At 41.1% G+C, this 57,671-nt stretch carries 62 protein-coding genes and 1 riboswitch (2 of these 63 cut by a window edge); of the genes, 28 read left to right on the top strand and 34 right to left on the bottom strand.

From position 1 onward, the window contains the following. The 11 genes from ACEQ1T_RS08945 to ACEQ1T_RS08895 form a co-directional block, all read left to right on the top strand. Positions 1-339 carry the 3' portion of a glycosyltransferase gene (locus tag ACEQ1T_RS08945; RefSeq protein ID WP_206839863.1) on the top strand. The gene continues 678 nt to the left of window position 1, outside the view, so 339 of the gene's 1,017 nt are visible here — the last part of the coding sequence; its start codon lies beyond the left edge, outside the window; its stop codon occupies positions 337-339. A 16-nt stretch (positions 340-355) separates the two neighbouring features. Continuing rightward, entirely contained in the window at positions 356-1,405 is a 1,050-nt protein-coding gene (gene selD / locus ACEQ1T_RS08940; protein ID WP_370222542.1) for a selenide, water dikinase SelD, read from the top strand. 64 nt (positions 1,406-1,469) lie between these two features. Further along, the gene (gene phnD, locus ACEQ1T_RS08935) at positions 1,470-2,372 is read left to right on the top strand and encodes a phosphate/phosphite/phosphonate ABC transporter substrate-binding protein (protein WP_370222541.1); all 903 of its coding nucleotides are present in this window, start codon (positions 1,470-1,472) and stop codon (positions 2,370-2,372) included. Positions 2,373-2,383: 11 nt separating this feature from the next. Next, positions 2,384-3,139 carry a phosphonate ABC transporter, permease protein PhnE gene (gene phnE, locus ACEQ1T_RS08930; protein WP_206839866.1) on the top strand — a complete coding sequence of 252 codons (756 nt, stop codon included), beginning with the start codon at positions 2,384-2,386 and terminating at the stop codon, positions 3,137-3,139. Between the two features lie 12 nt (positions 3,140-3,151). Next, positions 3,152-3,925: a phosphonate ABC transporter ATP-binding protein gene (gene phnC / locus ACEQ1T_RS08925; RefSeq protein ID WP_370222539.1), complete on the top strand. Its 774-nt coding sequence runs from the start codon at positions 3,152-3,154 to the stop codon at positions 3,923-3,925. 56 nt (positions 3,926-3,981) lie between these two features. After that, complete coding sequence (locus ACEQ1T_RS08920; RefSeq protein WP_370222538.1) at positions 3,982-4,575, top strand: polysaccharide deacetylase family protein; 594 nt, start codon at positions 3,982-3,984, stop codon at positions 4,573-4,575. 113 nt (positions 4,576-4,688) lie between these two features. Beyond that, the gene (locus ACEQ1T_RS08915) at positions 4,689-5,624 is read left to right on the top strand and encodes a phosphotransferase (protein ID WP_370222536.1); all 936 of its coding nucleotides are present in this window, start codon (positions 4,689-4,691) and stop codon (positions 5,622-5,624) included. 117 nt (positions 5,625-5,741) lie between these two features. Further along, positions 5,742-7,619 carry a molecular chaperone HtpG gene (gene htpG / locus ACEQ1T_RS08910; protein WP_370222534.1) on the top strand — a complete coding sequence of 626 codons (1,878 nt, stop codon included), beginning with the start codon at positions 5,742-5,744 and terminating at the stop codon, positions 7,617-7,619. A gap of 103 nt (positions 7,620-7,722) precedes the next feature. Then, complete coding sequence (locus tag ACEQ1T_RS08905) at positions 7,723-8,175, top strand: YndM family protein (RefSeq protein ID WP_370222532.1); 453 nt, start codon at positions 7,723-7,725, stop codon at positions 8,173-8,175. A gap of 32 nt (positions 8,176-8,207) precedes the next feature. After that, a complete protein-coding gene (locus tag ACEQ1T_RS08900) occupies positions 8,208-8,549 on the top strand; it encodes a hypothetical protein (RefSeq protein WP_206839877.1) in 342 nt (113 codons plus the stop codon). A 112-nt stretch (positions 8,550-8,661) separates the two neighbouring features. Continuing rightward, complete coding sequence (locus tag ACEQ1T_RS08895) at positions 8,662-10,026, top strand: amino acid permease (RefSeq protein ID WP_370222530.1); 1,365 nt, start codon at positions 8,662-8,664, stop codon at positions 10,024-10,026. Between the two features lie 40 nt (positions 10,027-10,066). On the opposite strand, the gene ACEQ1T_RS08890 is transcribed toward ACEQ1T_RS08895, so the two are convergent. From ACEQ1T_RS08890 to ACEQ1T_RS08880, 3 genes are all read right to left on the bottom strand, one after another. Continuing rightward, positions 10,067-10,924, bottom strand: a complete 858-nt coding sequence (locus tag ACEQ1T_RS08890) for a DUF421 domain-containing protein (protein WP_370222528.1) — start codon at positions 10,922-10,924, stop codon at positions 10,067-10,069. Between the two features lie 20 nt (positions 10,925-10,944). Then, entirely contained in the window at positions 10,945-11,151 is a 207-nt protein-coding gene (locus ACEQ1T_RS08885) for a DUF1657 domain-containing protein (RefSeq protein ID WP_370222526.1), read from the bottom strand. A gap of 65 nt (positions 11,152-11,216) precedes the next feature. Continuing rightward, a complete protein-coding gene (locus tag ACEQ1T_RS08880) occupies positions 11,217-11,420 on the bottom strand; it encodes a DUF1657 domain-containing protein (protein WP_206839881.1) in 204 nt (67 codons plus the stop codon). A gap of 259 nt (positions 11,421-11,679) precedes the next feature. Between ACEQ1T_RS08880 and ACEQ1T_RS08875 the strand changes: the two genes are divergently transcribed. The 3 genes from ACEQ1T_RS08875 to ACEQ1T_RS08865 all read left to right on the top strand — a co-directional run bounded on the left by ACEQ1T_RS08875 (position 11,680) and on the right by ACEQ1T_RS08865 (position 13,773). After that, positions 11,680-12,237 carry a hypothetical protein gene (locus tag ACEQ1T_RS08875; RefSeq protein WP_372530241.1) on the top strand — a complete coding sequence of 186 codons (558 nt, stop codon included), beginning with the start codon at positions 11,680-11,682 and terminating at the stop codon, positions 12,235-12,237. A gap of 84 nt (positions 12,238-12,321) precedes the next feature. Then, complete coding sequence (locus tag ACEQ1T_RS08870) at positions 12,322-13,137, top strand: metallophosphoesterase (RefSeq protein ID WP_370222575.1); 816 nt, start codon at positions 12,322-12,324, stop codon at positions 13,135-13,137. A gap of 327 nt (positions 13,138-13,464) precedes the next feature. Further along, positions 13,465-13,773, top strand: a complete 309-nt coding sequence (locus ACEQ1T_RS08865; protein ID WP_244671167.1) for a hypothetical protein — start codon at positions 13,465-13,467, stop codon at positions 13,771-13,773. 49 nt (positions 13,774-13,822) lie between these two features. On the opposite strand, the gene ACEQ1T_RS08860 is transcribed toward ACEQ1T_RS08865, so the two are convergent. Beyond that, complete coding sequence (locus ACEQ1T_RS08860; protein WP_370222522.1) at positions 13,823-14,455, bottom strand: TVP38/TMEM64 family protein; 633 nt, start codon at positions 14,453-14,455, stop codon at positions 13,823-13,825. A 163-nt stretch (positions 14,456-14,618) separates the two neighbouring features. Here ACEQ1T_RS08860 and ACEQ1T_RS08855 point away from each other — a divergent pair, with 163 nt between their 5' ends. After that, positions 14,619-14,858, top strand: a complete 240-nt coding sequence (locus ACEQ1T_RS08855) for a hypothetical protein (protein ID WP_206839888.1) — start codon at positions 14,619-14,621, stop codon at positions 14,856-14,858. A 574-nt stretch (positions 14,859-15,432) separates the two neighbouring features. Here the strand turns inward: ACEQ1T_RS08855 and ACEQ1T_RS08850 are convergent. The 25 genes from ACEQ1T_RS08850 to ACEQ1T_RS08730 form a co-directional block, all read right to left on the bottom strand. Further along, on the bottom strand, positions 15,433-15,576 hold the full coding sequence (locus tag ACEQ1T_RS08850; protein WP_370222520.1) for a hypothetical protein: 144 nt from the start codon (positions 15,574-15,576) through the stop codon (positions 15,433-15,435). Between the two features lie 107 nt (positions 15,577-15,683). Next, positions 15,684-16,157, bottom strand: coding sequence for a staygreen family protein (locus ACEQ1T_RS08845; protein ID WP_370222518.1), 474 nt, complete (start codon positions 16,155-16,157; stop codon positions 15,684-15,686). Between the two features lie 78 nt (positions 16,158-16,235). After that, the gene (locus ACEQ1T_RS08840) at positions 16,236-16,997 is read right to left on the bottom strand and encodes a hypothetical protein (RefSeq protein WP_370222517.1); all 762 of its coding nucleotides are present in this window, start codon (positions 16,995-16,997) and stop codon (positions 16,236-16,238) included. A gap of 113 nt (positions 16,998-17,110) precedes the next feature. Beyond that, complete coding sequence (locus ACEQ1T_RS08835; protein ID WP_206837541.1) at positions 17,111-18,544, bottom strand: sodium:alanine symporter family protein; 1,434 nt, start codon at positions 18,542-18,544, stop codon at positions 17,111-17,113. 366 nt (positions 18,545-18,910) lie between these two features. Beyond that, a complete protein-coding gene (gene parC, locus ACEQ1T_RS08830; protein WP_370222515.1) occupies positions 18,911-21,361 on the bottom strand; it encodes a DNA topoisomerase IV subunit A in 2,451 nt (816 codons plus the stop codon). Then, the gene (parE, locus tag ACEQ1T_RS08825; protein ID WP_206837536.1) at positions 21,358-23,340 is read right to left on the bottom strand and encodes a DNA topoisomerase IV subunit B; all 1,983 of its coding nucleotides are present in this window, start codon (positions 23,338-23,340) and stop codon (positions 21,358-21,360) included. Before parE ends, parC begins: the two co-directional genes overlap by 4 nt. Before the next feature lie 315 nt (positions 23,341-23,655). After that, positions 23,656-24,069: a CoA-binding protein gene (locus ACEQ1T_RS08820; RefSeq protein WP_370222514.1), complete on the bottom strand. Its 414-nt coding sequence runs from the start codon at positions 24,067-24,069 to the stop codon at positions 23,656-23,658. Between the two features lie 63 nt (positions 24,070-24,132). Beyond that, positions 24,133-25,002, bottom strand: a complete 870-nt coding sequence (locus tag ACEQ1T_RS08815) for a GNAT family N-acetyltransferase (RefSeq protein ID WP_370222513.1) — start codon at positions 25,000-25,002, stop codon at positions 24,133-24,135. A 67-nt stretch (positions 25,003-25,069) separates the two neighbouring features. Continuing rightward, on the bottom strand, positions 25,070-26,407 hold the full coding sequence (locus ACEQ1T_RS08810) for a 5'-deoxyadenosine deaminase (RefSeq protein WP_370222511.1): 1,338 nt from the start codon (positions 26,405-26,407) through the stop codon (positions 25,070-25,072). Then, complete coding sequence (locus ACEQ1T_RS08805; protein WP_370222509.1) at positions 26,404-27,576, bottom strand: M20 family metallopeptidase; 1,173 nt, start codon at positions 27,574-27,576, stop codon at positions 26,404-26,406. Before ACEQ1T_RS08805 ends, ACEQ1T_RS08810 begins: the two co-directional genes overlap by 4 nt. Further along, positions 27,576-28,199, bottom strand: coding sequence for a DUF1989 domain-containing protein (locus tag ACEQ1T_RS08800; protein WP_370222507.1), 624 nt, complete (start codon positions 28,197-28,199; stop codon positions 27,576-27,578). The genes ACEQ1T_RS08805 and ACEQ1T_RS08800 overlap by 1 nt, the downstream gene beginning before the upstream one ends. A 20-nt stretch (positions 28,200-28,219) precedes the next feature. Then, positions 28,220-28,903, bottom strand: a complete 684-nt coding sequence (locus tag ACEQ1T_RS08795; RefSeq protein ID WP_370222506.1) for a cyclase family protein — start codon at positions 28,901-28,903, stop codon at positions 28,220-28,222. Positions 28,904-28,968: 65 nt separating this feature from the next. Next, entirely contained in the window at positions 28,969-30,780 is a 1,812-nt protein-coding gene (gene ade, locus ACEQ1T_RS08790) for an adenine deaminase (protein ID WP_370222504.1), read from the bottom strand. A gap of 3 nt (positions 30,781-30,783) precedes the next feature. Continuing rightward, positions 30,784-31,059 carry a EutN/CcmL family microcompartment protein gene (locus ACEQ1T_RS08785; RefSeq protein WP_370222502.1) on the bottom strand — a complete coding sequence of 92 codons (276 nt, stop codon included), beginning with the start codon at positions 31,057-31,059 and terminating at the stop codon, positions 30,784-30,786. 13 nt (positions 31,060-31,072) lie between these two features. Beyond that, positions 31,073-31,780, bottom strand: coding sequence for a hypothetical protein (locus ACEQ1T_RS08780; RefSeq protein WP_370222500.1), 708 nt, complete (start codon positions 31,778-31,780; stop codon positions 31,073-31,075). A gap of 26 nt (positions 31,781-31,806) precedes the next feature. Further along, positions 31,807-32,091 carry a BMC domain-containing protein gene (locus ACEQ1T_RS08775; protein ID WP_009334686.1) on the bottom strand — a complete coding sequence of 95 codons (285 nt, stop codon included), beginning with the start codon at positions 32,089-32,091 and terminating at the stop codon, positions 31,807-31,809. 23 nt (positions 32,092-32,114) lie between these two features. Next, entirely contained in the window at positions 32,115-32,528 is a 414-nt protein-coding gene (locus tag ACEQ1T_RS08770) for a BMC domain-containing protein (protein ID WP_370222499.1), read from the bottom strand. Positions 32,529-32,635: 107 nt separating this feature from the next. Beyond that, the gene (locus ACEQ1T_RS08765) at positions 32,636-33,595 is read right to left on the bottom strand and encodes a hypothetical protein (RefSeq protein WP_370222498.1); all 960 of its coding nucleotides are present in this window, start codon (positions 33,593-33,595) and stop codon (positions 32,636-32,638) included. 16 nt (positions 33,596-33,611) lie between these two features. Further along, positions 33,612-33,875, bottom strand: coding sequence for a BMC domain-containing protein (locus ACEQ1T_RS08760; RefSeq protein ID WP_206837504.1), 264 nt, complete (start codon positions 33,873-33,875; stop codon positions 33,612-33,614). Positions 33,876-33,900: 25 nt separating this feature from the next. Beyond that, positions 33,901-35,238, bottom strand: a complete 1,338-nt coding sequence (locus ACEQ1T_RS08755; RefSeq protein WP_370222496.1) for a UbiD family decarboxylase — start codon at positions 35,236-35,238, stop codon at positions 33,901-33,903. Further along, on the bottom strand, positions 35,235-35,822 hold the full coding sequence (locus tag ACEQ1T_RS08750; RefSeq protein ID WP_211202430.1) for a UbiX family flavin prenyltransferase: 588 nt from the start codon (positions 35,820-35,822) through the stop codon (positions 35,235-35,237). Before ACEQ1T_RS08750 ends, ACEQ1T_RS08755 begins: the two co-directional genes overlap by 4 nt. Beyond that, entirely contained in the window at positions 35,815-36,405 is a 591-nt protein-coding gene (locus ACEQ1T_RS08745) for a cysteine hydrolase family protein (RefSeq protein WP_206837499.1), read from the bottom strand. The genes ACEQ1T_RS08750 and ACEQ1T_RS08745 overlap by 8 nt, the downstream gene beginning before the upstream one ends. A 28-nt stretch (positions 36,406-36,433) precedes the next feature. Further along, the gene (gene allB, locus ACEQ1T_RS08740) at positions 36,434-37,894 is read right to left on the bottom strand and encodes an allantoinase AllB (protein ID WP_370222495.1); all 1,461 of its coding nucleotides are present in this window, start codon (positions 37,892-37,894) and stop codon (positions 36,434-36,436) included. 71 nt (positions 37,895-37,965) lie between these two features. Continuing rightward, positions 37,966-39,294, bottom strand: coding sequence for a nucleobase:cation symporter-2 family protein (locus ACEQ1T_RS08735; protein ID WP_370222494.1), 1,329 nt, complete (start codon positions 39,292-39,294; stop codon positions 37,966-37,968). 254 nt (positions 39,295-39,548) lie between these two features. Further along, complete coding sequence (locus ACEQ1T_RS08730; protein ID WP_206837492.1) at positions 39,549-39,899, bottom strand: Na-translocating system protein MpsC family protein; 351 nt, start codon at positions 39,897-39,899, stop codon at positions 39,549-39,551. A gap of 164 nt (positions 39,900-40,063) precedes the next feature. Next, positions 40,064-40,161, top strand: a riboswitch (purine riboswitch). Positions 40,162-40,344: 183 nt separating this feature from the next. Here ACEQ1T_RS08730 and ACEQ1T_RS08725 point away from each other — a divergent pair. The 8 genes from ACEQ1T_RS08725 (at position 40,345) to ade (ACEQ1T_RS08690) (ending at position 48,975) form a co-directional block, all read left to right on the top strand. Next, on the top strand, positions 40,345-40,833 hold the full coding sequence (locus ACEQ1T_RS08725; RefSeq protein WP_370222492.1) for a (2Fe-2S)-binding protein: 489 nt from the start codon (positions 40,345-40,347) through the stop codon (positions 40,831-40,833). Positions 40,834-40,836: 3 nt separating this feature from the next. Further along, the gene (locus tag ACEQ1T_RS08720) at positions 40,837-41,421 is read left to right on the top strand and encodes an NTP transferase domain-containing protein (RefSeq protein ID WP_370222490.1); all 585 of its coding nucleotides are present in this window, start codon (positions 40,837-40,839) and stop codon (positions 41,419-41,421) included. 15 nt (positions 41,422-41,436) lie between these two features. Continuing rightward, positions 41,437-42,312: a xanthine dehydrogenase family protein subunit M gene (locus ACEQ1T_RS08715; RefSeq protein WP_370222489.1), complete on the top strand. Its 876-nt coding sequence runs from the start codon at positions 41,437-41,439 to the stop codon at positions 42,310-42,312. Further along, positions 42,309-44,597 (top strand): molybdopterin cofactor-binding domain-containing protein, encoded by a 2,289-nt coding sequence (locus ACEQ1T_RS08710; protein ID WP_206837481.1) that lies wholly within the window; start codon positions 42,309-42,311, stop codon positions 44,595-44,597. The genes ACEQ1T_RS08715 and ACEQ1T_RS08710 overlap by 4 nt, the downstream gene beginning before the upstream one ends. A gap of 8 nt (positions 44,598-44,605) precedes the next feature. Further along, positions 44,606-45,442, top strand: coding sequence for an XdhC family protein (locus ACEQ1T_RS08705; RefSeq protein WP_370222488.1), 837 nt, complete (start codon positions 44,606-44,608; stop codon positions 45,440-45,442). Then, positions 45,421-45,735 carry an XdhC family protein gene (locus tag ACEQ1T_RS08700; protein ID WP_206837474.1) on the top strand — a complete coding sequence of 105 codons (315 nt, stop codon included), beginning with the start codon at positions 45,421-45,423 and terminating at the stop codon, positions 45,733-45,735. The genes ACEQ1T_RS08705 and ACEQ1T_RS08700 overlap by 22 nt, the downstream gene beginning before the upstream one ends. A 91-nt stretch (positions 45,736-45,826) precedes the next feature. Beyond that, on the top strand, positions 45,827-47,194 hold the full coding sequence (locus ACEQ1T_RS08695) for an NCS2 family permease (RefSeq protein ID WP_370222487.1): 1,368 nt from the start codon (positions 45,827-45,829) through the stop codon (positions 47,192-47,194). Between the two features lie 38 nt (positions 47,195-47,232). Beyond that, positions 47,233-48,975 (top strand): adenine deaminase, encoded by a 1,743-nt coding sequence (gene ade / locus ACEQ1T_RS08690; RefSeq protein WP_370222486.1) that lies wholly within the window; start codon positions 47,233-47,235, stop codon positions 48,973-48,975. 25 nt (positions 48,976-49,000) lie between these two features. On the opposite strand, the gene ACEQ1T_RS08685 is transcribed toward ade (ACEQ1T_RS08690), so the two are convergent. The 3 genes from ACEQ1T_RS08685 to ACEQ1T_RS08675 all read right to left on the bottom strand — a co-directional run bounded on the left by ACEQ1T_RS08685 (position 49,001) and on the right by ACEQ1T_RS08675 (position 52,750). Continuing rightward, entirely contained in the window at positions 49,001-50,722 is a 1,722-nt protein-coding gene (locus tag ACEQ1T_RS08685; RefSeq protein ID WP_370222485.1) for a glycosyl hydrolase family 18 protein, read from the bottom strand. Between the two features lie 128 nt (positions 50,723-50,850). Continuing rightward, positions 50,851-52,293, bottom strand: a complete 1,443-nt coding sequence (locus ACEQ1T_RS08680) for a phospholipase D family protein (RefSeq protein WP_370222483.1) — start codon at positions 52,291-52,293, stop codon at positions 50,851-50,853. A gap of 133 nt (positions 52,294-52,426) precedes the next feature. Beyond that, complete coding sequence (locus ACEQ1T_RS08675) at positions 52,427-52,750, bottom strand: DUF3243 domain-containing protein (protein ID WP_206837459.1); 324 nt, start codon at positions 52,748-52,750, stop codon at positions 52,427-52,429. Positions 52,751-52,946: 196 nt separating this feature from the next. Between ACEQ1T_RS08675 and plsY the strand changes: the two genes are divergently transcribed. From plsY to ACEQ1T_RS08650, 5 genes are all read left to right on the top strand, one after another. Continuing rightward, the gene (gene plsY, locus ACEQ1T_RS08670; protein WP_206837456.1) at positions 52,947-53,531 is read left to right on the top strand and encodes a glycerol-3-phosphate 1-O-acyltransferase PlsY; all 585 of its coding nucleotides are present in this window, start codon (positions 52,947-52,949) and stop codon (positions 53,529-53,531) included. Between the two features lie 269 nt (positions 53,532-53,800). Beyond that, positions 53,801-54,541, top strand: coding sequence for a PAS domain-containing sensor histidine kinase (locus ACEQ1T_RS08665; RefSeq protein ID WP_370222482.1), 741 nt, complete (start codon positions 53,801-53,803; stop codon positions 54,539-54,541). Between the two features lie 128 nt (positions 54,542-54,669). Continuing rightward, positions 54,670-55,830, top strand: coding sequence for a CapA family protein (locus tag ACEQ1T_RS08660; RefSeq protein WP_206837449.1), 1,161 nt, complete (start codon positions 54,670-54,672; stop codon positions 55,828-55,830). Between the two features lie 66 nt (positions 55,831-55,896). Beyond that, positions 55,897-56,715 carry a lysostaphin resistance A-like protein gene (locus ACEQ1T_RS08655; protein ID WP_370222480.1) on the top strand — a complete coding sequence of 273 codons (819 nt, stop codon included), beginning with the start codon at positions 55,897-55,899 and terminating at the stop codon, positions 56,713-56,715. A 109-nt stretch (positions 56,716-56,824) separates the two neighbouring features. Next, positions 56,825-57,118, top strand: coding sequence for a HesB/YadR/YfhF family protein (locus ACEQ1T_RS08650; protein WP_370222479.1), 294 nt, complete (start codon positions 56,825-56,827; stop codon positions 57,116-57,118). A gap of 96 nt (positions 57,119-57,214) precedes the next feature. On the opposite strand, the gene ACEQ1T_RS08645 is transcribed toward ACEQ1T_RS08650, so the two are convergent. Together ACEQ1T_RS08645 and ACEQ1T_RS08640 are read right to left on the bottom strand one after the other, a co-directional pair. After that, positions 57,215-57,514 (bottom strand): hypothetical protein, encoded by a 300-nt coding sequence (locus ACEQ1T_RS08645; RefSeq protein WP_370222478.1) that lies wholly within the window; start codon positions 57,512-57,514, stop codon positions 57,215-57,217. 33 nt (positions 57,515-57,547) lie between these two features. Next, a protein-coding gene (locus ACEQ1T_RS08640; RefSeq protein ID WP_370222477.1) for an acyl-CoA thioesterase crosses the window boundary here: on the bottom strand, positions 57,548-57,671 show its end. 314 nt of this gene lie beyond the right edge of the window; 124 of the gene's 438 nt are visible here — the last part of the coding sequence; its start codon lies beyond the right edge, outside the window; its stop codon occupies positions 57,548-57,550.

The raw sequence follows: 57,671 nt of genomic DNA, 5'->3' as shown, positions 1-57,671 counted from the left end.
CTATACAGGCAAGCTGATGCCGTATTGAATACATCCCATTCTGAAGGCCAGCCTGCTGCTATTTTAGAAGCAATGGAATATTGCCTTCCAGTACTTGCAGCCAATAACCTGGGCAACCGAAATATCATTGACCATCTGGAAACAGGTTTAATCTATACTAATCCGGTCGAATTTCTTGATTATGCAGACAAACTAGTGAATAATTACGAGTTGAGGATAAAATTGGGGCGGGCTGCCAAGTTCTATGTTGAGTGCTGCCATTCTTCAGAATATGAAGCGAAAACACTTCAAAAAATTTACAAAACAATTTTAGAAAAGTCCCCAGTAAATAATGAATAGGCAAGGAGAGAGAAATATGTCGAGAGAAGAAATCGTTAAACTAACTTCTTTATCTACAAAAGGCGGCTGAGGATGCAAAATTGGTCCTGAAGACCTGGCGCAGGTTCTGCGTCATTTGCCAAAGTCTGTACCTGACCCCAACCTATTAGTAGGACTGGATACATCAGATGATGCAGGCGTATATAAAATAAATGATGAAACTGCCCTGGTGCAGACACTTGATTTCTTTACTCCTATCGTGGATGACCCGTATATGTTCGGGCAGATTGCCGCAGCCAATTCACTTAGCGATATCTACGCTATGGGCGGAAAGCCGATAACTGTTATGAATATTGTAGGCTTTCCTATCAGCAAATTGGATAAAAACATCCTTGCAGACATTCTGGCTGGCGCATCCGATAAAGTTAGAGAATCCGGTGCTGTTTTAGTTGGAGGGCACTCCATTGACGACCAGGAGCCAAAATTCGGCTTATCTGTGACTGGTACAGTACATCCTGAACGAGTAAGAACAAATGCAGGAGCCAAACCTGGTGACAAACTGATTTTAACCAAGCCGATCGGCGTCGGCATCCTTACTCAAGCGATTAAAAGGGATATGCTGGATCAGGAAGGCATCGAGCGTGTAATGCAAATTATGGCTGCCTTAAATAAAGACGCTGCTGAAGCTATGGATAACTACCAGGTCAATGCCTGCACAGACATTACTGGTTTTGGCCTTCTGGGCCACGCCATGGAGATTGCGGAAGGAAGCGGTACAGGCATTACCATTGAAAGCAATGGGGTACCTGTCCTTCCAAAAACAAGAGAGCTTGCTGAACAGAATATTATTCCTGGCGGCTCCAAAAAGAATCATAAATGGCTGTCCGGCCGGATTCAATACGAAAATATTGATGATGTTGATCAAGTGATCCTTTGTGATGCCATTACTTCAGGGGGACTTTTAATAACCGTTCCTGAAACAGAAGCTGAATTGCTCCTGAAAGACCTTAAGGAAAAAGGAGTAGAATGGGCTTCCATCATTGGGACTGTCACAGATCAGAATCCTGGAAAGATTACGGTTATCTGAAAAAAGGACTCGAAAAGAGTCCTTTTTTACCTTTACTACAAAACAAAATCAAGGAAGTGCAAACATGAAAAAATTCTTAATGCTCTTGACTATCTTTTCACTGCTGCTTTTGTCAGCATGCAGCGGTAATGAAGCAGATAACACAGGCGGAAACGAAAAAGAACAATCGAAAGAAACCTTTACCATTGGGGTTATCCCAGTTCAAACAGAGGGGTCCATGGAAGCTGCAATGGATAAACTGCAGTCCACTTTATCTAAAAAACTCGATAGGGATGTAGCTGTCGAAGTTTACCCGGATTATAACGGGGTTGTAGAAGCCATGAACTACGATAAAATTGATATGGCTTATTTCGGCCCGTTAACATATGTTGTTGCACATGAGAAGAGTGGCGCAAAAGCCATCATTACGCAGCTGATTGATGGAGAGCCATTCTATTATTCATATATCATCACCCATAAAGACAATCCATGGAATTCACTTGAAGATTTACTGAAAAACAGCAGTGAAGCTGACTTTGCCTTCGGCGATATCAATTCAACTTCAGGATCACTTATCCCATCCATTGAACTGAAGGACCGCGAAGTTTACAAATCAGAGGATGACCACAGCTTTAAGTCCGTCAGATTTACCGGCTCGCATGATGCTACTGCACTGGCAGTCCAAAATAAGCAGGTTGATGCAGGTGCGATCGACAGCGCTATTTACAATCAATTAGTGGATTCAGGAAAAGTGGAAGCTGATCAGATTAAAACGATCTGGAAATCAGAAAAGCTTTTTCAGTACCCTTGGGCTGTACATGAAAATACCGATGAAGAAACGATTAAAGCATTGAAAGAAGCATTTCTCGCGATTGAAGATCCGGAAATTCTGGATGCTTTCGGGGCAAGCGGATTTACAGAGGCAAGCAATGAAGATTATGAAAGCATCCGCCAGGCTGCCCTAAAAGAGGGACTCATTAAAGAATAGGGCTGATAAGATTGTGGTTTAAAAAACGCAGCATTTTAACATATTTGGTGTTGGCTTTATTTGTTTATCTAAGCATGAAGCTAACGGAATTCGATTTATCGAAATTCAAAGACTTCCGCAATATGATTGACTTTCTGTCCCATTGGTTTCCGATGGATTTCTCTCTTCTTCCAAAGATACTTGAAGATAGTCTGGAAACATTGGCCATGGCTTTTCTGGGAAGCTTCTTCGGGCTTATTATTGGACTTCCCTTAAGCTTTATGGCGGCTAAAAACACGTCCGGCTCTAAACTTATTTACCATCTAACCAGAGTCGGCCTCAGCTTTGTCCGCTCTATTCCTGAAATTGTATTCGGTCTGATTCTACTGACGGCTCTTGGACTTGGTCCTTTTCCTGCTGTCCTGGCCATTATGTTTCATAACATTGGAGTTCTGGGAAAACTGATCTCAGAACTCATTGAAGCATCCGATCCCGGCCCGCAGGAGGCCATGAAAGCAGTTGGTGCCAAAAGCTGGTTTGCTTCCCTGTTCAGCATTTTGCCACAAATATGGCCAAATGTATTGTCGAATTATTTCTACCGGTTTGAGGTTGCCATTCGAACTTCTCTCATATTGGGGTTTATTGGCGGTGGAGGAATTGGCCAGAGACTTTTTAATGATTTTAAAACCTTCCAATACAGTTCAGTTTCACTCGATGTACTGGTTATAATGATCATCGTAATTCTAGTGGATCTTTTCGGAAGCTATGTTAGGAACCGAGTGATATAAAGGAGGCCTGAAATGCTTGAGATTCGAAATATAACAGTCCGCTATCCCGGCATGAAGCATAATGCCCTGAATTCCATAAACCTGACGATCCATCCTGGGGATTTTGTTTGTGTGTTAGGTAAAAGCGGTGCTGGTAAATCCACTTTGATCCGCTGTTTAAATGGCTTGCAGACACCATCATCGGGAGAAGTCATCTGGGATGGCCTATCCTTTTCTGCACTGAGTGAAGAACAGCTTCGAAAAATCCGCAGGGAAATGGGAATGATCTTTCAGCATTTTAATTTAATTCCCCGATTGACTGTCCAGCAAAATGTTCTGACAGGGATGTTCGGCTATAGGAGCAGCTTCAAAAATCTCATCGGATGGTTCACAGATGAAGAAAAGGCTCAGGCTAAAAAAGTCATTGCAGAGGTGGGCTTATCCGATTTCACCGACCGCAGGGTCGAGCATCTTAGCGGAGGGCAGAAACAGAGAGTCGGCATTGCAAGGGCTCTCCTTCAAAAGCCAAGGTTCCTTCTAGGCGACGAGCCTGTTGCGAGCCTGGATCCGGGAACTTCAGACCGGATATTCAGCCTGCTTCAGGAGATGCATGAGCGGCATAAGCTTCAAACCATTATAAATGTTCATGATGTTCAGTTAGCTAAACGATATGCAACCCGCATTATCGCTTTAAAAGATGGGGAAGTCGTTTTTGATGATAAACCAGAGCAGTTTACAGACGATATGTATGTATTTACATATGATGCTGAAAGTTATAGCGAAAAGTCATTTATCCGTTCAACTTAAAAAAGGAGGCAAAGTAAATGGCCAATTGTCCGTGAGTAGTGGATAGCTCGAACGTCGTGTACGTTTCGAATGACCCTGAAATCAAATTATTTAATGAGGGCCTTACATCGAAGAAAACAGTGGTGTTGACCTTTGATGATGGACCAGCAAGAGTTCTTCCTGAAATATTGGATATCTTGAAGAAAGAGAATGTTCCAGCTGTATTCTTCTGGCAATCCAGGCTTTTATACCCTCAGCGCCCGTGGAGAAGAGTCATTGACGAAGGTCATCAGATTGGTACTCACTCTTCAAAGCATTCCAACTTTGTTAAATTGACTCCACATGAACAAGTCCAGGATCTCCGCAGCAGCAAAGCTAAGATTGAGTCCATCATCGGCCAGGATGTAAAACTTTTCCGGCCCCCATTTGGGCAGTACAATGAACACACGATAGCTGCAGCCAAACAGCTTGGGCTCTCAACCATCATGTGGAGAATCTCGTCAATGGACTGGGAGCTCAAAGAACAGCCTGAACAAATTATCGCAAATGTCATAGAGAACCTGGAAGACGGAGCGATCATTCTTTTGCATGAATTAGCCCAGACTGTTGAAGCTCTTCCTGATTTAATTGCTGAGATTCGAAATAAAGGTTATGAATTCAGTTTGCTCTAAAAAGTATCCTTGTGCAGGATACTTTTTTTGTGCTGTGAAAAAAGCAGTATTATTTTTTAAAACAGATTGATATATTGTGGAGATAGGATGCCTATTAAGGGGGAGCGCCTAGCTTGTTTACTAATATTGTGACTGCCAACGGGACTCTAAATGACCGTTGCATTTTAAGAAGAGAGAATATATATCAGGGAGCGAACGGCCGGTTTGTCGAGCGCTTTTTTATTGATGCTTCAAAAAGCTATATTTTCAAACCTCTGACAAACAATACCCAGCTGGGAAAAGAAGTGTGGATTTTCGAAAATGTTCTGGCAGAACTCCCGTTAAAGTATCCAAAAATCCTGTCGTACTCCGTTCAAAACAAATTAAACAATAATTGGATTATTTTAGAGGACCTTGGCACCATCACACATACATTTGATTCAAATATTGCACTGGAACTGGCTGCATTAATGGCCAAATGGCACTCTTTGCCCGCTGAGCGGTTCTCCATTAAACAGCTTAAAGGCCCTAAACCGCCTATTGAGGAAATGGCAAACCATATTCTGCAGAACAAAGAGAAAGTTTTTACTATTTTTAGGTTACATAATGTTTCAGAGCGTTTAGGAAATATCATTTTCAGCGCATTTACCAGTAAACCCTTTTCTGCTGTGAAGGTTCTTTGCCATGGGGATTTGCACCAGGGGAATTTTGGGTATGCGGGCGATAAGACAGTGGTTCTGGACTGGGAACATTGCCATTTGAACACACCTTTTTGGGATTTGTATCATTTAATCGATATTTCACATCCGGATTTCACTAAGCCTAATAACCATACTTTGCGAAATATGATTCTGGATTGTTATTGTGAAGAATCCCAAATATCTGCGCCTGACAGGGAAAAATTCAAACAGGAATATTATTTGTTTTCAGCTGTCTTTTCGGTTTGGATGATGATGTTAATACAATCAGATCTGGACCATCAGGGAGCGAAGTGGACTCCAGAACAGCTGTTGAGGCAATTAAAAGAGACAGTACGCAATCTTGTTGAATGTGCTGAAGAAATCATTTAGAACGAAAGTCAGGTCATGTTGATTGACACAATATAGCTAATATGATATTTAAATATTGGTTAGCACTCTTAAGGTTTAAGTGCTAATGTATTAAAAATTTTAAGGGGAGAGACGAATATGGAAACGAAACAGTTTCAGGCAGAATCCAAGAGATTATTGGAAATGATGATCAACTCCATTTACTCTCAAAGAGAGGTGTTCCTGAGGGAGCTTATTTCCAATAGCAGCGATGCGATCGATAAGATCTACTATAAAGCACTTACAGACGATTCCTTAACGTTTGACAAAGAGAGTTACTACATAAAGGTCATTCCTGATAAAGGAAACAGAACATTAACAATCATAGATACAGGCATTGGAATGACAAAGGAAGAGCTTGAAAACAACCTTGGCATCATTGCTAAAAGCGGTTCTCTGGCTTTTAAGAAAGAAAATGTGATTAAAGATGGCCATGATATTATCGGCCAATTCGGAGTAGGGTTTTATGCGGCATTCATGGTCGCTGATGTTGTAACAGTGATCAGCAAAGCCCTGGGCAGTGAGCAGGCGTACAAATGGGAATCCCATGGGGCGGAGGGATATACGATAACGCCATGTGAAAAAGAGACAGTCGGCACAGAAATTATCCTTAAAATTAAAGAAAATACGGAAGATGAAAGCTTTGATGAATACCTCGAAGATTACCGCTTAAAATCGATCATAAAGAAATACTCAGACTTCATCCGCTATCCAATTAAGATGGATACCGCAATCAAAGAACCAAAAGAAGACGCTGAGAATGAGTATGAAGAAATCACTGAAGAGCAGACCATCAATAGTATGGTTCCGATTTGGCGGAAAAATAAGAGTGAACTGACAGACGAAGATTATGAAAAATTTTATCAGGAGAAGCATTATGGCTTTGACAAGCCGGTAAAGCATATTCATATAAATGTGGATGGCACCATCCGCTATAATGCGATTTTATATATTCCTGAGAATATTCCATTTGATTATTATTCAAAGGAATATGAAAAAGGACTCGAGCTTTATTCAAATGGCGTATTAATTATGAATAAATGCGGAGACCTGCTTCCTGATTATTTCAGTTTTGTAAAAGGGATGGTGGACTCTGAAGATTTATCGCTTAACATCTCAAGGGAAATGCTTCAGCATGATCGGCAGCTGAAACTCATTGCGAAAAACATCAGTAAAAAGATTAGAAACGAACTTCAAAATCTGATGAAAAATGAGCGGGAAAAATATGAACAATTTTATAAGTCGTTTGGAAGACAATTAAAGTATGGTGTATACAGCGATTTCGGAACCCATAAAGAAATGCTCCAGGATTTATTGATGTTCTATTCTTCAAAAGAAAAGAAATTGGCATCACTTGATGAATATATATCAAGGATGAAGGATGACCAGAAATATATTTATTACGCAGCTGGAGAGTCACATGAAAGAATAGAAAAGCTTCCACAAACTGAACTTGTGGCTGAAAAGGGCTATGAAATCCTGTACTTTACAGAAGATATTGACGAGTTTGCCATTAAGATGCTTATGTCCTATAAAGAAAAAGAATTTAAGTCTGTCTCAAGCGGCGATCTTGGCATAGAAAATGAGGATGAAAAGGTATCCGAATCAGAAGCAAAGGAACATAAGGAATTGTTCAGCAGCATGAAGGAAATTCTTTCAGGAAAAGTGACGGATGTCCGAATTTCCAAAAGGCTTAAAAGCCACCCGGTTTGCCTGACAGCTGATGGAGAAGTTACCATTGAAATGGAAAAAGTCCTTAGCAGCATGCCGGATAATCAAAACGTAAAAGCAAATAAGGTTTTGGAAATCAATTCAAACCATGAAGTTTTCCAAGCTTTAAAAAATGCATTGGAAAATGATAAAGAAAAATTAGATCTGTATACCAACCTCCTGTATAACCAGGCGCTGCTGATTGAAGGCCTGCCTATCAGTGATCCTGTGGAGTTTACGAATGATATTTGCAAAGTAATGGTTTAACAGCCCGTTTTAACAGCCCGAATCAATCGGGCTGTTTTTTGTTTTTTGTCAAAGGAATATTTTATGTGCTAATAAACACACTAAGCAGTAAAGGAGGAGTGTTATGCTGCATAGCAAGGCACTATCGCTGAAATTTATGGCCTGTCTTGTCCTTTTCTATATTATTCTTGGTAAAAGGTACGGCATGAGCTTTGAAAACATTTTTATCATTACAGCCTTGCTTGTGATCACCTCATACATATTGGGTGATATGCTGATACTTCGCCGGACAAATAACGCATTGGCATCCATTGCTGATTTCGGATGGGCTTTTGTGCTCATATGGTTTTTGAGCTCTATTTTAACACTTCAAAATGAGCTCATTAGCATGTCACTGGCTGCAGCTTTTGGAACAGCCATATTGGAGTATGCATTCCATTTATATCTCTTAAGTAATTTAACTGAAACAAAGGTAGAAAAAGGCACTATAAACCAAGGGAACCTTCGTTATATTACTGAAAATTCCGAGGACCTAACTCCCCTAAAACCAAATGGCAAAAGCGGTGAAGGTAAATAATCCATTCTAAAATTTTTGAGAAGGAGAATAATATGTCTGTTTTCGTTTACCAAACATTTGAAGTGAAGCAGGATAATTTTGTTGAGGCATTAAAAAATATGAGGATGATCCAAAGCTATCGGAATGAAAATTACCAGCACAAGGTTGAACTATTATCACCAATATCAGGAGATGATCATACATATGCTTTTCTTTCCACATATGAGGGTCTGGCCGAGATGGAACTGCAAAACAAAAAGATGTTTGAAGATGAGGAATACAAAAAGCTGATCGAGCAATTCTTCCTTGAGGATATTGTCCAGGGAAGCATGCATACACAGATGTTCAGGTCTGTAACAGGATTAAAGAGCGACAGTTCTGAAAAAAAGAAATAAAAATTATGGCAAGTTTCCTTTCGACATGAAAACAGAGGCCGATCATCATCTGAATCGGCTTATTTTTTTGCCAATAAGCAACTGAGCAACCGAGCTGAAAGGGAGGTACATCATGGATTTTTTTCTTCCAAGCGGCAATTCCTCGAAGGAAAGTGAAGCAGGTGATTTAAAATGGTGGCAATTATCACTGATTGGAGTCGGCTGCACGATCGGGACCGGATTCTTCCTTGGATCTGCCATTGGGATTAAGATTACCGGACCTGCGATCGTATTTTCATTTATATTAGCTGCTGTCGGAACCTATATAGTCTATAATCTTTTAGCTAAAATGACCGCAGAGGACCCTCAGGAAGGATCTTTTTGCTATTATGCCAATAAAGCGTATGGAAAGTGGGCAGGATTCAGCTGCGGGTGGAATTACTGGTGCTCGAATATATTAATCATGGGCAGCCAGTTAACCGCACTCTCCATCTTAACAAGATTCTGGCTTCCCCATGTACCGCTTTGGATTTTTGCAGCGGGCTATGCCATTCTTTCAATTATTGTAGTGTTAACTGGGAACAAAGGCTTTGACAAGGTGGAGAACCTGTTTGCGGTAATTAAAACAGCAGCCATTATTATGTTTATCATTCTCGCAGCCGCTGCTTTGTCCGGAGTGATTGATGGAGATGCAAGACACCCCGGATTCCCCGGTTCGTCAGGGGAATGGTTTCCTGAAGGCTTTAAGGGCTTTTGGTCATCGCTGATTTATGCTTTTTATGCGTATGGAGGTATTGAAGTAATTGGGTTAATGGCAACAAGATTAAAAAAGAAGGAGGATGCACCTAAGGCTGGCATCATCATGCTTATTGTCCTTGTCATCATCTATGTCATTTCCCTCGGGTTAGCCGTGTATATGGCTTCACATGGTGCTTTTAACGAAAAAGAAAGTCCTTTCGTAACTGCAATGGATAAGTATAATCTGGACTTCTTCCCGCACGTTTTTAATGCAGCAATCATTATTGCCGGCTTCTCTACCATGACCGCTTCCCTGTTTGGAGTAACGGCATTGCTGGTTACTTTGGCTAATGATGGTGATGCTCCAGCGGTATTTTCAAAAAAGATAAAGAAATGGAAGGACCTTCCTTTACCTTCGCTCGGGCTGGCTACAGCCGGTTTAATTGCATCCATCGTAACCGCCCTATTGCTGCCAGGCAAAATATATGAGTATATCACAACTGCTGCTGGTATATTAATTTTATTCAATTGGTCTTTCATCATCATTTCAGCTCTTCGGATTTTGGAAAATAAAGTGTTCGGTAAGATAAGTGCTGCGGCGGGATTACTTCTGATCCTAGCTGCGGTAAGCGGCACATTACTTGAAAAGTCAATAAGGCTTGGATTTTTTGTCAGTTTAATATTTGTTGCATTAATAGCGATCGTGGCCTTTATTATGCAAAAAAAAGTATGGAAAAAAGAAGGCGGAAGCAGCTGTTAACAAAAAGAAACAAACACCAGTTTTCATTCTGGTGTTTGTCTTACTTTAAATATGGAGATAATTTCTGAATGATTTGATTCAGCTTTTGAGTATTTTTTTCATACATTTCCTGTGCCTTTTTGGAATCAGTCTGCAGGGAAAATACTTCAAGGTCAGCTGCACACTTTTTTATCATTGCCATAAGCAGAGGACGCTGTTGTGGTGCAGGAACCTTAAGTGAATCATCAAAAATATCTACAGTCAGTTCTCCATAAGAATTAATTTGACCAAAAAAGATATTATCAATGGTCAAGCCCAGTTTTTCTATCTCCATGTTAAGCCATTTTCTAGTTTTCCCTGACTCAGCAAGGGGATCGTTTAGAATTTTCCCATCCATAATAACCGTTTGCGGCTCTTTTTCCTGAGGTAAATTCAATTGAAGATCCTTTGGGGTAAGCGGCTGGTTCTCCTTCTTCAGCATGATGCTAAGATCTCCGCGCGGCTCTAAAACAGCAAACTCCACATCTGCTGTTTTAAAGACATTTTTTTGGCGAAGCAGGGAGGATAAGTCATCTATCGAGTATCTTTCTTTTTTTAGATTATCTTCCAATATTTTTCCATCCTTAATAAAGATAGTACCTTTTCCTTCAAAGAAATCACGGAAGCTTTTACTTTTAAGGGAAAGAATATCGGCAAATAATGTTACAAGACCAAAGATGAAAATAGAAAGGATACCGCTGGCCCAGTGGTTATCCAGCCCCATAATAATTTCACCGGCTATACTTCCGATTGTAATACCTGATACATATTCAAAAAATGAAAGCTCTGATATTTGTTTTTTTCCTATCAGTTTGGTTATAGCAAATAAAACACCTGCGAATAAAATAGAACGAGCACCGATAAGCAGCCATTCAGGCATATTTTCATCTCCAAGTTCATTTAATTTGGTTTATATTGGGGTTCCTCAAACTCTATAACCTTTTTCCGGTTTTCAAGATCAGTTTTTATCTCGCTTACCTCGAGCATGGATTCATGGAAAAGGCGCTTTGCTTCTTCATCCACTGAGGTTAAGGCCAAATTTGATAACTGTGCTTCTATAGAGCGAATTGCTGCAAGACATTGATTTACATTCGAAGCAATTGTCATTGGGATCACACCATTCAGGATAAAATTTAAATTGTAATAGGGCTGGCATCTGCCAGCCTTAATGTCTACTGATTATATTGAGGTTCCTCTTGCTGAATCTCCTGCAGTCTTGGTTCAAGGCTGTCTATAATCGATTGTGTTTGCTGTGCAGCATTCTGATACAGCTGTTTAGCATTTTGGTTGTCCGTAGCAAGTGCAAACGTTTCAAGACTGGCCTGTGCGCTCTTCAATCCAACAATCGCTTGCTTTACTTGAGTTCCAACTGTCATCTTTAATTCCTTCTTTCAAATAAGAATATAAACTACACCATGTATTATTACTTTTTATTGAATGCTTATGTAATAAACTTCATGCCAATTTCAGAAAGCTTAACATACATGGCGGTCCGGATCTCATCTTGGCTTGACCTCCCTGCGAGCTCCCTTATTAAAAAAGGGAATACATCCTTTCATTTCCATTATTAAAATTACCATTAGATTAACATCCTATTTACTATAGGTTAGGAAAGGAAGGAGACCTAAAAAAATCATGTTCCGCAATATTTTATTATCAATATGGGTATTCCTGGATCCTCTTTATTATCCTTTTACACGGTTACAGCATCTTACAGCAGATCCGGAAAAAGGAGGGGTTTTTCGTGTACGGCTAACAAAATATAAAGGGAATGACATTGAATTATCTGACGGTATTATCATAAGAAAAAATGATCTTTTACTTAAGATTCATCTGCATAATGTCAGGCTGTTAAATGAATTTAACTATATGAAAAATGAATTATTAAAAGGAAGAGCCATCTATAAAAGAGTTAAGGATTCTATGCCTCTTTTGACTGCTTTTATCCTCAACCATCCGGAAGAAACGAAAATAAAAGGGGTTATTGGCATCACCCTTATAAACAAGGGATTCAGCACGCTTGGATTTGAATGTATACTTCCAAAAAATAAACTATACTGCTGGTTTAAAAAAACATTTCAATTGCCTATATATTTTTTATCGTGTTCAAAAATTTCTGCTGTAAATATAAAAAAACATCGCACTGTTTACTTGTTGATGTCTAAAGAAAACCTCATGAAAAAATATAAATAAAATGATGCGGACTGTTTCCTCTAACTCCCACTAGGACTATCTCCTCAATCCTCTTATACTTTTAAGGAGGGAGGGGATTTGAATATGGCATTATTTATTACTTTAATCTTTTCTGCCGTTTTCTGTTTTATTATTTACAAAGCCAATAAAAACACAAAGAACGTAACTATAAATTCAATTTCTGTTTCCCGTCCTAATATCTCAGTTTCGGGAGATAACATTAAAATTCTTCATATATCTGATATGCACCTCGAAAATTTATCTGTCAGTCCGGATGAATTATTTGCAATGGTCTCAAAACAGCCAGTCGACCTAATTGCTCTTACTGGCGATTTTCTTGACCGCAAACGAAGTATTCCTAAACTCGCGGGCTATCTCCATGCCCTGCACAAGACAAATCCAAAGCATGGCATGTATGCCGTCTTTGGTAATCATGATTATGTTTTAAAAGGACATAACTTTGAAACATTGAAAAACACACTAGAAGAAAATGGCTGTAAAACACTGCAAAATGAGCATGTAACTATTCATGTTAAGGGGGAAAACCTTAACATCATTGGAATTGATAATTTCAGCACCAAGCACAGTGATGTTAACAAGGCCTATAATGGAATTCCTGAAGGCTACAATTTGGTATTGACACATGATCCCAATGTTGTTTTAGAAATGGAAAACGTACCTTTTGATTATTTATTATCGGGGCATTTTCACGGTGGCCAGATTCATTGGCCAAAGCCATACCATCTGATAAAAATGGGGAAGCTTGTCCGAATGAAAATGGTTAAAGGTCTTCATTATCATCGCGGGAAACCGTTTTATATAAGTGAAGGACTAGGCCAGACAGGGGTCAATATCCGTATTGGCAGCCGTCCTGAAATCACTTTTCATGAAATATCCTAATGCAACTTTGAAACCTTGCCATAGCAAGGTTTTTTGCGTTTATTAAACAGGACTATTTATGAATGGAAACACATTCTTTTTAAACACAAGAAAATTAAAGGATATTCGCAAATATTATTTACAATGCCTTCAAACTTTTTGCCAGCATATTCGAAACCCTAAAAGTAAAAATTATATATGGAGAAGGGAAATATGAAGTACGTTTCCTTCTTATTACTTAAAGGGGAGTGCTATGACTTGAATAACTGGATAAGTGCGCTTTTTAATACTGGCAGAATGCAGCCACTTTTAAATATGTTTGGCAGAAAGAGAAGGAGAAACAGAGGAATGTTATGGGGATCTTTATTAAGCCTTGGCTTAAGTGCAGCTGCATATGGATTTACTAGAAATCGCGGCAGAAATATGGCTCGCCCGTTTCAAAAGTTAATGAATAACACAGCCCAAATGACAAATTTCCAGAAGCCAAATATGGCGGGGTTAACTGAGTTTGCAGAGGAATTAACATCGAATAAGAACCCGATAAACAACAAATTCAATAATACAGCCCAAACGACAAATTTCCAGAAGTCAAATATGGCGGGGTTAACTGAGTTTGCGGAGGAGCTAACATCGAATAAGAACCCGATAAACAAATAACGAATAACAGCCCACGTATTTTGTGGGCTTTTTTTCATTTTAAATCAAATCATCTTTTTGATTGATCCAGCTTGTTATGGAACCATAATTTATAACAAAAGAGCAGGCAGAGAAGAAATAGAAGGTACGAAATTACTCCCAGCAAAAAATTATGAAGTGATAAAAACAATTGCTCCCCGCTGTATGCAAGCATAAACATTGGAGGCAGCAGTCCAAAGGCAGTAGCAATAAAAAAATGCCTAAATGGAATATCTGCTATTCCACAATAGATATTAAACACCTGAGGAGGGATAATAACAATCATTCGTCCAAACAAAATAGCCATAAATGCTTTTTTTTCAAACAGGTCCTGAAATTTATTGATTGCTTTATACTTTCCCAAATAGGCAGTGAAATAACTTCTGAAATAGTATCTTGATAAAAAAAAGTAAATTAACGAAGTCAAAAGAATGCCAAACCAATTTATCAGCAGACCAACTAAAGCACCAAATTTCATTCCCATTAATCCTGCAAATAAAGTAAATGGCAAGAATGGAATAGATGCAATCAGAACAGAAAATAAAAACATCGCAGGAAGCCATGATGGGTCACTGGTTCGCAGCCATTCTAATAAATATTCTTTATTGGTAATTCCAACAATCAATAAAATGACATAGGCTATTGCAATCCACCATCTGCGCATCAAATTTGCTCCTTAATTATATCCCTAAATCTATCCATTCCCGGCTGCCTTAATTTCAGTATGCTTATTTTTTGTAAAGAAATGTATTCACCTGGACAAAAACATTTTTTGAAACCAATCATAAAATAACATCAAGTAAAAAAATGGGGAGGCAGCTTAACAAATGCACTATTATCAAAACATGAATTATGGTTACTTTATTCCAAACAGAAATTTAAAAAACGAGACCTTAATGAACGTAAAACCATTTGTGAATTATGGCCTATCAGAAGCAAAATTCACTTCAGTTTCCCATGCTATGACTGAAGTTGCAGCAATTGCGTACTTGCTTGGAAAGGGCTATGACCCGCAAACAGCTTATAAAACGGTGGAATCCTGGGAGGTTAATGAATCATTTTATTAAAAATATCAGAAAAAATGCAATCCGAAAACCATGCAAAATTGTTAGATAAACCCTGGGCCAATTTAGATGGTGATTTATAACAAAACATAAACCTTCGCTCAGGTATATACTGAGAGAAGGTTTTGTATGTTCAATAATTCAAAAATCCAATATCTATTTTTCAAATCTGCAATCCGAAAAAAGAAGGAAGGAAGTAAAGCGTCTTATGGCTAGCATTTTTATTCTAGTTTACATAATATATATTATAGGAAGTAATGGATTGAAATAGAATTGTTGTCTCATTATCAAAGTATACTTAAGATATTGAGACAACATGAAAATTTACAGTCAATTATTACTTAAATGATTTAAACTGCAAACGAAGAAATTTTGTTTTGAATAGTTTTCAGTTTAATTTTTAAAGAACTAATTCGTGTTTTTCTTGCTGAAGCTATGGATAAATATTTGATAGTCCAGTTATTTCTTAAATAAACGATATTTCACAGATGTTCAATGATCCCTCTTAACTGATACTTATTTTTGACTAGTTTACATAATATTTTTATATACAACCATGTGTTCAAATCCATTTAATTTATTCACTATCCTGTGTTGTATTAAAAAACAGATCATCTTGTTCTTTATTATCCTTAATATTGTTTTTGCTTTTGATTTTTTCCCCCATCTCTCCATCCGATTCATAACTTAATCCAAATGCTTTCTCCTGTTCTTTCTTCATTCTAGTCGCTCCTTTGCTTTAGGATAAAATACAGCTTCTTTTACATTTGTTGCTGCGTTTAGAGCCATTATTCATAAAACAGAACATGCGTTCCCTAACGCGCATTTTCATACTGGCTGCAATGCTGCACTTAAATATTTTCTCGGAGTCCCGTAATAAAGAAGTTTGCTGAACTCCGGGTATGCAGATTCAAAATATATAAAGATTGGCGAATCAAGCAGCCAGGGATAATTGGTATAAAAACATCTGTCTCCATAAACTATCGCTTTCAGCGCCAGATCCAACTCCTTCTGGAAGATAAGAAACCTTATTTTAGCGTATTGCTGATCGAATTCACCGCCGCTAATATATACCCTTCCGCTCAGCACATACTGCCCCATTTGTGGAATCCATTCAGCAAATACTTCATCACGGAATTTAGGATTGACTGCATCAAAGTCATAGCAGCCGCCTATCGCCAAAAATAATTCTCCTGTTGCATCTGAGTGTGTAAGTGTATATTTCCTGCTGTCTACGGGTCTGAATTCCGTCGCAGGAGGCAAATATTTAACCGACAGCTTAGATGGATTAAAATTACTCATAATAAGCGCCCCCATATACAATTTTCCTTATGCCCAGTATATGGGGCACTGAAAGAAACGTGACAAATGCCCATATCATTAACGCTTGCGGGAATTCATTTTCATAACTTTGGTGTCTTTTAACATCCATTTCCCTTCTTCATACAGCCAGAAAGATTCTACAAATGCGATGGTATCTGCATTATAAGCACCGCTTATTCTCTGAACTCCCATTAATCCATTCTGCCCTTCAACAGGGATGATCTTTAGCGTGCTATATGGATTTACCATTAGTTCGGTTGGTTCACTTAGTTTTCCGTTTACATACAGACCAAGCCGTTCATATTCCTCACTACGGTCCCTTAAATCAAAGGTATATGATTGTTTGGTGTCCTGAATGCTAATATTGGCTTTGTAGCCATTTTCAAATTGGCTATTGATCACTAAAGGATCTGGAACCGACAGGTCAGTCAACGTAAAGTCCTTTAACGTATATAAATAAAAATTTGACAGGCCGCCGCTTCCCCCTGTTGGAATACTTATAAACATATCTTTAATGGAATCATGATTTAAATCCTCAAACTGTATTTGAGGTTCATACCCTCCAGCAAGCTCCGCTTTATACGTATTACCGTCAGAAGCCTTTATTTCGAGTGATATCTCCTTTAAAAATGATGCGCCATCCTCATAATAAACACCCTTAATATAGACGGTATCCGCCTTATTATCACCGGTTACATCCAATTTATCTTTTGACACCGTTACAGCTTTTTGCTCTCTCTCACCAGCATATACGCCTGTTATGGCGGATAGAGACATAAAAAAGAAAGCCGCAAACGCAAAAAGCAATTCCTTTTTCATTTACGAATCCTCCCTATTTTTTTTATTATCCTGCCCAATTATGGAAATAACATGTAAAAACATAAAAAACCTCCCATCCAAAGGATAAGAGGTTTTGCAGTTTTGCAGATAAATTATTCAGCTGCCTTCTTCTTTGAAGCATTTTCTTTGGTTTCCCATGATTCAATTCCTTTTAGACCCGGGATGGAGTCTGCATAAAACACAGGGTCTTTTCCTTCTTTTCTCTGTGCCTTATAGTCCTTTAGAGCTGCAAAGGCAATTTTAGCAAGCAATACAATTGCAATAAAGTTAATGATGGCCATTATGCCCATGAATAAATCGGCCAGGCTCCAGACAATTGCTAAATCAACTACAGATCCGAAAATTACCATTCCTAGTACAGCAATGCGATATATAAATAACGCAGAGCTGCTTTCTTTAATAAATTCAATATTTGTTTCACCATAATAATAATTTCCGATAACAGATGTGAACGCAAATAAGAAAATAGCAACAGCTATAAACATAGGTGCCCATGATCCGACATGTGTGCTAAGGGCTGCCTGTGTCAATTCAATGCCTGTTAGGTCAGAATTAGCATATTCACCTGACAGCAGAATAATAAAGGCTGTAGCGGAACATATTAATATCGTATCCACAAATACCCCAAGGGTTTGAATCAATCCTTGTTTTACAGGGTGGGAAACTGAAGCTGTAGCAGCTGCATTTGGCACGCTGCCCATTCCTGCTTCGTTTGAGAAGAGACCCCTTTTAATACCCATCATCACTGCAGCACCCATTGCGCCGCCAGCAGCCTGATCAAGCCCAAAAGCTCCTTTAACAATGCCGCCAACCAGATTAGGAATTTCAGTAATGTTCATCATGACAATTACAATAGCGACAGCTAAATATATGACTGCCATTATCGGCACAACGACTTGTGATACATAGGCAATCCGTTTAACGCCGCCAAAAATGATGATCGCCGTTAAAGCCGCAAGCACAAGTCCGATGGTTAGACGGCTCGCACCAAACGCTTCATTAAAAGCTAAAGAGATGGTGTTCGATTGAACAGAGTTAAAAACCAGACCAAAACAGAATGTAATGATGATAGCAAAGATTATTCCCATCCATCGCTTATTCAGACCTTTTTCCATATAGTAGGCTGGACCGCCGCGAAAACCATCCTTATCTTTCACTTTATAAATCTGCGCCAAAGTACTTTCAATAAAACTGGAAGCTCCCCCAATAAAAGCGATGAGCCACATCCAAAAGACAGCCCCTGGTCCCCCTGCAGCAATTGCAGTCGCTACACCGGCGATGTTACCAGTACCTACACGGGAGGCTGCACTAATAGTAAAAGCCTGAAATGATGATATCCCTCTCTTGCCTTCTGCAGATACCATTGCTTTATCGCCCAATATTCTGAACATTTCACCAAAATATCTTAATTGAACAAACCGGCTTTTAAAGCTGAAATATAATCCTAAAATGATTAATGCGGCAATCAAAATGTAAGTCCATAAAAGATCATTTAGAAAGCCTACGATTGATTCCAATAAACCCATACTATTCCCCCTAATCAACTCTATTGTTATTTCACAAAAACAACACACTCCTTATAATCTATCAAAAGAATTTTTAATAGACAAGTCGAATATTCATTCCAATGGTTTAAAAATTATCAAAAACCCTGATATTAAGCGAAAAATATCCGTTATTCCCAATTCAAAACAAATATTTTTTAATCGTTTTCACAGGAGATTATATTAATTTTTTATACAAAACAACTAACAGAAGAATAACATTATTCTAAATTCTTTTTATGTTCATGAATCTTTATTGATTTAATTTTGACATCAAAACCGGATGAACCAAATTCCCTGCAGCTAACATCGACAAAAAGCCCCTGCTTTCACAGGGGAAAATAAACCTTATTCAATCGGCAGGCCGGCATCATCTTCCTGGACTTCAGTCTTCCAGATGCATTTTGCCTTCCCGTTCTCGGATTCATCAATAATGAACGATCCATTAGAGTATCTGTCATTAAAACGGATTGATGAAACATTAACTGCTTCTATATGCCCTTTTTCCGTTTCAATGTATATATCATCTTTGCTGCGTACAATCACACACCCGACAATACGATGAGGGTTCGATTTCAATTCACGGAGCATCACTACACCGCGCTTGGCACGGGAAGTCCGTTCAAACTCGCTCAGCTTCATTTTTTTAATGGAGCCCCGCTGTGTAACAATCACAACAGCCTGCTCTTTCTGATCCTCAATAAGCTGAGCACCTGCAACAAAATCGCCGTCTTTCAGGTTAATGCCTTTTACGCCGGCAGCCCGGGCACCAACGATGCTCACTTCTTCTTCATGGAACCAGAGGCCGAATCCTTGATGGGTGGCAAGGAATATTTCCTTTGTGCCATCTGTTAAATAGACGTCGAGAACTTCATCATTGCCTTTTACATTAACTGCAACCAGCGGCTTAGAATATCTTTGGGCTTTATAAGCTTTCAGCTCGGTTTTCTTGACCATTCCATTTTTCGTCATAAAGAGCAGGTATTCTTCTGTTTCAAAATCTTTAATCGGAATAGCCCGGACTATTGATTCATTCCGGTCGATCGGTATGATATTGGCTATATGCTGTCCAAGGTCCTTCCAGCGGATATCAGGCAGCTGATGTACAGGACAGTATAGATAGTTTCCTTTATTAGTAAATACAAGGAGAACATCGGTCGTATTCATATCAAGCTTTGCAATCAGCCTGTCTGTATCCTTCATGCCGAAATCCTGTCCGTTAGAGGCGGCAAACGATCTCTGGCTTGTACGCTTGACATAGCCTTCCTTTGTTACCGTTACAATAACGTCTTCACTCGCTACCAGAACTTCAAGATTGATCTTGATTTCCTCGATTTCCGCTTCAATTCTGGTCCGGCGTTCATCGGCGAAACGCTTTTTGACATCCCTTAGCTCTTTTTTAATAACAGAGAGAAGCTTCTTCTCACTTTCCAGAATAGCTTTAAGCTCGCCGATTAGCTTAGCAAGCTCCTCAGCCTCTGCTCTTAAAGCGGTTATATCTGTATTGGTTAAGCGGTAAAGCTGCAGGGAAACGATTGCTTCTGCCTGTGGTTCAGTGAACTCAAACTTTGCAATCAGATTATCTTTCGCATCCCGTTTATCTTTGGAAGCGCGGATCGCAGCAATCACTTCATCCAGGATAGAAAGAGCCTTCATCAGGCCTTCAACAATATGCTGGCGCGCCTCGGCCTTTTGCAGCTCAAACTGGGATCTGCGTGTAACAACTTCTTTACGATGGCCTATGTAAGCATCCAGCAATTCTCTTAACCCCATTAATTTCGGGTGGCGATTGTGGATGGCGACCATATTGAAGTTATATGGAATCTGCAGATCGCTGTTTTTGTACAGGTAATGAAGGACGCCTTCAGGATCTGCATCCTTTTTTAACTCGATCACAATACGGAGGCCGGTCCGGTCTGTTTCATCACGGACTTCAGCAATGCCTTCCACTTTCCGGTCAAGGCGGAATTCATCAATCTTCTTAACCAGATTGGCTTTATTCACTTCATAAGGAATCTCAGTGATGACGATCTGCTTTTTCCCTCCGCGCAAATCCTCAAATTCAGCCTTTCCTCGGACAATGATTTTGCCTCTTCCTGTCTCGTAAGCTTTTTTAATTCCATCGATTCCCTGGATAATGCCTCCAGTAGGGAAGTCCGGCCCTTTAATATGCTCCATCAGATCATCTATGGAACAATCAGGCTTATCCATTCGTAAAATAACACCATCAATAATCTCATTTAGATGATGGGGCGGAATATCAGTTGCATATCCCGCAGAGATTCCTGTCGAGCCATTGACAAGCAAATTCGGATAAACTGCCGGCAAAACGGTTGGCTCATTGGACGTGTCATCAAAGTTCGGGATGAATTCAACGGTTCTTTTCTCAATATCTCTTAGCAATTCGGAAGAAAGGGGGGATAAACGGGCTTCTGTATAACGCATAGCTGCTGGAGGATCTCCATCGATGCTCCCATTATTGCCGTGCATTTCCACAAGAAGGTTACGGACCTTCCAATCCTGGCTCATCCGCACCATCGCATCATAAACTGAAGTATCGCCATGCGGATGATAATTGCCGATTACATTCCCGACTGTTTTAGCGGACTTTCTAAAGCCCTTTTCATGTGTGTTGCCTTCTACGTGCATGGCATAAAGAATCCGTCTTTGGACAGGCTTTAACCCATCACGTGCATCAGGAAGGGCACGATCCTGAATAATATATTTACTATAACGCCCAAAGCGGTCGCCTAATACATCTTCAAGAGGAAGGTCCCGGAATTTTTCTGCAGAACTCATGAATCAACACCCTCCTCCTCTAGTACTGAAATATTTTCATTTTCAAGTATGCTTCCATCTTCTTCAAGGCCGAATGCCACATTCGATTCGATCCATTTGCGGCGGGGTTCAACCTTATCGCCCATCAAGGTGGTCACACGGCGTTCAGCTCTGGCTGCATCATCAATTTTAACGCGGATCAATGTGCGCGACTCTGGATCCATAGTTGTCTCCCATAGCTGGTCGGCGTTCATTTCCCCAAGCCCTTTGTAGCGCTGGAGCATATAGCCTTTACCCACTTTTTTAATGGTATCCTGAAGATCATCATCACTCCATGCGTACTCAATCACTTCTTTTTTGCCTGACCCCCTGCTGACTTTATATAAAGGAGGCAGCGCAATAAATACCTTTCCCGCTTCAAGCAGCGGTTTCATATACCTGTAAAAGAACGTAAGCAGGAGCACCTGGATATGCGCTCCATCAGTGTCAGCATCTGTCATGATGATCACCTTATCATAGTTGACATCGTCCAGATTAAAATCCGTGCCAACGCCTGCCCCAACTGCATGGATAATGGTATTGATTTCTTCATTTTTAAAGATATCCTGCAGCTTTGCTTTTTCTGTGTTAATTACTTTACCTCTAAGCGGGAGTACAGCCTGGAAGCGCCTGTCCCTGCCCTGTTTAGCAGATCCCCCGGCAGAATCACCCTCAACCAGATATAATTCGTTTCTTTGCGGGTTCCTTGATTGTGCCGGGGTAAGTTTTCCAGAAAGCATGGCTTCAGATTTTTTCCTTTTCTTCCCGCTCCTTGCTTCCTCACGTGCTTTGCGGGCAGCTTCTCTTGCCTGGAAAGCTTTTATCGCCTTTTTAATTAACAGGGAGCTTGTCTCAGGGTTTTCTTCAAGGAAATAAGACAAATGCTCGGAAACAACAGAATCAACAGACGAACGCGCTTCACTGGTCCCCAGCTTGCCTTTCGTCTGGCCCTCAAACTGCAAAAGCTCCTCCGGGACACGAACAGATACAATAGCCGTGAATCCTTCCCGCAGATCTGCTCCATCCAGGTTTTTATCTTTCTCTTTCAGAAGATTCACTTTCCGGGCATATTCATTAAAAGCCCTTGTCATCGCAGTTTTGGATCCAGCCTCATGCGTACCGCCGTCTTTTGTGCGGACGTTGTTGACGAATGAAAGGACATTTTCGGAGTATCCATCATTGAATTGAAAAGCAAAGTCCACTTCAATACCATTGCTCTCTCCTTCAAAGCTGACTACTGGGTGAAGAACATCCTTTTCTTCATTTAAATATTCAACAAATGCTTCTATGCCATTTTCATAGTGAAAAACCTCATGAAAGTCATTTCGTTCATCTATGATTTCTATTTTCATTCCTTTAAGAAGGAAAGCAGATTCGCGAAGACGCTCACAGAGTGTTTCGTAATTATACGTGGTAGTCGAAAAAATCGACGGATCTGGCTTAAAGTGAATGGTAGTCCCTGATTGATTTGTCTTGCCCACCTTTTCCAGTGTGGTCACCGGCTTTCCGCCCAGCTCAAATCGCTGTTCATACACAAAGCCGTCACGTTTAATTTTAACAACAAGCCACTCGGAGAGGGCGTTGACCACGGATGCCCCAACACCATGCAGCCCGCCGCTTGTCTTATAGCCTCCCTGGCCAAACTTTCCCCCTGCATGAAGGACAGTCAATATCACTTCTGGAGTCGGCTTGCCCATTCTGTGCATACCTGTAGGCATACCGCGTCCTTTATCTTGAACACTGATTGAATTATCTTTATGTATTCTGACAATGATATGATCCCCGTAACCTGCCAGTGCTTCATCGACAGCATTATCGACAATCTCATATACAAGATGGTGCAAACCCCTTGCATCCGTACTTCCAATGTACATCCCAGGGCGTTTTCTAACAGCTTCAAGCCCTTCGAGTACCTGTATGGCATCATCATTGTAGTCAAAAGCTTCCTGATTTCTTGCCACGAACATACCCCTTTCATTTCCTGCAAAAACACTTGCCGTCCAAATCACGGCACTGGAACACCCGTATGAGAATTCGGCGTTAAAGCCATTTTCCCTTTACTAAACCCAATCGGGAACAGATGTTCTGTATTCATATTTTACCATATATTTTAGGATGGTCTATGCTTTATTTTATCTATTTATTTGGTTTTGGCAAATAAGATCTTGGGATTTAAAAGATTTATCCTGATTATTTCCGTTGCATAAACCCTTTATTTATAGGGATTCAATAAAAAAATAAAAAACATGAGATCTTATGCAGATCTCATGCAGAGTTTACTTCGTTAGTGCATGTTCAACTTTAATACAGCGGTCCATGATGACAGTGAAGCCTTTTTCTTTTAGAAAGTCATATGCTTCCTGGTTTGCCACTCCAAGCTGTGCCCAAAAGATATCAGCATCTATTTCAGCAAACTCCCGAGCAATTTCCGGAAGAAACTCTGAGCGCCTGAATACATTGACGATATCTACATGCCCCTCAATCTCTTTTAAATTTGCGACAGCCTTTACACCAAGTACCTCATCGACAGCCGGATTAACCGGGATGATTTCATAGCCGGCTTTTTGCATTGCCTCTGACACCATATAGGATGTGCGTTCAGGGTTTCCGCTTAACCCCACAACAGCAATCCGCTTTGACTTTTTTAATAGTACACCGATTTCGTCCCTGCTTGGGTTTTCAATAGCCATTTTGTTCCCTCCAATTTTATCTGGTTAATTATATATTACCTAAAAACCCAAAAGCACACTAACTTATTGCTCTTTTTCCCGAATTTCGAGTTTATAAAAATTCAATGATCTCTCAACTTTAAACCCTGCTTTTTTATAAATAGACAGCGCTTTCCCGTTTGTTGTCCCTGCACAAAGCTTAATGCTTTTGGCTCCACTATTCATAAAAAGATCATGAACTGCCATTTCAAGCAAATTCCGTCCAATGCCTTTTTGGCGCTTACCGGGATCCACACCAATAAATTCAATGCTTCCTTCTTTTCCTTCACGATTGTATTCTGCATATAAATAGCCATTTAATCCATCCGCATCATCAAATGTGTAGACTTTGTGATCATCATTAATTCTATCGATTATCTCTTCTCCTGAATAATAGGTATGGGGAAACAAGGAATCATGCAAATGAATAAATTCACTATGAAAGTGAATCGGCAATAAACTGACCTTTCTAAAACCATTGCTTGAATTTTCTTTCAGTTCCATATATGTTTGAGCCGATTGCAGCATGAATCCGTTTTTTGATGCAAATTCGGCTGCAGCATGGTTGGAGGTATCAGAAAATAAAAAGTATGAATGCAGCTTTCCTTCAAAATAATGGAGTGCTTCTTCCCATAATAGTCTCATAAGTTCATTTTCCTGTATAAAAGGTCCCCATAACTCCGCTGTCCCTTTATAAAGATCTGCATCTACACCCAGAAAACCAGCTAGAACATCACCCTCCCTGATAATAAACGCAGCTGATTCAGCGTCACGACTCATTTCTTCCAGACTTTGAAAAATATCGTTTTGGCTTGTCCCCAAATACCCTATATGACACTCTGGCAAGGCATTCATTTCTGCAATAAACTCTGATGCCTGCATTAGATTTGCATGATCTAAAATTTCGGCTTTCACAACACCACCCCTTTACTATATTTTACCATAAAAAAAACGGCTGATTTGTTTCAGCCGAATTAGAAGATTAATAAACGGCTGTCTCTAATCTTTTGAGAAGCCTCTGTATGCTCGTGTTCGCTTCTTTTAAAACCATTTCTTTATCAACGGTGTTCAGCTTCCGATTTTCCATCACAATTTTCCCGTTTACAATGGTAGATTCTACATCTGCACGAGTCGCTGAATAGACAATCCTGCTAATTGTGTCGATATCAAAGGATGGATACACATGAAAATCATTCAGATTCAGGATGGCAAGATCTGCTTTCTTGCCGGGCTCCAGACTGCCGATTTCCTGTTCCATTCCAACTGCTTTAGCTCCGCCAATCGTCGCCATTCTGAAGACGGTTCTCGCATTCATTGCTGTTGGTCCATGTACTGGCTTCTGAATGATGGCAGCCAATCTCATTTCATTGAACATATCCAGATTGTTATTACAGGGAGCCCCATCAGCCCCCAGGCTGACAAAAGCCTGCTGATCCAATAATGAAGGAATTTCTGCTACACCGGATGCCAGCTTTAAATTGGATCCCGGACAATGGCTGACCTTTACGCCGCGCTCTTTGATTATCCTTCTCTCTTCTTCATCAAGCCAAACACAATGGGCCAGAATCAGCCTTTCATTGGCAAGCCCAATGCTGTCCAGGTAGACTACATTCCGCATCCCAAACTCTCTTTCAACAAGCAGAATTTCATTGGCATTTTCAGATGCATGCGTATGAACTCTGACATTGTATTGTGCAGAAAGGTCCCTGACATTTGTCAGCAATTCCTCTGTGCAGGAAACGACAAATCGGGGACAGAAGGCATATTGTATGCGACCGTTATCACGATTGTGCCATCTTTCAAGGAGATCCACGCTTTGCTGGATGGATTTGGAGGTATTTTCTCTTAACGGAACAGGGACCTCATCCCCTTTATCCATCATGACCTTTCCTGCAAGTGCCCGTATGCCGCTTTCGGCAATGGCCTGAAAAGCATATTCGGTATGATTAACGGTTTCCATGTCCACCACAGTTGTTGTTCCGCTCTGGAGCAATTCACCAATTCCGAGCATAGCAGAATAATAGATGGACTCTTCATCATGCGAAGCCTCAAGCGGCCAGATCTTCTGCTTCAGCCAATCAAGAAGCTCCAAATCATCAGCCTGCCCGCGGAATAATGTCTGGCACAGATGGATATGAGTCTGAATAAATCCCGGAATGATCGTCTTTCCGCTGGCATCGATTACTTTATCCGCTTTATGTGTTAAGTTCTGTCCAATTTCGGCAATGCGGTCATCTACAATATATAAATCTCCGAAAATGATTTCTTCAGCTGTATTCATTGTAATAATTTCAGCGTTTTTTATTAGAATACTGCTCAATTTCTTCCTCCCCCTCGCATTGGCCTTGCTTCTGACGGCTCCAGTTTTCCATATAACATAATAAGCTGCCTGTAAAATTGAATGGAGCGCTGGTATGCCGCCAGACTAACCCACTCATTTGGCTGATGGGCCAGCTTTTCATCCCCCGGGCCATAAATCAAGGTAGGAATTTCACTCCTTGGATTAAGTACAGCACCATCTGTATAGTAGGATACCCCGTAATGGTCCGCTGCCGATTCGCCCTTTACCATCTGTGCAATTTGAATAATGTCCCGAGCAGGATCCGTTAAAATAGACGGACGGTCAAGAAGGGTTTCAACACTGTATTTATAAATTTCTCCCTGATCCAATAGAACATCAAGTTTGGATTTTAGCTTATTTATAAAATGGGAATGGGATTGAGGGGGAACCGTTCTAATATCTGCTCTGATGCTGCATTTATCTGGAATGACATTAGTCTGCACTCCGCCCTCAATCATGGTAACAGCCAGGCTGCTTTGTCCGAGGGGCTTCTTTTCTGTCTTCCATTCAATTTTCATTTCATCCAATACCCGGATTATTTTCAGCATATGATCTACTGCATTGATTCCCTGTTCCGGCATCGAACCGTGAGAGGTTTTTCCATACGCTGTGATCTCAAGCCAAAGAGCTCCCTTATGGCCAATCACAATTTTTTCATTTGTCGGTTCGGCAATGACAAGTGCATCGATTTTTCGGTCATCATTTTCTTTTAAAAAAGTCCTGGCACCGCAGCTGTCGACTTCTTCCCCGGCTGTTGCCAGAAAGGTAACGTCTGCAGGTGGAACAGTATTGGTTAGATACAGATCCTCTAAAGCCAGGAACATTGCTGCAAGGCCGCTTTTCATATCAGAAGCTCCTCTGCCATAAATCCGCTCATTTGCGATTTCCCCTGAAAAAGGGGAGTAAACCCATTCTCCATTTCCAGGTGAAACTGTATCCATATGGCCGCATAAGAATAGCTGTTTACCGCTTTTTCCTGGAAGCGTAACTTCAAAATTGCTTCGAGTCTCATCAAGCATGGTCACTTTAAACGGCAGACCATTTTGCTTGCATCTGTCAATAAAAGCTTCGGTCACTAAATGCTCGTTTCCGGGCGGATTGGAGCTGTCGATTTGGAGCAGATGCTGAAGAAACTGAATATCATTCATTAATCCGCCTCCATAATTTGCATTTTAATAGGGGTCACCTTAAACCCATTAACAGGCGCCATGTCCTGGGAACACGTTGTACAGGCAATGACAACATCGCACAGTGCTTTCAGCCTTATGTAATCGCCAGGCTTGGAAAGGGGTTCTGCAATGACATAATCCCCGGCATCATCAAGGACATTATTCATAAAAATATTAATGGGATCTGGAATAACTGTAGGATGAATATTATACTTTTTCAATGCATCTGCAATATTATCATGGCAATTAGGGTGTTCCTCTTTATCGAAATCAACTTTGTAGCGGTAATAATCACATGCCGGGAAGAAGAAATCATGTTTTCCAACAGTATCTTCCAAAAGCTGCATTAGCGGACGGCGGCGGTTGCTGTAAAGCCAGTCTCCCGTTTTAAGCCGTATGCTGCTTAGTGAAGCCCGCATATGGACAGGTGAAACATGTTCCCCGGGATCTTCATAGCTAAAGCAGACAAAGTCCCCGACCTGTTTTCCTTCCATATCAATAATAATCAGCTCTTCCCCTTTGTGAATCAGTGCGCTTCTTCCTTCATACGGCGGAATAATAATTTCGTCCCGGATCTTGCCTCTGTTAAAAACCTCTTTCATTTGATCACCAGCCTTTGTTGTTATTCAATGAATACCGCAACCGCACGAATCGGAGATCCCGTTCCTTTCCGAATTCTGAGCGGAAGTCCAAAATATAGAAATCGCATGCCTGCGATCTGGTCGAGATTGCAGAGATTTTCCGTATTAGTTATTCCGTATTCACGGCAAATGAGATGTCCGGAATACATTGGATCATCCGGATGGTCAATGGCCGGGGCATCAATGCCTATATTGACTGCACCTTGTTCAGCCAGCCATTTTGCTGCCTGATAATCCAGGCCAGTATATGTTGTGAGCCATTTTTCAGTGCCATAAGACCGATTGTAGTGGCCGGTATAGAGGAGGACGATATCTCCTTTTTCAATAAACTGCTGTGATTTCCGCAATGCTGCCTCGAGAACACGGTCAGTAATATACCGATCAGGCTGGACGTGGGACACATCAAGGCAAACGGCGGGCCCGTAAAAAAATTCAAGCGGCATTTCATCGATGTATTTTCCGTTTGGATCATATTCATAGGTTGCATCGCTATGGGTAGGGCCATGTTCATTGATTAATAGATTATTAGTTGCAAACATAAATCCAACTTGCTTTTCACTTTCTTCGTGAGAGATATTTGGGAAGATCATTGTTTTTTGATGGAGGGGAAAAACAGGCATCCCCTGATAAATTTCCTGCGTTAAATCGACTAGTTTAACTCCCATGATATTCCTCCTTGCCCGCTAATTCTTTTATATATGAAAAGCGGCAGGGATCGCCGCTTTTGAGGTCAATTAATAATGGTCGGAATGACCTCAAACTTATCTACATCGATTAGGCCCATATCTGTAATTTTCCACTTAGGGCTTGTTACCAGTGACCAGAATGATAAATGCATAAATGGAACTTCCATGCCGCAGCCAAGAACTTCTTTCGCAAGCTGCGACAATTCGTCTACCTTTTCACTCATTTCTTTTCCGGATAATTCATCTGTCATTAAACCGCCAATCCTCAAAGGCAGGTCACCGACTACTTTGCTATCCTTTATCATGGCTATTCCGCCATCCATGGCAATTACACGGTTCACCGCCGTTACCATATCTTCGTAGTTTGTCCCTGTTACGATGATATTGTGGGTATCATGAGCAACACTTTCAGCAATGGCTCCGCTTTTCAAATCAAAGCCATGCAGGAAAGTCTTGCCGATTTTTCCTGTTCTGCCGTGGCGTTCTACAACCAGAAGCGGCAGAACATCCTGTTTAAGGCAAGGCAGCACAATGCCGTCTTTGACATTCAGAGTGAACTCGCTTCCGCCGGTTAAGTTCTGAAAAGGTATAGCTTCAATTGCCCTTACTTTTGCACGGGTGCCTGGGGCTTCAATAGCCAGCTCCTTAAGTGTTACAGTTTTTCTCTTCACTGACTTTTTCACACTTTCCGGATATATGTAAGGAGCAATATCTATTGTTAATTCGCCTTTTTCAGCTGCTTTTTTCCCTGCAAGATACACCTGGTCAACGGTCATATTGTTCAGATCGCTGATCACGACGACATCTGCCCGTTTGCCTGGTGCAATTATCCCAACATCTTTAAAGCCGAAATGGGCAGCCGGATTTATGGTCGCCATTTGGATGGCTTCCACAGGATCAATTCCTACAGCAATAGTTCTGCGGACAATATCATTCATATGTCCGTAATTTAACAAATCAGCTGGCACCATATCGTCTGATACGAGGATTGCACGCCGGGAATCTAGACCATCCTCTGTTATGGCACGGATACATTCAGCCATATTTCTTTGGGAAGAGCCTTCACGCATGAACACACTTACACCATTGCGCAGCTTTTCGACTGTCTCTTCTTTCGTCGTAGTCTCGTGGCAGGACACATGGTTGCCTCCACTGATAATATGGGCGGCAAGCTCTTTGCCAAACAATCCTGGTGCGTTCCCTTCAACCGTTTTTCCTATACTGTTTGCATATGAAACTGCGGCAACAAGGTCGTCTATTAATTCCGGAGCATGCTCATATACCGGCCTGATATTGCTGAAGCTTTGGATCTCCCCAATTCCCTGCACATTTGGGTCAGCCAATAGCTCTTTCATATCCTTGGAAGTCACATCAAATCCGGAGGTTTCAAGTCCGGGAGCATCAGGCACCGCGCAGGGAACCGTGAAAAGTATCCGGTTTGGAAGTGTCTTTGCTTCTTCAATCATCGCCTGCATCCCTTGAACTCCCAGGACATTGCCAATTTCATGCGGATCCCCGATCAGCGTGGTGGTTCCAGTCGGAATGGAAAGCTTGGAGAATTCCGTGCAAGTCAGCATTGCACTTTCAAAATGCATATGAGAATCAATAAACCCGGGACATACGAATTTCCCCTGAATGTTTTCCACTTTCGTTTTTGGCCCGATTAAGTCTTTTGCATCTCCAGCCATTAAAATATATTCGCCTTTCATCGCAACGTCTGCTTCATAGATCTCCCGGGTGATGACATTAATGAAGTATCCGCCTTTTAGAACTACATCAGCAAACTGGCTGGAATCAAGCAGCACGTCAATAAGCTTGCGGTATTGCACTGCTTTTTTTATGTCTTTTGCATCCATTTATTAACCCCCTGTCTCTCCTTCTACACTGTCAATAATTCCGATAATGGCTGCATCTATAGGAGCATCTTTATTTTGGACGGCTCTTGATGCCATGCTTCCAGTCACATATATGACCTTTTCGCCTATTCCGGCACCAACAGTATCAACGGTTATAATGGGGTTCGGTAACAGCGAGCCGTCCAATCCTATAGGCTGGGTAATTAATAATTTTGTGCCCACCAGATTATCATCTTTTCTTGTGGCAGTTACACGACCAACCACTATTCCCAATTGCATAAAGATCTTCTCCTTAATGTAAAATGATTTCGATCTTCAGTTCCTTTGCTGTATCTCTTGCAAGAGGGGTAATGATAGCCCCTTTTGGAACAGCTATTTGATCAAGCTTATTCAAGTGGGCAAACCGGAGTGATTCATCGGTAATAACCGTTTTCTTCAAAGGCTGAACAGCAAAGTCTGCTGGTTCATTGAACTCTAATAATCTGATTCCAAGCATCTTAAGCTCTGCCAACTGCTGATTAAGCTTTCTTTTTAACAAGTCCGGGCCTTTATCCATTCCTTTCAGTTTCCAATATTGGCTGAAAGGATCACCTCCAGCTTTTAAAGCTGTTACCCGTTTTCCCCTTAATAAGCCCTTTAGAATGATCCTCACCATTGGTCTTTTTTCGTTAAGGGACAATATGTCTGTTATTAAAGAAAAGGATAGAATAGGCAAAAAGATTTCGTCAAAATGATCAATAAGCTGCTCATGAACCATTGAAGGAGAGATCCAATCGTCATTTCCAGTCAGAAGAACTAACTTCTGCAGCTGAACTTGTTTAAGCATTTCTTCCTCAGCAGTCATCCTTAGTGTAATATCTTCCTTTGTTAATTCTTTCAAGTAAGAAAATCCTGGTTCCATTCCTATCATATGAGAGGTTAATAGAGCCAGGATGTGAGGTTTTCTGTCTCTGAAGCTGTCATTTCGGAGGTAAAGCTCCTGCAGAGTGTTTTTTGCCATAACACTCTGCTTTTTGCTGCTCATGCTTATTCACCGATGTTTTTTGATAATAGAGCTCTTTCAACTTCGCTGTGCGGCCTTGGAATAACATGTACCGAAATGAGTTCTCCAACTCTGCTGGCCGCTTCCGCCCCTGCATCTGTAGCAGCTTTAACCGCTCCTACATCTCCTCTGACCATAACCGTTACAAGACCAAATCCCACTTTTTCATATCCGCAGATCTCCACGTTAGCTGCTTTAACCATTGCATCCGCTGCCTCTACTGCGCCTACAAGACCTTTTGTCTCGATTAATCCCAATGCTTCACCCATTGTGTGTTTCCTCCTTTAATTTATTAAACTGATGGTTGGTCTGTATCATTATCATTAAGGTTGTTTTTTTCTATCGTTTGCTTTTTTCTTTTCGTCTCTGCTTCAAGTTTTTTATCCCCCTCAGCATCATTTCCAGGATGCAAATCTTCCAGTTTAAAATGCGGAAGCAGCTTCCCTGCTACTTCACTGTGGGCACGAGGGATGACATGTGCAGAAATTACTTTTCCAATTCTCTCTGCAGCACTCAAACCAGCATCGACAGCAGACTTCACCGCCGCTACATCCCCGTTAAAATGGATGGTAACGCCCAGGTAGCCATCCACTCCTATTACTTTTTCAATTCCTACAATTTCTACATCTGCTGCTTTTACGGCTGCATCTGCAGCAGAAACTGCTGTTGAATAACCAACGGTTTCAATCAAACCTAATGCTTGCAACTGAAAAATCCTCCTCTTATGAAATAGACAAAATCGTCTCTCTGTGCCTATAAGATGTTTGCGGGATAAAAATAGCGCTGAACTGTGACAGCTATGCTGGCTAAGTCCTATTTAATTCTGTCGAATTCCTTATGAAGCTGATCTGAGATGCTTGATACCTCATCATAGTGTCCGTGAAGCAGCAAATATTTCTTTTCTATTAAAAAATGGAGTTGTTCAGAAGTGCTTTTTTTCATGTAACGGTCAAGAATTAAAATACCCGAATAATAGTCGATTCCTTCAATGACAGCGACACCGCCAATTGAAGAGTTCAGCCCCAATTGTTTTGTAAGCCATGGACTGGGGGATTTTTCTCGATAAATTTGAGTAGTTTTAAAGGATTTTTGGGAAAGTTTTTTAAAGAAGCTCTTTAAAGCGTTTAATAGTGTTCTACGTTCATCTTCATATAGCTCCAGCGAAAAGGATTGCCCGCTGTTTTTGTCCCATGTCAGGCAATATCGTAAAGAAGGAAACTCCCTTAAAAGGTCATTAAGCATAAATAGCTGGCCCGGTGAGCATTTTTCTGAAGTGACTACACCGACTGAGGCTGTTTTTAATTCCCGCTGAAAAGAGCTTTCAAGAGCAGGATGAAGGTCTGAGAACAGCCAGACTTTTACTCCCTCCGGCGTTTGTCCGATAAGCTGGCTTTCTCTTGCATTTCGGTCAGGGCTTATATCAGCAAAGTCAGCCTTAGAAGAAACCGGCTGTTTCCCCTGTACCAGGGAAAGGGTTTGAAGCTGTGCAATTTTTTCCTTATCTGAAAGCTTGGGTGAAGAAAGAGAAGCTGTTTGCCTTCTATTGTAAGGATTTGGATCAGCATTCATGACCGGCTCTGCATGATGGATTGATATTCTTTTATTCATTTTTTCCCTCTGGTAATTAGGTCTGCTAATGCCCGGTATATTCTTTTCTGGTTCCTGGTGCCTGCCTGGAGGGGACTGATTGGAAACTCCAGGAATAGGATTTACTTTTGTCTTGCTGTAAGGCTTCATCACTTCTTCTACAACACTTTTAATAAAGTCAGACACACATTATGCACCTCCATTAAAGAATTTTGCGAAGTTCTGAATGAGGACGGGGTATAACGTTAGAAGAAACCAGTTCTCCTCCAGTCATGGTGTGAGCAGTCTTCCCAACCTCAACAGCTGCAGTGACTGCTGCGACATCGCCTTCGATAATGACGGTGACAAGTCCGGATCCGACTCTCTTTAAATCAACTAAACTGACATTTGCCGCTTTTGCCATTGAGTCCAGCGCTTCAACAGCCGCTGTCAAACCCCTTGTTTCAATCAAGCCAATTGCCTTCATTTTTGACCTCCTCTACTGCAGAAGCTTAAAGATAGTCTTCGAGATTCACTTCAATGGGGATCGAAGTCCTTTTAAATAACTCTTCTTTTCCAAGCGGATAGGTTGCGTCGATGCCCATCTTATCACTGACTCCTTTTAAATGATGGGACGATTCGAGCGGCGATCCCTTTGCACCTTGTACGATAAATATGTCATCACCTGCCTGGACTCTTGTAGCTATGGCCCATTCAACATCATCTGAATCAAAAATATCGACGTCATCATTTACAACAATCACATGCTTTAAATCCTTATCGCTTGCAAAAGCTGCAAGTGCTGCCTGTTTGCCGTCACCATCATGCTTCTTCTCAATCTGAATGACTGCATGATAGCGAGCCACCCCGCCCATCGGGATATGTACAGCTTTTATATTTGGAACCACCTGCCGGACAGTGCTTAAAAGAGTGGCTTCCCTTACAAGCGCCATTGGCAGCCTTTCTTCATAGCTTGATGGAAAAATAGTCTGTGAGATAGCATTATCGCGGTAAGTAACGGCTGAAAACTCTACAACCGGCTGAGGCGTTCTGGTGCCATAATAGCCTGCCAGTTCGCCAAAAGGTCCTTCGAGTTCTCTTTCATATGGAAGCATTCTGCCTTCCAAAACAATTTCCGCCTCAGCCAGTACTTCCAGATCAACTGTTTTGCATTGAACAACATCAAGGGACTGACCGAGCAGTGCACCTGCTACATCCAATTTGTCGGTATGATACAAATGTGTACTAATCTGAGAACTTAATACAACTGCTGGAACCACGCCAAACATAACAGCCACTTCCATCGGTTCGCCAATGCTTTCATAATGGGCATATTGCTCCATCAGCTCTGGGGAGGTTATGAGGATGTTTGTTCGATTTCCGCCAAGATATTGCATTCTGCGAATGGAGGTATATCTTTTTCTCCCTGATAAATCTTTAACCACCAATATTCCTGAGACATAATAAGCACCAGAGTCTTCCGCGTGATAGGTTGGGATAGGAAACAAGTCTGCAAGATCGAATTCCCCGGTCACCAGATTCTCCTGAACAGGGCCCGTTTGCCTTAATGTGGTTGGAATAGGATTAACAATAGAGTCGATGATTTTAGGAATAAGTTCCCCAGATTGGATACCCATGCTGTCAGCCATCAGCTCTCTGTCACCACCCAAACCGGCAGCCATGGAAGATTGATAGCCTTTAATTTTTTCAAATAAAAAAGGCTCTCTTCCATTTTTGGCATTAATCACCGCACCCAGCTCGTGCATAGGATCCACCTCTTTTTTCACCCGATGAAGAAACCCCATGCTTTCCCATCTATCCAGCAATGCCCTCATTGTTACAGGGTTCATGCCTTTTCCCCCCATCTCTCCAGCAGCTCATGGTCAATATCCAGCATGTCCAATATCCTCGCCACCATAAAGTTGGCCAGCTCCCATATTTCTGTCGGCTTATGATAAAAGCCTGGTGATGCAGGCATTATACATGCTCCACTCTCAGCAAGGAGAGTCATATTGCGCAGATGAATCAAATTAAAAGGTGCTTCCCTTGGAACAATAATGAACTTTCTATTTTCCTTTAAGACAACACTGGCAGCCCTGCTTAATAGCGTATCGCCGACCCCATTCGCAATAGCTCCCAATGTATTCATCGAACATGGTACGATAACCATTCCGTCTGTCTTAAAGGATCCGCTGGCAACCGCAGCGAAAAGATTCCGGTTGCTGTGGATAGTGGCATACTCCTTCAGCTCGTCCATCTTGATCCCGCATTCAAATTGCATTACTTTTTCTCCCATCTCCGTAGCAATTAAATGCGTTTCGATCTCTAATTGATGAAGAGCGCGGATCAAGGTATAGGCGTACAATGATCCGCTTGCTCCGGTAATGCCAACTAAAATTCGCTTTCTTCTTATTCCTAAAGAGGAGTTAGACAACAGATTCGTCTTGGGAGAATTTCTTTTTAGCCAGCTTTTTGTAATTTTCTGTTGATAATATATCCCCGAAGATATCAATGTCTCTTAAACCTGATACATGCATATCGTCATCCTGGGAAGCGGTGGCATCTGAAATGCAAATGACGTTGTAGCCATGATACAAAGCATCAGAAGCAGTACTGCGAACACATACATTGGTCCAGACTCCAGTTAGTACCACAGTATCTATTTCTTCTTCTCTCAGGAAGAGATCAAAATCGGTGTAGCTGAATGCACTATGCCGCCTCTTTTGGACCACATAATCCCCTTTGCTCTCATCAGGCTGGAGCTCTGGAATGAATTCCGAACCCCAGGTTCCTTTAACTGCATGGACTGGCCTCACGCGAAAATCACGGTCATTTTTTCTGTGAGCTTCCTGAACATGCACAACCTGGATATTGTGTTCATGAGCGAATTGAATAAGCTCTTGTATTTTAGGAACTATTTTTTCGCCATTCTCGCACCTTAATGCTGCTTTTTCACCGATAAAGTCGTTTAACATATCAATAATGACCACACAGTGCTTTTTTCCCCTAAGTTCCAATCCGGACAGCCTCCCTCTTTATAAGTATTTATTGCTGTGCTACTGGGTCTTTTGTTTTTGCTTTTACCGCTTCGTATTTTTCATATTTTAAAGTTCTCTCAAGTCTCTGGATATTTTGGCGGGGAACATACTCTCCATAGCCTGCTTCTCCAACGATGCCTTCATCATCCTCGTAAATCACTTTTCCGCGTATGATCGTTTGGACTGGCTTTCCTTTAAGCTTCATGCCATGCAGAGGGTTATATTTAGCCATTGATTCTGTTTTCTGCTCGTCTATTACATACTCTTTCTCAAGATCAATCACAGTGAAATCAGCATCGCTGCCAATTTCCATTGATCCCTTTTTAGGGTAAATGCCATAATGAATGGCAGCATTGCGGCTTGTTACCTCGACAAACCTTGATAGGGATAAACGGCCTTTATTTAATCCTTCACTGACAAGGATCGGTACCATCGTTTCTACACCAGGTATGCCGGGGAAAGTGTTCCAGATCGTTGCCCCGGGATAATCCTTTTCTGTGGCAATTTCATATGGGGCATGGTCTGTACCGACAAAATCGATTGTTCCGTCAGCCAGAGCCTGCCAATGAGATTCGTTATCCTCTTTTCCTCGTAAAGGAGGAGCAATCTTTGCATAGGAACCGCGCTCTGACATGGAGTCCTTTGCATTGAGAACAAGGTAGTGAGGACAGGTTTCTGCTGTAACCTTAACACCACGCTTCTTTGCTGCTTTAACCAGCTCGACGCCTTCTTTCGTGCTCATATGTACCACATGTACACGTGCGTCTGTAGCTTCTGCAAAGCTTAGAATCAGTTCAATGGCTACCTTCTCAGCGAGGCTTGAACGTGCTTCCGCCCATGCTGGACCGTCAAGGCGCCCTTCTTTTTCAAGTTTCTTGGAATTGAATGTGCAGATATCATAGTTTTCAGCATGAACTCCAATTGGGAGTCCGGTTTTTGCAACGTTTTTGAAAATTTCCAGCATTTCTGCGTCCGATACTTTAGGGAAGGTAGGGACAGAAGGAGTCATGTAAACTTTAAAGGCAACAACTCCCTGGTCGATCTGCGGATAAATATTATCGATCCAGCCTTCACGTGCATCTTCTCCTGTCATGCCGCCCCAGAAACAGTAATCAATATAAGCCTGATCTCTGATTGGTCCGATTTTTTTATTGAAGCTCTCCCCATCACGAACGGATGGCTTACTGCAGCATGGCATATCTATAATGGTTGTTAAGCCTCCCGCTGCTGCAGAACGGCTGCCAGTTGCAAAGGTTTCTCTATGAGTAAAGCCTGGATCCATAAAATGAGTATGCGGATCAATACAGCCTGGAACGACTAATTTTCCTTTAATATCAATTACCCTGGCTGCATTCAGAAAAGAAATGTCATTGGTGTAGCCAACAATTTTCCCCTCGTTAACCAGAATATTTGTTAAAACCTGACGATCTCCCTGGGGAATGTTGGCATTTTTCAGAATTAAATCCATTTCTCCTGCTCCTATCTATTATTTGGATTTCTGTCTCGCAAAAAAGAGACAGATGGTTTCAGCAGTTGCATTTAAATCGCTTCAGCTGAATGATCTCCTTTCAGCTGTTCGATTCTTTCACTTTCACTTATATTTAAATCTTTATAATTAAATACCAAATTTAATAAAATTGCTGTGATGCTTCCCAGTACAATCCCATTTTCAACCAGCAGGCGTGCGCTTGTTGGAAGACTTTCAAAAATTTGCGGGACAACTGCCGAGCCAAGTCCGATTCCTATGGAACAGGCAACGATAAGCAAGTTTTCATTTTTGCTGAAATCAACAACAGAAAGCATTCTGATTCCGGATGAGATCACCATTCCAAACATTGGAATCATTGCTCCGCCTAGAACAGCCATAGGGATAATCGTTGTCAGAGCTGCCACTTTAGGCAGAAGCCCCAAAATCATCAAAATAACGCCAGCTGCGATAACTACATTTCTCGTTTTCACTTTAGTTAACGCTACAAGTCCCACATTCTGTGAAAAGGATGTATAAGGAAACGCATTAAAAATTCCCCCTATCACTACAGCCAGCCCTTCTGCACGCAGCCCTTTTTTAATGTCTTTGGAGCCCAGCTTTCTCTCACAGACATCTCCTAGAGCCAGGAAAACCCCAGTAGATTCAATCATGCTCACAATAGCTACTAAAGTCATTGTAAGTATGGCCGAGGCATTGAATGTCGGGAATCCGAAATAAAATGGCTGAACAACATGAAACCAGGAAGCCTGGCTTACTTCGGCAAAGCTGACAAGCCCCATAAAATAAGCAGTGATCGTTCCAGCCGCCAATGACAGCAGCACAGATATAGCTCTCATATAGCCTTTAAAGAACCTGTTCATTAAAATAATTAGAACCAGTGTAAATGCAGCCAGAAATAGATTCTGGGCACTTCCATATTCTGGGGAACCAAGTCCTCCTGCAGCATTATTCATGGCAACAGGGATTAAGGAAACCCCGATAATAGCTACCACTGAACCGGTTACGACCGGAGGGAAAAATCTCATTATTTTACTCATAAATTGAGATAAGATCATGATGATAATTCCTGAAGCAATAATCGCCCCATAGATGGCTGTGATGCCCTGCAGATTCCCGATGGCAATCATGGGTCCGACTGCTGTAAAAGTACATCCAAGTATCACCGGCAGCCGGATGCCAAAATGCCTCCCCCCTATAACTTGAAGCAATGTAGCAATCCCGCAAGTAAATAAATCAATTGAAATTAAGTAAGCAAGCTGCTGGGCAGTGAGCCCTATTGCCGGTCCAACAATCAGTGGAACAATAACAGCACCTGCATACATGGCAAGCACATGCTGAAATCCCAAAGTCCCTACTTTCCAAGGATTTAGCTTTTCCAAAGACTTCCCCTCCAGGTTTAATTCTTTGTTATGCCTCAGCCTGACTCCAGCGGATAAAAACAGACATCACCTCCCATAAGAAAAATGTGTATAAAAAAAACCGCAGCAATAGATAACATCAAAGTACACATAGATGTTCTATTACTGCGGCTTCATTCAGCTTCCGTTAAACAAAAGGCAAAGGAACCGCTCCGATATGAGGGTTTAAGAAAAACCGCGGCATGCACAGCTTCCCCAAACATAATGTAAAACTGCTATTCTTTAAAATAAATAACTGTGCATGCTTCTTCGGTATCAGGATCGTAATCTTTTAAAATCGTTTTGACTTTCAAATGGAGAGAATCTTCAATCAGCCCCTTTAAAAGCGATTTAAATTCAACAATCAATGCTGAATCAACCGATATTGTCAGGTGATGAAAGTTCTGGCTTAGCATATGCAGTGCCTGAACACGCTTATGCTGTGCAAATATGATGACTCTATCATCAAAAGTTTCAAGACGCTGTTTTTTTACGCCTGTACCATAGATCTCCTGATTGACACGATTATAAAGAAAAGCGAGATCTTTTTTTAATGATTGATGGAATTTTGAGGTTATTACAGTCATGTAGTCCTCCTGTTATTCACTATATTAAACAAGGCAGTTTTATAAGTCAATACCATTTATCAGAAAATTCTCACTTGACAAAATATTAACTTAACTATTACACTACAAATCAACTCCCCCTCTATTTCTATAATTGTCTTGATAATACCTCCCTCCAGCACACTGAAAAATCAAATAGAATTTTTCGTATAACCTCAATAATCGGTTTGAGGGTTTCTACTAGGAACCGGAATTCCTATCTACGAAAGGCATATTTCCTGTGGACAGCAGCCAGGAACCTTTTGTGCAGGAATTTTTTTGTGCTTATTAGTCTATTTAGAAGAATATGCATAATATCATAGCTTAAATACCTCTTCTTGCTCGCCAGGCTATTAACCCTTACAAAATACTCACATAATTTCTCATCGTCATTTAAAGTTTCAAAGTTCTTTGAGGAGGCGAAGATTTGAAAAGCATTAAATTTATTGTTAATGGAAAGGAACGTACGGTCGTTTGCCCGCCTGCAAAAACGCTCCTGGATGTCTTGAGGGAAGATTTAGGATTGACTGCCAGCAAGGAATGCTGCGGAAAGGGAGAATGCGGATCTTGCTCTGTACTAATCAATAAAGAGGTTGTATGCTCCTGTCTAGTCCTCGCTGGCCAGGCGGAAAACCAGGTGATCACGACTTGTGAAGGAGTCGGCTTATCACCAAATCTGGATGTAATTCAGGAATCATTTATTGCTGAAGGAGCAACACAGTGCGGTTACTGTACTCCGGGAATCATCGTATCAGCTAAAGCTTTCTTAGATAGAATTGACACGATTCCATCTGTTGAGGAAATTAAAACAGCATTAGGGGGCAACCTATGCCGCTGTACAGGCTATACAAAAATTATCAAGGCAGTTCAGACCGCTGCTGCAAAAAAAATATCCAAACCTGAAACAGCCAGATAGTCTATGACACATACAGCTATTGTTCTTGCTGCAGGCCGATCCAGCAGGATGGGTACTTTAAAAGGACTGCTGCAGTGGAAAGGAACGACCTTATTTGAGCATCAGCTGCAAAACCTCAGGGAATCAGTATTTTCTGACATTGTTGTCGTTTTGGGCTACAAAGCCGAAGCATTCATTCCCATCGCAAAGAAATACCCTATCAAAATCATCATTAATGAACAATTCTATGAAGGAAAATGCTCCTCAATCATTTCTGGGGTTAAAACCGCTGTAAAGTCAGCAGAAACGATTCTTATTACATCCGTTGACCAGCCGCTTCAATCACTCACCATTAACATGCTTGCAGAATCACTTGTAAAAAGAGGCAGCCTGATTGCAGTTCCAAGCCATCAAGGAAAAAGAGGGCACCCTATCCTCTTTTCCGCCCAATTGAGGAACGATCTTTTATCTATCAAGGAAGAAAGAATGGGTTTGAGAGATGTAATTCAAGAGCATGAAAAATTTCTTCTTGAGGTGCCCGTGGAAAATGATCAGATTCATCTTAACCTGAATAATCAGGATGATTATATAAATGCACTAAAAAAATAACCTGGAGGTAAATCAATGCTCGTTTCTGAAATTGACATGATTACCCCTTCCTCTCTATCCGAGTGTCTGACCCAGCTATCCAAGGAAGGCAGGAAACATAGATTGATAGCCGGCGGTACAGATGCAGCAGTCCGGATGAAGGAAGGCAAATGGCGGCCAGAAATATGGATTAATATTAAAAACGTAAAAGAGCTGCGCTATATCGAAGAAAGGGAAGATTTTATCCATATTGGCCCCTTGACCACACATACCGATTTGATTCATTCACCGCTTCTGCAGAGAAAAGCGGATGTTCTCGCAGAAGCAGCCCGAGAAATCGGGGCCACTCAAATGCAGAATATGGGAACAATCGGCGGCAATATTGGTACTGCTTCTCCTGCAGGCGATACCCTTCCGGCTTTGTATGCTCTCGGTGCAATGCTTGAACTCGCCTCGCTGACGAAAAAGAGAATCATTCCAATCGAAGAGTTTATCATTGGTCCAGGCAGGACCATTTTAAAAGAAAATGAAATGATTACAAAAATCCTAATTAAACCGCAAAAACCAAATGAAATAGGCATTTTCCAAAAGCTTGGCCCCCGTAAAGCACAATCCATTTCCATTGTGAATATTGCCATTTCACTCACAATGGACCAGGACCGCAAATGCATCGAAGGAAAAATCGCCTTTGGATCTGTGGCACCGACTATTATCCGTGCACGCAAATGTGAATCAATGCTTACCCTGGGGCAGCTAAACGATGATTTAATCCAGAACATCGCCAAAATTGCCTGGAAAGAGGTCATGCCCATTTCAGATGGAAGAGCAACTGCTGCATATAGAAGAGATATGGCAAGTGCTTTACTGGAAAGAGGATTATACCGTCTAATCAGGAGGTGGGAAAACCAGTGAGCACCAAATGGGTTGGAAAGAGAGTAAAAAGAATTGATGGTCCGGAAAAAGTAACCGGAGAATTAAAATATATGACCGATTACCAATTTGACGATATGGTTTGGGGCAAAGTGCTGCGGTCTGTATATCCGCATGCCAAAATTAAATCCATTGACACTCAAGCAGCTAAAAGCCTCCCTGGTGTTATTTGTGTACTCACCCATAAAGATATACCCGGCTTTAATGGATTTGGGATTGTTGTTCCCGATCAGCCTGTTCTGTGCTCAGATGTCGTACGGTGCACCGGAGATGCTGTAGCCTTGGTTGCAGCTGAAACCACTGAAATTGCCGAACAGGCACTGACTTTAATCAAAGTGGATTATGAGCCTTTCGAAGTTGTTGCTGATGCAGAATATGCCTTAACAGATTCTGCTCCAAAGCTTCATCCTGATGGCAATTTGCACAGCCATGTGAAAATAAAAAACGGAAACATTGAAAAAGCCTTCGAAGAAGCTGACATCGTTGTGGAGAATACCTTCTTTTCCCCCCGCCAAATGCATGCATTTATTGAAACAGAAGGCGGCTGGGGAGTTATGGATGAAGAAGGGTTCATCACAATTCGCTGCCCTGGCCAATACGCGTACCGCGATCGAATGCAGATTGCAAGGTCCCTTGCCTATAATCCTGAAAGAATAAGAGTCATTTCAAGTCCTATTGGCGGAGCATTCGGCGGGAAGGATGAGATTACGGTTCAAATTTATCTGGCCCTCCTTGCCATGCATACAAACGGGCGGCCGGTAAAAATTCATTTAAGCCGAGAAGAATCTGTTATTGCGGGCATAAAAAGGCATCCTTTTAAAGTCAAAATGAAAACAGCTGCCAAAAAAGACGGCACATTGCTCGCTAATCAGGTAACTGCTATTGGAGATACCGGTGCCTATGCTTCACTCGGAGGGGCAGTCATCGCTCTGGCAATCGAACATTCCTGCGGTCCTTATAAAATTCCAAATGTGGATCTTGAAGGCTTCTGTGTTTATACCAATAATGGCATTGCCGGTGCCTTCAGAGGCTTTGGCGTCAACCAGGTATGTATGGGAATTGAAACCCATATGGATATGATTGCAGAAAAACTGGGAATGAATCCAATTGAACTGCGCAAAAAAAATGTCTATCATCAAGGCGACGTTTCAAGTGTCGGCCACATTGTCAAATCCAGTGTAGGCACCTATAAAACACTTGAAACCGCAGAAAATTGCGATCTGTGGAAGAACCGTGAAAAGTATAAATCCGAAGTGAGTGAGCCATGGAAAAAACGGGGTGTGTCCCTCGCAACTTCCTTTCATGGCATTGGAATGGGAATTGGACTGCCTGATTATGGAGCCGCCTCTATCGAACTTCTGCCCGACGGAAAATTTCTTGTAGGTGTCGGATGCGAGGAAATCGGCGGAGGCAATAGCACTGTGTACGCCCAGATAGCGGCTGAGATGCTGAACTGTGATATCAGCAATATCATGATCGTTCAAGGAGATACTCTGAAAACACTTGATGGCGGTACTGTAACTGCCTCCCGCTCCACCTATACCGGCGGAAGAGCTGTTGCGGCAGCAGCGCCCAAGATGACTGAACTTCTTATTCAAACAGCTGCAGAAATGCTGAATCTGCAAGCATCAAGAATTGACTTAAGACCAAACCATATTTCAGCCGATGGACAAATCATACCCTATAAGTCTATCTATAAGTACCTTTTTGACCATCATCAGTCTGCCAGAGTAGAAGGACACTTCTACCTGCCAAAAGAAAAGGAAGAAATCAAAGGTTCTGGGGGTGCTCCCCATCATTTATACGGATATTTGACCCATGTCGTGATGGTTGAAGTAGATACTTTAACAGGCGAGACGGATGTTTTGCGGGTTGTTTCCATCCCTGATGCAGGAAAAGTCATTAATCCCCAGGGGTTAGAGGGCCAGGCTGAAGGCGGAGCAGTAATGGGCATCGGCTATACCCTTTTTGAAGATGTGCTGATAGAAAATGGTTACCATAAGACACGAAACTTTACTGATTATATCATCCCCACTATTCGCGAGACGCCATTGATTGAGACCTTCCCTGTTGAAGAGCCCGAACAATCTGGTCCTTTTGGGGCAAAGGGAATTGGGGAAGTTGTGATGATTCCGATTATTGCAGCTATCATGTCGGCCATATATGATGCAACAGGAGCTAGAATCTGCCATCTGCCCGCTACTCCCGAAAGAGTTTTTAATGCACTGAAAGATCTCAAAAAACAAAAAATCCAATCTGCAAGGTGATCCAATTGATGAGCCCCCATTTATTTGCCAAATTAAATGAGTCAGCCAATAACCGGAAAGACACATTTCTGCTTACCATAACAGATTATCCTGATAAAAAGGTCCTCGGAGCCAAAGCTTTATTATGGCCAGATGGGAGCTTTTGCACTGAAGACTCACTGCTGCTGCCACAGGATGTGAAAGATCTTTTAATAACACAATGCAGTAAACTAGTGAGCAAAAAACGGTCCGGCACTGTGAAATTTGTGTGGAAGGACAGGATAATTGAATGTTTTGCAGAATACTTCCCTGCTCCGCTCCACTTGATTTTAGCCGGGGCGGGCCATGTGTGTGAACCCGTGGCAGAAATGGGACGGATGCTGGGATTTTTCGTCACAGTAATAGACGATCGGGAAGAGTACGCAAACAGAGAACGATTTCCATTTGCACAAGAAGTGGTTTGCCAATCCTACCTGCATTATTTCAGGCATGTTGAAATATCGGAAAAAACCTATATTCTCCTTCTTACCAGGGGGCATAAATATGACGTTCTCAGTTTGAATGAACTTTTAAAAAGGAACAGTCAGGCAGGCTATATAGGAATGATTGGCAGCAGAAGACGTATCTCTGGTGTTTTTCAAGAACTCCAGCAGGATTTTCCGGATGAAACCTTTGCCAATCTATACACCCCTGTGGGACTTGATATCGGAGCAGAAACACCTGCAGAGATTGCAGTCAGTATCATGGCAGAAATTCTGAAAGTAAAAAATCAAAAATCTGGAAACTCTTTAAGTACACAAATTAAGAAGTATGCAAAGATGGGTTTCCATGAGGGGGCTGGCGAATGGACCAAATGCAGCTCATAAAGCGTGCCATGGAAGTCAGGAAAGGAGGTGAGAAAGCAGCGCTCGCCACCATTATTCGCACCAAAGGGTCCACTCCGAGGAAAACGGGAAGCCGAATGATTGTGTTTCCCTGCGGAAGAATCGAAGGTACAATTGGCGGGGGCTGCGGTGAAGCCGAAGTGATTGAGATGGCTTTCGAAGTCATCCAATCGAATGCTCCAGGTCAAAAGCGCGTTGATTTAACAAAAGGGCTATTTTTTGAAGATGGCGGAATCTGCGGTGGAATTATGGATGTCTTTATTGAACCTATTTAACCAAAATAATGTATAACTCCCGCCTATTCCATGGTTCAAGTCAGTTTGTTTTGCAGGATGGACACTTACCATGAAGAAGGAGTGACTTTTCATGTCGATGATCGGAAAGGATCTTGGGTCGGGCCTCCCGCCTGCCTCTGATGGGAACCTTTTAGAAAGGCTCTTTAAGCTATCCGCACGAAAAACCAATGTAAAGACAGAAATTCTTGCAGGTGTTACTTCGTTTATGACAATGAGTTATATCATCTTTGTCAACCCGATTATCTTAGCTGACGCAGGAATACCAAAAGAAGCCGCACTTGCTGCAACTATTTACGCAAGTGTCTTCTGTACTCTCCTAATGGCACTGTGGGCAAATTTCCCTGTAGCGGTTGCTCCTGGGATGGGGCTGAATGCCTTTTTTGCCTACACAGTCGTCCTTGGCCAAGGTCTATCCTGGCAAACAGCCCTTGGAGCTGTATTTATATCGGGTATTGTGTTTTTAATTTTGACCGTTACGGGAGTCCGCCAAAAAATCGTAGATGGTGTCCCGGACGTCTTAAAGTCAGCTATTGGTGTTGGAATTGGTTTGTTTATTGCTTTTATTGGCTTAAAAAATGCAGAACTTGTGGTCGCAAATGAAGCTACATTTGTCGGCCTGGGAAGCATCACAAGCCAGGGGCCGCTTCTTGCCCTATTCGGATTAATTATTGCCGCCCTCCTGATGGCAAAGAAAGTAAAAGGCGCCCTGCTTATTAGTATATTGGGTACAAGTGCGCTGGCCATGATTGTTGGCTTCATTGCCTACCCAAAGGGCGTAAGTGATATTGTATCTCTCAGCCTCCCAAGCATGTCTGAGACGTTTTTAGCTATGGATATTATGGGAGCAATAAAATATGGCATCATCTCAGTCATTTTCTCCTTTACTATTGTAGAATTATTTGACAATTTAGCTACCCTCATCGGATTATCAAGAAAAGCTGGCCTTACTGATAAAAATGGGAAAATCGAAAATCTGGATCGTGCCCTTCAGGCAGATGCAGTCGGCACGATGGCAAGTGCAGCCTTCGGAAGCACTGCCTTAAACGCTTATGTGGAAAACGCCACAGGGATCTCGGAAGGCGGACGCACTGGCTTAACTGCTTTAACTGTAGCTGTACTATTTTTCCTGTCACTCATTTTTGCTCCTCTCATTTATTTCATACCGTCTGTAGCCACAGCACCTATTCTTATACTCGTTGGTGCCTTAATGCTCAGTGAAATTAAACATATAAGCTTCGATGACTTCACTGATGTCATTCCTGTTTTTTTAACAATCGTTCTCATGCCATTAACTTTCAGTATCGCCCAGGGACTGGCATTCGGCTTTATCTCTTATACACTGCTTAAGCTTCTTACAGGCAAGCATCATCAAATCCACTGGATCATGTATTTTGTCAGTGCTGCCTTTATTATTAATTTCATTATGGGCGGACATTAATCTGATGACTGTCATTATTTAAAAAGCGAGGAGTCCATATGAAGCTTACCATTGAAACGTTGCGAAAAAGAATTGACGTGGCAGCCAAAAGAACTCCTGCCGACCTGGTTATTAAAAATGGGAAGATAATAAATGTTTTTACACGTGAAATCATCGAGGAAGACATAGCCATTGCCGATGGATTCATAGCAGGCTTAGGAAGCTATGAAGGGAAGGAAATGATTGATGCTGGGGGCAGCTATATAGCCCCCGGGTTCATTGATGGGCATGTCCATATTGAATCAGCGATGGTTACCCCTGCAGAATTCAGCAATGTTGTCCTTCCGCATGGAGTAACGACTGTCATTGCAGACCCTCATGAAATAGCCAATGTCAGTGGAACAAAAGGCATTGATTTCATGCTGGAATCTTCAAATGCGATCCCGCTTGATGTATTTTTTATGCTTCCATCCTGTGTGCCTGCAACTCTATTTGAAAATGCCGGCGCTTCCCTCAGTTATAAGGATCTTGAACAATATTACGGCCACCCGAGAGTACTCGGTCTTGGCGAAGTAATGGATTACCCTGCTGTTATGAACAATGATGAAGAAATGCTAAAAAAACTGGAAGACGCACATAGCAAAGGAAAAAACATCGATGGGCATGCAGCAGGACTTAATGCAGATGAAATTAATATATACATGGCAGCAGGCATTAAATCAGACCATGAATGCATAAACCCTGAAGAGGCGCTGAACCGAATGCGAAAAGGGATGTATGTGATGCTGAGGGAAGGGTCTGCGGCTAGGGACTTATTAGCACTTCTTAAATCTGTCAGCGAACATAACGCAAGGCGCTGTTTATTCGTAACGGATGACAAGCATCTGGATGACCTGATCAAAGAAGGCAGCATTGATTATAATGTCAGAATGGCCATTAAGGAAGGGATGGATCCTGTCCTTGCCGTTCAAATCGCCACACTGAATGCAGCAGAATGCTTCGGTCTGAAAAATAAAGGGGCTATTGCTCCGGGTTATGAAGCCGACCTGGTTTTTATTAGTGATCTTAGGAAGGTTAAGATTGAAAAAGTAATAAAGAGCGGAATACTTGCTGCAGAAAACGGGATCATTAAGGATCCAGCTCCGGCTAGCGTCGAACCTGCGCCTGCCATCTTGGACAGCGTCAAAATCGGCAGCTTAAAGGGTGAAGATTTAAACATCAACATTGGAACTGGTGATGCCAATATTATCGGCATTATACCGAACAGCATTGTGACCAGACACCTGTTGGAAAAGGCAGATTCACTTAATGGCTATTTCCAGCCTAATCCTGAAAAAGATTATTTAAAATTGGCTGTGGTGGAGCGGCATCATCTCACCGGAAGCATCGGGCTTGGCATAATTAAGGGACTGGGGATTACAAGAGGTGGCATTGCCTCAACGGTTGCCCACGATTCCCATAATATTGTGGCAGCTGGCACCTCTGATGAAGATTTACTGGCGGCCATTAAGCATACTGCATCGATGAAAGGCGGCCTGGTTGTTGTCCAGGATGGAGAAATCCTTGCGGAACTGCCCCTGCCTATTGCGGGGCTCATGAGTGATCAGGATTCTTCATTTATTTTCGGACGTTTGTCTGAATTGAATCATGCGCTAAGAACAGTCGGATGCAGCATGGAATTCAACCCGTTTTTGACGCTTTCATTTTTAGCGCTTCCAGTAATACCTGAGCTAAAGTTAACTGATAGAGGATTATTTTCAGTCAGATCTTTTTGTCACATTAACGTAGAAGCAGAAAAATAAGGCCGGGATTTTCTCCGGCCTTATTTCATTTCTTAGTAACTTCCTTCTTATTTAATGATAATGCTGCCCAAGCTGTTTCATCTGCAAAGTACCTGCTCCAGCTTGCCACACCGGCCAAATTATATTTCTTTGCCAATTCAGCCCGTTTTGTTAATGATATTTCATCTTCAAGCCACACTTTGTATGTGATTTTATCTTTTTCTGAAAAATGCTCAGCATAATTTTGCCCGCTTTCCGGATCATATGCTGGAGTAACTTTATTTTGACTGAGCCATTCTTTCACTTTGCTCATAGAAAGCGCTTTAGAAGAAACATCCCCGTTTGATTTTTGTTCCCACAATCTAGTATATAATGGCACTCCCAATATTAATTTTTCATTGGGCACAAACTCCAGCAGATGTTTCAGGTTTTCTTCCACCCACGGCAGGCTCGCAACGCTTCCTGCCACCTGCGAGCTTCCCCAATGCTCATCATAAGCCATGACAACCAAATAATCTGCTATCACGGCAAGTTTATCTCTTTCATAAAAAGCTGACCAATTACCGCTGGATGAAATGAATGTGATATCCATTGATACGACTAAACCTGCTTCATGAAAGTACGGAGCGGCTTCCCTCACAAACTGCGTTATTAATGGACCATCCTCCGGGTTAACATTTTCAATGTCAAGATTGACCCCATTTAATTCATACAATTGACTGAAATGCAGAAGCTGCCGAATCATATTCTGCCTTGTTTCAAAAGAACCAAATGCTTCATGTGTTAAAACAGGGTCAAATGCATTTGAAAATAAGCCCCATATTTGGTATCCCTGTTTTCTTGCCCATAATGAATAATCCTTCGATCCCAGGTTTTTGATGGAACCTTTTCCATCCGCAAGCTCAAACCATGTTGGCGAAATGACATTAACGCCAGGCATCTTCGGAATTTTAGATGTATTGGGATTTTTTGAATATACAGCTTCCCAGGTCAGCTGTATAGGTCCTTCCATTTCTGGCGCTGCTTTAACTGATTCTTCAAGGGAAATAGCAATCTGTTTGCTCTCACCCTTTTTGATGTATTGTTTCTTCAAATATCCAGCTGTACCGTCTTCTTTTCTAATAAAATAGTAGTCTCCCTTTTCTTGTTCAATTAAAACATTCTCGTTCGGAGAAACTGAAGCCGTATAAGGGGATTTCAGGCTGTCTTTCGTCCGCAGCCGAAGCAGTTCTTCATGAATACCTTTTTCCTTCACCTTACCGGAAACCATTGACTCCCCATTCTTTTGAACCCATATTGCACCTGTATCAGATAGAATTGAATAAGTAATTGGATAGAAAGCCAATAGCGGCTCGATCGACAAATATCTGTCTTTTCCCAGCTGTTTAGCAGCTGTAAAATCCAGTTTCATAGGTTTCTCATTCACATAATAGCTCAAAGATTCAAGTGGCATCTGTACAACATTATTTTTTGTGGCGATTATGATGGATTGTGAATGTTCATCAAATATAATGTCTTCATCGACAAATTCCTGCAAAAACGTTAAAGGCAGGTAGATCGATTCACCTTCTATATAAGCATTGCCCGTCTGTTTGCCATTAAACAAAATTGGATGATCTTCTTTAAAGTAGGATACCTTTTCCTTAGAGGCAAAAGGATATAAAAACGCGAATATGCTTGACGTTATCAGTATAAGAGCAAGCAAAAGCCCCGCTAAAATAAGCTTTTTAGCGGGAGACTTTTGTGGATTTGTTTCAATTTTATACATTCCATTTCCTCCCTTCAACCATCGTATCGAAATAATCAGATAATGGGAAGAAAATTTAGAATGTCTTTAACTTATTTTCACCCCTCCTATATTAACGGAATTAATATAGGAAAGGTTTCAAGTTTTTATCAGTATGTTGTAAAGTGAGTAAGCTTCTGCAGTCTGTAAGTAAAATATTTTACCACTGGCATTTTTTCATTGGATGGATAGTTATTCGTATAGATTGCACCGTTATTATTCCAAAGCTTATTAAAGTAGCTGTCGACATCCTTCATAACCTGCGATTGGTCAGGAGCGCTAATTTTTAAATTTGTCTCCAGGTTTAAATCATCCAGATTTCTCTTTGTAAAATTTGCTGAACCAGCTATGATCATATTATTTTCTTTCCCGGTTACATACATGATTTTCGCATGGTACTGTTCAAAGCCCGTATTGTACCATCTGATTTTTATGTTTTCATGGCCTAATTTGTCTAATTCAGCTGCCACAGGTATATTGGGCAGCCCAATTTTTTCAGAGCCGAAAGCGTTCTGATTTGGATCCAGGATCATTTTTACTTTTACTCCCCTGTCGGCTGCTTCTTTTAGTGCATCAACCACTTTTCTGTCAGCAAGATAAAACATGCCAAGCCAGATGGTTTCACCTTTCCTGACTTTATTGATTTCTTTAATAATGTGTTTATAAATCTTGCCTTCAGTCAGCACCTGGGCTTTAACCGTGCCTGTTTTATTGCTGTCTGCAGGCTTAGCATTTGTCAGTTTGCCTGATGCTGAATAATCGACCACCGCCTGCTCGGTTTTCACGAGGTCAGCTAAAATTGACCCTTTTACTTCAAACGCGATATTTGAATGAAAACCGCTGGCATTATGGGGATTTCCAGATGTGACAATTCCTGTTTTCTCCGTTACAAAAACTTTCCGGTGATTTGCTTTAATATTCATGAGATCGAGATAGGACCGAAATGTCACTTCAGGAGCATTTTCTGCAAGCGGATTGGGAAGCCAGCCTTCGCCACCCTGGCCAAACCATTGTAAAAAAACACGCCAAAATGCCGAATAGATAGGATTAGAATCTCTTAATGGAACTAATGAGGTATAAACTACATTTATACCATTCTTTTTCAGTTTCTTGAATTCTGGTACATCATGCGATCCATATGTACTGTTAATCCGATCTGTGATCACCGTAATATCCATATTGGGGTGGCTTTGCTTTTGTTCGATGAGCTCTTCAGTTATTTTACCGCTAATATCCGGATATTCTTTATCACCATCATTAAAACCATTGAATAAAAACATATCCATCACGATAAAATCCTCTGCCTCACCAATTGCTTCTAATATCCGGTTAAAAATCTGCTGATCACTTTCTCTTCTGCCGTTATCTTTTTCAAAAGTTAAATCGTATAAGAACTTAATATCTTCTACAGTGTGAACTTCCCCTTCGAAAGAAAGGCCTTTTGGCAATGGTTTATTGTATTGATAGATGATGGTTGCTGTCAATACCAGCACAAGGCTCAAAATGGGTATCCATACCGCTTTTCTATTTAACTTTCCCCGAACCTTTTTCACCAGGACTCCCCCTGCCCATTAGATTGCGATAACTATATATAGACCATTTTTGACTATTGTAAACTCATCTATGCGTTTGCAAGCAAAATAAAAGGCAAAGGGCTGCGCCTTTGCCTTGAATGATATATATTTTTTAGCCTACAAGCTTTACAAGCATATGAGATAGTTTATGCTTTTCTTCTTCAGTCCCTACATTCCACAATTCCTGCAGAAGCTTTTCTTCACGGTTTCTTGGATCTTCTTTGGAAGCCAGATAATCGCCTACCTTTTGAGCTGTGTTTGCAAGCTGTTCCTCATCCATGCCCATTTTCTGGCCCAGGGAGACCTTACCGCTTAAATATTCTTTAAAACCGTCAAAGCTTGAAAGAATTTCATCTTTCTTTTCGCTTCCCATATTGCTTAGCTTTTCCTCTACATTGCCGGCTTGTCCATTTACATTATTCATATTCTGTTCCATGCTGAATCTCTCCTTTATATGGATTTGATTGCTGTGACAGTCTACTAATACCCTGCTGGAATTTATATCAAACACCGGGCAGAGAGTTTGAGGCGCTCCACTGAAATAAATTGGACAACTTTTTATTTGTACATGGTATGCAGGTTTGCTCACATGGTACAATATACTAACATAGAAAGTATGAAGGAGAGTTTTTATGATTTATGGAATTATTATTATTTTAGCTTACTTACTTGGCTCCATTCCTTCTGGTTTAATTGTCGGGAAAGTTTTTTATGGAGTGGATATCCGGGAGCATGGCAGCGGAAATTTAGGCGGTACCAATACATTCCGGACCCTTGGGGTTAAAGCAGGCATGATTGTAACCATAGCTGATATCTTAAAAGGCACCCTTGCTGCAGCCCTCCCCTTATTCTTTGGTTCGGACATGCATCATCTTGCAGCAGGTGTTTTTGCAGTTATAGGGCACATGTATCCGCTGTTTGCCGGCTTTCGCGGCGGTAAAGCAGTTGCCACATCTGGGGGAGTGCTGTTAGCCTATGTACCCCTAATGTTTCTTATCATATTGGGTGTTTTCTTTCTAAGCCTTTACATAACAAAGTACGTGTCCTTGTCCTCTATTCTGGCAGCAGTTGCCTCCATTATTTACGCACTTATTCTGGGAGACATACCACTCATTATAGTTGTATCAATTCTGGGATTCTTTGTTATTTACAGGCATAGAGCAAACATTAAACGAATAAAGGACAAAACTGAGCCCAAAATAAAATGGCTTGGCTGAAAAAACAGCCAGCAGCGCAAAGCAGCAGACTTCATCTGCTGTTTTTTTTATTTAATTTGAATTATTTTCAGATATTTCAGTATAGTTTATTTGAATAAAGTGTTAAAGTGATATTATACTAATCACAAAGACCCAGAAGCTTAATATTAAAAAATTTTATAACAATCAAATTTTTATACATAAAAAAACATAAATTGCTATCTTTCGCCATACATTAGTTTAGGCAAAAAATTTTAGCCAAAAACGTTAAAGTAAGGATGAATTATGGAATGGAAAAGGAAAAAGAGAAGTACCTAAAAAAAGCAGCGGAAGAAATTAAAGAAACCGAAATGACATCTGATTACTCGGCAGATATTGGACAACTTGCTGCGGGTATTGCACATGAAATTAGAAATCCGCTTACAACAGTAAAAGGATTTATTCAGCTCTTGAAGCCTTATTTAATTGAGATCGGCAAAGAACAGTATGCAGAAATTGCCATAGAAGAGATAAATCGGGCAAATGATATGATTTATGAATTTTTAAATGCATCCAAACCTGCTCAAAACAAAAAAACGGAAATTGATATAAACAAATTGATTCAGGAAATGAATATCTTATTTGAAAACGAGGCTAACATTAGAAATATACACCTTACAGTAAGCCTTAGCTCCAGAAACCCCCTCTTCTATGGTGATTTGAAGCAGATAAAGCAGGTGCTGATTAACATTATTAAAAATGCACTTGAAGCATGTGAAGAAGCTCATGCAACGGAAGGTAAGGTATGTCTTATTGTCAAAACAATTAACCAGAAAACGCAAATCATTATTGAGGATAATGGACCTGGAATGACAGAAGAAACCATAAACCAATTATTTGTGCCATTTTATACAACAAAAGAAAAAGGAACTGGAATCGGTTTATCAATAAGCCGGAAGATAATAGAAGAACATGATGGCAAAATTAAAGTCCATTCCAAATATTCGCATGGCACCATTTTTGAAATTGAACTCCCTGCAATCTTGAGCTGAGGCATTTATCTCAATATATCAAATAATGGAATTTGCAAAATAGAAAAAAAATGATGAAAAATGTAAAAATTCATATTAAAATTAGACTATTAATATATCTGATGCTTTATATTAAGGGGATAATTTTTATGAAATTCACCAAAGCCTTCCTGCTATCCGCATTTTTCTTTACCACATTTTTAATTTGCTCGGGCCTGCTCATCTTTAAAATGCACACTGAAAATAAGGCTGAGGCAGCTGAAGCCAAACCAGCTCAATTGCATATGGAAAACAGAGAAACCACCGCGGTTAATAAAATGCTTATAGAGAAGGCGACATTGGGAGCAATTGGCGACATACTGATTCATGACAGGGTATATAATGTTGCAAAAACAAAGACAGGCTATGATTTCAAGCCGATGTTTGAGCATGCAAAAACGCTATTAAAAACTCCCGACATCCTGCTTGCCAATCAAGAGACTATTTTGGGAGGTCCGGAAATAGGCATTTCCAGTTACCCCATGTTCAACAGCCCTCAGGAAGTGGGAGACGCCCTCATTGAGGCTGGTGTTGACATTGTTTCAACAGCCAATAACCATTCACTTGATAAGGGAGAAAAAGGATTGAAAACATCCCTGGATTATTTAGATCAGATAGGATTGCCGCATGTAGGAACGAGCAGAACCCCCGGCGAACAGCAAACCTTAAAAATACTAAACAAAAACGGAATTAAAGTTGCTTATCTTTCTTACACATATGGTACAAACGGAATGCCCGTTCCGGCAGGAAAAGATTATCTCGTTAACCTTATTGATAGAACAGCAATGAAAGAGGAAATTAACCGGGCAAAAGATGAAGCTGACGTAGTTGTTATGAGTATGCATTGGGGAAATGAATACCAGCTTCAGCCCACAGAGGAACAAAAGGAACTGGCAGAGGTCCTTGCAAATGATGGTGTGGACATTATTTTTGGACACCATCCACATGTACTGCAGCCAATGGAATGGATTGACAGGAAAGACGGACGGAAATCTCTTGTTGTATACTCTCTAGGCAATTTTTTATCCGGCCAGATTAATGATTACAAGGACATAGGCGGTATTGCAACTGTAGAGATAACGAAGTATATTGATCAAACCGGTGTCAATATTGAACTTTCCAATCCGGGGTTCATCCCGACATACGTAAGCAATAAACAGCAGGAAAAATATCGGGTCGTACCGTTGAAGGATGCTGGCGGCTATGGCCTTCCCAATGCAGAGTCCAAATACAATGAAATTATGGCACATATGCTCGATCATGTTCAGTAAAGCGCTTTTTAGCGCTTTTTTTATGTAAAAAATGGTAAAATATATTGTAGCAAAGGAGCTATGATCATGAAAACCGCTTATGTTACTAAATCTTTTCCTTATTTGCAATTATGTATATTCACAGCTTCAATAGTGCTTTTTCAATACAAACTTTTTGCTTTCGCTTTTATACTTTCCTTTGGACTTATCCTTTTTTTACTATTCACTTCAAAGCTGGAGCGTGTGTTTGCCTGGATCATTGCAGGGTACTTAACAGGCAGTCTACTGTTTCTTTATGGCGATAAAATGCTTGATGCACTGCCATTTCAACACTATATCTTAATGATATTCAATCGGAATCGGGTTCTTCTGTTAATTCCTATTCTTCTGCTTGTCTATATTTCTATAAAATTTAATAAAACTGCCATCCCCTTATTGCGCAAACCGGATTGGAATTCACAAATATATTTCCCATTCATATGGAGCGGCTTCCATTCATTAAAAATAAAACATTTTCTTGTGATTGCCATCATGATTAATTTTGCTTCATTTGCCTATTCAATTTTTACTGCTGAAAACTCCTTTACCATGGACTTTATCATATTCCTGATTGGCTTCTCCATCATTAATGGAATAATGGAAGAGCTTTTATGGAGAGGAATCATCTTATCTAGAATGTCGGAGCTTTCAGGCGATAAGGCAGCTGTTCTTATTTCTGGGCTGGCGTTTGGATTTTCTCATATCATGCTTGGCTACTCTATTGGCCTATGTCTGCTGTTTGCTGCTGGGGGAATATTCTATGCGGCTATTACTGTTAGGTCCAGAAGTATTTTCCCTGCTGCCATATGGCACATGGCCATGAACGTATTTATGATTTTAAGCGGTTTAATCCCCTTCCCAGGATGAATAAATATTGATTCAATCCATCATTAAAGGTATTGGAACAGACATTTTATTCGCGCACAGGGAAAAACTAGCCTATAATATGACTATCACCCAGGAGGAGGAATTTCAAATGAACATACATATTGAAGATCAGGCTGCCCAATGGTATCAGGAGGAAATGCTCTTGAATAATGGTGACTTCGTCCGCTTTTTTGCAAGATATGGCGGCTGCAGTACTGTCCAGCAAGGATTTTCATTAGGAGTCTCTAATGAACACCCGCATAACGCAGGAGTGCAGACTGAAAAAAACGGAATTACTTACTTTATTGAAGAAAAGGACTTATGGTACTTTGATAATCATGATTTATTGGTAACATTTAATGAGAAAGCACGGGAACCTGAATTCAAATATAACAATGGGTAAAAGAAGCAGATCCGGCCTGCTTCTTTTTTCTATAAAAGATAATAATAAACTCCGAAGATAGATAACGGTCTAGCTCAAGGGCGCCTTCCGCTTTTCTTACTGCAGCCGTTCCAGCTGCTCCCAGAGCTTCTCCTTTTCAAGTATTTCTTTCTGCCTGTCACCAATCAAGTCATAATGCGAGTACCCATCATCCCGATAATCAATCCACTCAGGCTTAAGGCCATGTGTTTCTCCCCATTCTATCAACTTCTTCAGATCCGAACACCCGACCTTTGTGACCGTTTTACAGCCTGGGAAGCGATCATCTATCCAATAATGGGTTAAAAAAGCAATTTCTCCACGATCTATTTTCATCTTCCATTCTTGAAGATCTTTTCTGCGAAGACCGAATGCCATATATTTTCTCCATTCTTTGAGCAGTAAGCAAAATTATCTGAGAGCACTCTCCGGCTGTTTTTTAGCTTCTTCATATGCTTCATGCCAATCAGGATATTTCTTTTTAATTGAGATCGGCCGGAAATTATCCTTTTTGACGCAAACATGCTTGGACAAG

The organism is Cytobacillus sp. (assembly GCF_964223445.1).
In the GTDB taxonomy this organism is placed as follows: Bacteria; Bacillota; Bacilli; order Bacillales; family Cytobacillaceae; genus Cytobacillus.
This window is presented reverse-complemented; position numbering and strand designations above follow the sequence as displayed.

Bases quoted from the DNA above. Each gene is read 5' to 3' on its own strand.
- ACEQ1T_RS08655 (WP_370222480.1), top strand. From the start codon at position 55,897: ATGAAAACCGCTTATGTTACTAAATCTTTTCCTTATTTGCAATTATGT.
- ACEQ1T_RS08685 (WP_370222485.1), bottom strand. From the start codon at position 50,722: ATGTATAAAATTGAAACAAATCCACAAAAGTCTCCCGCTAAAAAGCTT.
- ACEQ1T_RS08650 (WP_370222479.1), top strand. From the start codon at position 56,825: ATGAACATACATATTGAAGATCAGGCTGCCCAATGGTATCAGGAGGAA.
- ACEQ1T_RS08870 (WP_370222575.1), top strand. From the start codon at position 12,322: ATGGCATTATTTATTACTTTAATCTTTTCTGCCGTTTTCTGTTTTATT.
- ACEQ1T_RS08705 (WP_370222488.1), top strand. From the start codon at position 44,606: ATGAGCCCCCATTTATTTGCCAAATTAAATGAGTCAGCCAATAACCGG.
- htpG (WP_370222534.1), top strand. From the start codon at position 5,742: ATGGAAACGAAACAGTTTCAGGCAGAATCCAAGAGATTATTGGAAATG.
- ACEQ1T_RS08715 (WP_370222489.1), top strand. From the start codon at position 41,437: ATGCTCGTTTCTGAAATTGACATGATTACCCCTTCCTCTCTATCCGAG.
- ACEQ1T_RS08675 (WP_206837459.1), bottom strand. From the start codon at position 52,750: ATGGAACAGAATATGAATAATGTAAATGGACAAGCCGGCAATGTAGAG.
- ACEQ1T_RS08755 (WP_370222496.1), bottom strand. From the start codon at position 35,238: ATGAACCCTGTAACAATGAGGGCATTGCTGGATAGATGGGAAAGCATG.
- ade (WP_370222504.1), bottom strand. From the start codon at position 30,780: ATGGATGCAAAAGACATAAAAAAAGCAGTGCAATACCGCAAGCTTATT.
- ACEQ1T_RS08875 (WP_372530241.1), top strand. From the start codon at position 11,680: ATGTTCCGCAATATTTTATTATCAATATGGGTATTCCTGGATCCTCTT.
- ACEQ1T_RS08785 (WP_370222502.1), bottom strand. From the start codon at position 31,059: ATGCAATTGGGAATAGTGGTTGGTCGTGTAACTGCCACAAGAAAAGAT.
- ACEQ1T_RS08900 (WP_206839877.1), top strand. From the start codon at position 8,208: ATGTCTGTTTTCGTTTACCAAACATTTGAAGTGAAGCAGGATAATTTT.
- ACEQ1T_RS08660 (WP_206837449.1), top strand. From the start codon at position 54,670: ATGAAATTCACCAAAGCCTTCCTGCTATCCGCATTTTTCTTTACCACA.
- plsY (WP_206837456.1), top strand. From the start codon at position 52,947: ATGATTTATGGAATTATTATTATTTTAGCTTACTTACTTGGCTCCATT.
- ACEQ1T_RS08780 (WP_370222500.1), bottom strand. From the start codon at position 31,780: ATGGCAAAAAACACTCTGCAGGAGCTTTACCTCCGAAATGACAGCTTC.
- ACEQ1T_RS08880 (WP_206839881.1), bottom strand. From the start codon at position 11,420: ATGACAGTTGGAACTCAAGTAAAGCAAGCGATTGTTGGATTGAAGAGC.
- ACEQ1T_RS08695 (WP_370222487.1), top strand. From the start codon at position 45,827: ATGTCGATGATCGGAAAGGATCTTGGGTCGGGCCTCCCGCCTGCCTCT.
- ACEQ1T_RS08730 (WP_206837492.1), bottom strand. From the start codon at position 39,899: ATGACTGTAATAACCTCAAAATTCCATCAATCATTAAAAAAAGATCTC.
- ACEQ1T_RS08645 (WP_370222478.1), bottom strand. From the start codon at position 57,514: ATGGCATTCGGTCTTCGCAGAAAAGATCTTCAAGAATGGAAGATGAAA.
- ACEQ1T_RS08800 (WP_370222507.1), bottom strand. From the start codon at position 28,199: ATGAAAGAGGTTTTTAACAGAGGCAAGATCCGGGACGAAATTATTATT.
- phnC (WP_370222539.1), top strand. From the start codon at position 3,152: ATGCTTGAGATTCGAAATATAACAGTCCGCTATCCCGGCATGAAGCAT.
- ACEQ1T_RS08890 (WP_370222528.1), bottom strand. From the start codon at position 10,924: ATGCCTGAATGGCTGCTTATCGGTGCTCGTTCTATTTTATTCGCAGGT.
- ACEQ1T_RS08865 (WP_244671167.1), top strand. From the start codon at position 13,465: ATGTTATGGGGATCTTTATTAAGCCTTGGCTTAAGTGCAGCTGCATAT.
- ACEQ1T_RS08775 (WP_009334686.1), bottom strand. From the start codon at position 32,091: ATGGGTGAAGCATTGGGATTAATCGAGACAAAAGGTCTTGTAGGCGCA.
- ACEQ1T_RS08835 (WP_206837541.1), bottom strand. From the start codon at position 18,544: ATGGGTTTATTGGAATCAATCGTAGGCTTTCTAAATGATCTTTTATGG.
- ACEQ1T_RS08840 (WP_370222517.1), bottom strand. From the start codon at position 16,997: ATGAAAAAGGAATTGCTTTTTGCGTTTGCGGCTTTCTTTTTTATGTCT.
- ACEQ1T_RS08820 (WP_370222514.1), bottom strand. From the start codon at position 24,069: ATGGCTATTGAAAACCCAAGCAGGGACGAAATCGGTGTACTATTAAAA.
- ACEQ1T_RS08795 (WP_370222506.1), bottom strand. From the start codon at position 28,903: ATGGGAGTTAAACTAGTCGATTTAACGCAGGAAATTTATCAGGGGATG.
- ade (WP_370222486.1), top strand. From the start codon at position 47,233: ATGAAGCTTACCATTGAAACGTTGCGAAAAAGAATTGACGTGGCAGCC.
- ACEQ1T_RS08760 (WP_206837504.1), bottom strand. From the start codon at position 33,875: ATGAAGGCAATTGGCTTGATTGAAACAAGGGGTTTGACAGCGGCTGTT.
- phnD (WP_370222541.1), top strand. From the start codon at position 1,470: ATGAAAAAATTCTTAATGCTCTTGACTATCTTTTCACTGCTGCTTTTG.
- ACEQ1T_RS08860 (WP_370222522.1), bottom strand. From the start codon at position 14,455: ATGCGCAGATGGTGGATTGCAATAGCCTATGTCATTTTATTGATTGTT.
- ACEQ1T_RS08895 (WP_370222530.1), top strand. From the start codon at position 8,662: ATGGATTTTTTTCTTCCAAGCGGCAATTCCTCGAAGGAAAGTGAAGCA.
- ACEQ1T_RS08850 (WP_370222520.1), bottom strand. From the start codon at position 15,576: ATGAAGAAAGAACAGGAGAAAGCATTTGGATTAAGTTATGAATCGGAT.
- ACEQ1T_RS08905 (WP_370222532.1), top strand. From the start codon at position 7,723: ATGCTGCATAGCAAGGCACTATCGCTGAAATTTATGGCCTGTCTTGTC.
- ACEQ1T_RS08855 (WP_206839888.1), top strand. From the start codon at position 14,619: ATGCACTATTATCAAAACATGAATTATGGTTACTTTATTCCAAACAGA.
- ACEQ1T_RS08700 (WP_206837474.1), top strand. From the start codon at position 45,421: ATGGACCAAATGCAGCTCATAAAGCGTGCCATGGAAGTCAGGAAAGGA.
- ACEQ1T_RS08805 (WP_370222509.1), bottom strand. From the start codon at position 27,576: ATGAATGATATTCAGTTTCTTCAGCATCTGCTCCAAATCGACAGCTCC.
- ACEQ1T_RS08845 (WP_370222518.1), bottom strand. From the start codon at position 16,157: ATGAGTAATTTTAATCCATCTAAGCTGTCGGTTAAATATTTGCCTCCT.
- allB (WP_370222495.1), bottom strand. From the start codon at position 37,894: ATGGATTTAATTCTGAAAAATGCCAACATTCCCCAGGGAGATCGTCAG.
- ACEQ1T_RS08665 (WP_370222482.1), top strand. From the start codon at position 53,801: ATGGAAAAGGAAAAAGAGAAGTACCTAAAAAAAGCAGCGGAAGAAATT.
- ACEQ1T_RS08720 (WP_370222490.1), top strand. From the start codon at position 40,837: ATGACACATACAGCTATTGTTCTTGCTGCAGGCCGATCCAGCAGGATG.
- ACEQ1T_RS08885 (WP_370222526.1), bottom strand. From the start codon at position 11,151: ATGACAATTGCTTCGAATGTAAATCAATGTCTTGCAGCAATTCGCTCT.
- parC (WP_370222515.1), bottom strand. From the start codon at position 21,361: ATGAGTTCTGCAGAAAAATTCCGGGACCTTCCTCTTGAAGATGTATTA.